Below are 57,671 nucleotides of genomic sequence, written 5' to 3'. Positions count from 1 at the left end.
ATGATGAGATATTTAAAGTCATTAGGCTTGCTGTTCGATCCGGACTAGATGTGACATCAGCAGTAGATGACGCTGAATTAATGAGTTATATCGAGCGTACAGTCTTTGGACATAAGGATCTTCAGGATCTAACGGCAGTAGAGAAGCGTACGCTGGTACTTCGAATCTTTGATTCCTTCCGTGGATTGGATGTACTTCAACCTTTGGTAGATAATCCTGCGATCACAGAGATCATGATCAACAGTCATCAGGAGATCTTTATAGAACAAGAGGGTGAAGTGAAGCGGCTGCCCGTGCAATTTGAATCACAGAATCGTCTAGAGGATATTATCCAGACGATTGTAGCGGGCGTGAATCGAGTTGTTAATGAATCCACTCCAATTGTAGATGCCAGATTGAAGGATGGATCCCGCGTTAATATTGTTCTCCCGCCTGTATCACTAAAGGGGCCAACAATGACGATTCGTAAATTCCCAGAGTCACCGATGACGATGAATGATTTAGTGAAGCGAGGGGCGCTCAGTGAAGAGACGGCTGTTTTTCTACAAAGGTTAGTCGTTGGAAAGTACAACATCTTTATTAGTGGGGGGACGGGGTCAGGGAAGACGACATTTCTAAATGCCTTGTCTCAATATATACCTGTAGATGAACGTGTGATCACGATTGAGGATTCGGCTGAACTACAGATCTTGACCGTACCTAATCTAGTGTCCTTAGAGACTCGTAATGCGAATACAGAGGGACGAGGGGAAATTACGATACGAGACTTAATTCGATCTTCTCTACGGATGCGGCCCAATCGTATTATTGTGGGCGAGGTACGTGGAAGTGAAAGTCTAGACATGCTACAAGCGATGAATACGGGGCATGATGGAAGTCTATCCACGGGTCACGCTAATAGTACAAGGGACATGATTAGCAGGTTAGAGACGATGGTACTAAGTGGTGCAGATCTTCCTATCCTAGTTGTTCGTCAGCAGATTAGCTCTGCGATAGATATTCTAGTTCATTTGTCTAGACTTCGTGATCATTCACGGAAGGTGATGGAAATTAGTGAAGTATTGGGGATGGAGAATGGGGAAGTCAGACTTAATCCACTCTATCAATTTCAAGAAACGGGAGAGCGAGAAGGGCGAATTATCGGACAATTAGAATCTTGTGGTAATTCGATGCATTATGTGGAGAAGCTCCGTATGGCTGGTATTCAAGATGGAATACAGATGAAGAATGGAGGGGAGGTGAAATGTTGAGTACGGCTAGGGTTAGAAAGAAGGCAAGTTCCACCTGTGAAGAAGAGGATGAACATTTAGAACCGGTAAGAGAATCGCAAAGAACGGTCCTCCCTGACTATAGTAAATATGAGCTTGGTAGGGTTGAGAAGGGAATGTGTATTGTGGTCGGCGGTGGTCTTTTTTACGGAGTAGGTTATTTGTTCTATCATCAATGGATCATTTCACTGCTATTTTCTTCTGCGGGCTTAGTTATTCCTCGTTTCTGGAGAAAGTACATGCTAGAACGCCGCAGAACAAGTATGAGTTTACACTTCAAGCAGGCCCTTTATTCTTTATCATCCTCTCTGTCCGCAGGACGGTCTGTAGAGAATGGATTTAGAGAAGCCGTCCAAGATTTACGAATGCTTGATCCTGAAGCAGAGAACGATTTAATTAGAGAACTCAACATTATTTGTGCTCGCATGGAGTACGGTGAGCCGATTGAGGATGCTCTTCAGGATTTTAGTCGACGCGCTAATATGGAGGACATTACAAATTTCGCTGATGTATTTACTTCTTGTAAAAGAACGGGTGGAGATTTAGTTGAGGTAGTACGTCGAACTTCTTCGATCATTAGTGAGAAGCTCGATATCCAACAGGAGATTTCCGTCATCATCGCACAGAAAAGATTCGAATCCAAGGCGATTCTTGTTGCGCCTATTATGATGATCATATTCATGAATTTAACATCTCCAGAATACATGCAACCGATGTACAGTGGGATCGGCTATATTATTTCAACATTTTCCTTAATTGGACTAGGCGCTTGCACGATCTGGATTTCGAAGATTATGGATATCAAATTGTAAGGGGGGTGGATAGATATGATTGTGATATTCGGTATGATGCTGGTTCTGCTAGTGGGCGGTTGGGTGGTGCTGAATCAGCTCGGCGGTGACAAGTACCAACGACTTAGTAAGTTACCTATGGAGGGTATCCGATTAAGTAGGTTGGTTCCACCGATGTTGTGGATATTGGACAAGCTTAAACTTTCTAATCGTTTTCCATTCTTCTTTTTTAAGGTTCAGCGTTCTATTCAGAAGATTCACGGCATGAGATACAGTGGTGAAATGACGTTACTTTTTTTGGGGGAAATGTTGTGTTATAGCTGGCTCCTGTTATGCGCAGGTTGCTTATTATCCATAATTATGGGAGAACAGACGGGGTTGATTTTCGGAGGGGGTATGTCACTTCTACTACCCGCAGCCATGATCAAGGATCTTCACAAAAAGGTTCAGCAACGGGATCAGGATATGTTAATCGAATTGACGGAGCTTTTGAATAAAATGGTGCTACTTGTTGGGGCAGGAGAAACGGTTCAGAAGGCGATTGTTCATTGTGTTGAACGGAAGAAAGAGCACATAGAACATCCCTTATATCGTGAATTGATTCGCATGATCGGGGACTGGGATAGCGGCTATTCATTTCAGCAGTCATTTGAGAATTTCAGTAAACGCTGTGCTTTACAAGAGGTATCGATCTTCACGACCACAGTGCTACTCAACTTTCGGAGGGGAGGTAATGATTTCGTGGTTGCCTTACGAGATCTGTCTCGAGTTCTGTGGGAGAAGCGTAAGGTGATCACGCGTACGCGTGGTGAGCAGGCATCTTCCAAGTTGGTGTTTCCGATGGTCGTAATATTTATGGTTGTTGTTGTTTTAGTGGGTTCGCCAGCATTTATGATGATGAATATGTAGGAGGAATGATGAAATGTTAACAAGGATACAAGGACAAGTGAAAGGATTATGGGAAGAAGAAGATGGATTAGGAATGCTAGAAATGATTCTGATTATAGCAGCAATTATTGTTATAGCTATTCTCTTTAGAGAACAACTTCTTAAGATTGTTAAAAATTTATTAGAGAAGATTGGTAAGAAGAGTGATGACTTTATTGAAGGGTAAACTCAAAAGTGAGGAGGGGAGCTTCACAGTTGAAGCTTCTCTCGTTATGCCCATTGTGCTGATGGTGACGCTTATTCTAATGTTCTTCTGCTTGTATATTTACCAGCAGTCTATATTACAACAAGTTGCCTCTGCGGCGGTTGAGAGATCGGCATATAGTTGGGATAACAGTCACAAGAATGCGTCTAATGGGTCTTTTGCGAAAGGGAACTATGACTCGCTTTATTGGAGGCTCTCTGATGATCAAATGTTAGGTGCGATATTCGGTTGGGCAGGAATAGGGAATACAGCGACTCTTGATTTACCGGGGAATGACTCGAATGGATCCCTTACAAGCATGAAATTATCTAAGATAAGCCCAATGATTACAGGGAGTATGCAGGGTGGAATATCTTATCAGAATACACTTCTGCTACGTAAAGTAAGTACTCAGCTTAATCAGATTATTCATTTGTCTCCGTTGGATAAATTATTAGCTGGTGGGTCTAGTGTTGAGGTAAGTGCTAACGCTATCGTTGTTGATCCTGTTGAATTTATACGTACGGTAGATCTAATGCGTTATTACGGAGCTAAATTTAAAGGTGTGGGTGGACAATCTACAAGTAAGAGTAATGCGGCGCAAGTTCTGACGAAGTATGGAGCAACAGGCAAATAGCCTTAGTGGATGAATTATCGTCTGTGTAGACAGGGGGTATCCGTACCGGGAGGAGAAAAGGATGAAGATGTTTGGCAAATGGCATTCTGAGCAGAGAGGATCAGTCTCAATTTTCCTGATTATGATTTTCACGATTGTCTTCGCTTTCGTAGCTATTTTTATTGATTATGCTCGTATTGCTGCGATGAAGGTTCAGAGTGAACGGTTGATCCATTCAGGAGTTCGTTCAGTGATGTCTGCCTATGAACAGGAATTACAGCAAAATTATGGACTGTATGCATTTGGTGAGAGCAATGGTGATCAGATCATGGCTAACGTATTGAATGGGAGTATGGAACATGGGGATAGAGGCGATGCGTTTTCGTTGCTACCCTTTAATTTGGATACTTCGACCTTACAAATGGACCGAATGTTAGGAGAATATGATATATTCAATCGCCAAATTAGTGAAGAAATGAAATATAAAGCTCCGATTGACTTCACATTAGAATTGGTTAATAAGTTTAAACCTTTATCGAAATCGATGAAAGAAGCATCCAATACCGTAGATGTACTTGGAAAACTTCAAAAATTATACGATAAGCGAGAAGATGCATTAGATGATATGTTCGCTAAACAGAAGAAGGCAGCTCAAAGTGTAGAAGTTCTCTCGGACTTGACTATGAATCCGAAGGGGAGCTATATATCTGATGAATCGCTGGGTAACAGTAACATTAGTGCTGGAAACGATGTTGCTGCGCAATATGAAGACTATGTTACCCAATCATCAATACGTCCAACGGATAATAATTACGACGATGAAGATGAAGATGAAGAGGAGGATAACGAGGAAGATAACGAGGAGGACAGTGAAACGGATTATGACGTTATCGAAGAGAAGATTGAAGATTATCAGCGTGGGGTCTCGAGTTTATTATCGGAAATGACAAGCAAGCAGAACTCCGCGCGTGAAAGTCATGCGAAGATACTGCCTCAGTCTCTAGAATTGTGGAAAGATGCGTATGAATACAATGAACAAATGAAACAGGTTATAGCGGAATCAGAGAGTCGCTCTGCAAATGAAGGTTATGATCAGGTATCTAGTGGGAATTCACCTGGAAATGTTGATGATGTAAGCGATGAAGATGCTGATACTATAGGGAAAATCCGCCAACAGACTGCAATGCTACTGTTACCAGAATCATTGTTTCAAGAATTGAAAAAGGAGATAGATACTCAGATTTCGGTCTATAAAGCTCTTGATAGTCAGTTTATCTCCTTTAATTCTGAGATCGGAAGTGCCACGGATATTTATGCGAATAGTAGCGCAATGAAGTCAACTGTAATCAGGACAAGTCGTCAGCTAGAGACTTACTTACATAATTATGTTCTACCCGGTTCAGGTAATGTGATTGAAGCACAGATTCAGAAGTTGGAGGAGGGTCGTTCATCAGACAAAGGACGTAAGGAGTCAGAGAAGAAATCCAAAACTAAGCTGAAGGACGCAGCTAATATTCTGAAGAAGATTAATGAATTGGATGATAAAGCGCAAGCCTACTTGAAAGAGTATGAAACGGTTCAACAATATTATGAGGAAAGTTTAGCCTTTAACAAGGGAACACAAGGTAGCACTAATCAGGGAGTAGAATTAGATGATGATCCGTATGATGCGGGCAAATCAGCTATGAATGAAATGGATGGTTTATATGGATCTATGGGGAGCCTCATGTCTATGTTATCAGATGAATTCTTTCAGAATGAATATGCAGCGAACTATTTTCATCATTTTGATGTCAGTCGCTTGGGGGAAATCGTAAGTAATTCTGGAAGCACTACAGGAGATGACTTAGTGGCTCAACTTAGTATTCATAATCAGGAATTAGAATATATTCTATACGGATTTCATAATCCAGTAGGTAATGTAGCTGCTGCGTATGCTGAAATTTTTGCAACACGCTTGGCGATACGCACGATGGAAGGGTTGGTAGAGAATAGTAAATTAGGCCATCCATTGTTAATTCTAGCAGCTGCACTATTATACGGTATTGAAAGGGCGTTATTAGATATGATTGAGTTATGCCAAACAGGATCAGTAGAGTTATCGGCATACTTAAAAGTCAAGATCACCTATCGAGATTATTTGAGACTATTTCTGTTCATTCACAGTAATAATGAAAATAAAATGTCGCGGATGTTAGCATTGATTCGGTTTAATACGGGGATTAACCCTGCGGAAAGAGCTACTTACGCCTCTAGTGAAGCTAGAGTTGGAATGAGACTTTGGTTCCTCCCTGGAGTGATGAAGATGGTCGGATATGTCTCTGGTAGCCAAGATGAAGTGGAAGGGAACCGTTATTATGTTACCAAGAAAGCGGACTTTTCATATTAGAAAAACATCGAGTGAACAAGGGAGCATCGTACTTGAAGCTGCTTTAGTATTTCCGCTGTTTATATTCTTTATCTTATTTCTTATTTATATGGTTCAGATGACTTTGATTTCTACGGCATTACAAAGTACAGTATCGGATACCGTCAAGATGGTGTCTACACATATGTATCCTGTTGCGTTGGCCATTACACCTAATGCTACAGAGGATGTGGAGGGTGGGTCGAAGTTAACTGGGAATTGGATCATACCGAAACTCTCCGTAACAGATTGGGCATCTGAGTACAGCAAATCTCTCCCTGCACCACTCAGTGATTGGATGATGGCTGCTGCAGCTACGGGAGATGAGCCATTACAGAACTTGAAGAATAGCATGGCAGAGGCTGTGCTAGATCCGATTGTAAAACCTCTATTAAAGCCTTTCATGCAGAGCCAAATGCTAAGTTATGATCGAATTCACGTATCCAATATTCATGTGCCAGATATGAAGACTAGAAATAATCCGTATTTCGGAATAGAACTCAGTTATGAGTTACCTATGAGGGTTCCCTTTATCAATAAAAAGATCGTATTACAGGCTAGATCGGAAGAACGTTTATGGATTGGAGATACATCAGAATCGACTTCAGATGGAAGTCATGAAGGGTCTGATGAGGATTCGCAATCGATACAATTAATTGATAAACCTAATCCTGCGGTAGTCGGTAAGAAGACTAAAGTTAGGGTGAAGGTAGCTCCGAACAGTACTGCACATCTTTCTGTATTTTATAAAACGGGTGAGAGTACCGCGAAATACCTTGGCTGGAGTACTGCAGATGCAGATGGCTATATAGAATGGGAGTGGTCTGTGGGTCCGAATACGACTCCAGGTACATGGTCCTTTATCGTTAAGACAGAAGACGGTCAGAGTATTGAAGTTACATTCACAGTGGTTGGCCGAGATTAAGGGAAATGGAAGATGAAGAAGGGAAGGTAACCAATGGAGCTCGCCTATGGTGGATGTGCTTTATTCTTGATACTTGCATTTATTACAGACGTTAGAACGATGAAAATACCGAATAAACTTACCATTCCTGCAATGATTTCCGGCATCTTGTATCAAATCGTAAATGCAGGATGGGAGGGTCTTTTATTCTCTGGAAAAGGGTTCTTAGCAGGATTCGGAATACTGCTATTCATGTACTGGATGGGGGCTGTGGGTGCGGGTGATGTCAAATTATTTGGTGGAATAGGCATATGGACAGGGGCTCTTTTTACAGTCCAAGTGATGTTGTATTCAATCTTATACGCAAGCCTAATAGGAGTCGTTATATTATTATGGCGAAGAGAGGCGCTCTCAAGAATTAGAAATATAGCAAGAGGGATAGCTGGATTTCTTATCCTGAAAGATATTAGCCTATTAAAGGGGAATGGTAAGGAGCAGCTCAGATTTCCTTTTATGCTGGCGGTTATACCTGGAGCAATTAGTGCTTATTTATATATAGTTTCTTAATAAATAAGGGGTGTCTAAATTGACTGATCTGCAGCGTGACTTTATTCATAATGGGGGTACCTATATGGTACTAGGTGGAGCGGAGGGATTTCCCTCTTCGGACATCATTCGAGTTCAGACCAGCATGATCTCGGCAGCACGAATCCCGCATCATTTGACACTAAGGTTGAAAGAGTTAGATTTCAAAGTGGTACTTCAATATGACATTACGGATAAAAAAATGTTATCCCACTTACTGAAAAGTGAGAAGCTGAGGATGGCTGAGTATTATGGACTGCTACTCCAAATTGTGAGTACTCTTGAAGAGAGTAAATTGTATATGTTACAGCCAGATAAGTACAATCTGAATGAGGATTATATTTTTGTTGAAGGGACACTTCAGATAGGTTCACTTTATTTAACATATATCCCTGTATTGAACACGGAAAGTGCATCTGTTGGGGCTTCCTTAAGCCTTTTAATCACTAGACTTATGACAGCAGTGTCTGAGTTACAGGGAAATGGTGTTCAACGGTTGCTTCATTATGTCGCGGATGACGGTTTTACCCTACTAGGGTTGCGGAGAATGCTTCTAAGTCTGCTTACTGAGGATGGAGAACAAGCCGTTTCACATGAGCAAAGACGTGTGATTTCACCTCCAATGGTTGCTACTATACAACAACCATCGATAGAATCTCGGAGTCAGAGATTTGCGGAGGACCATGAGATTCATACGGCTTCCAGCCAAGTTCATGATGGTAGATTAGCAATGAATCAGGGAGAACGGAGACCTGTTAAGAAGGAGATGGGACCGTCCAATTATCAGATGGAGAGATCGTTACCCACAAGGATGAATGATCGTGATGAATCTGAAATGGAGGAGGATCTCGAGCGGAACTCTGCCATCAGGACGTATCTAATGGTAGGTTATATTTTGATTAGTGCTTTATTGTGGAAATTTCTATTTATGAACAATCCTAGTAAAGTAATGCTTCTTGTCAGTATCGTGTTGACGGTTTCTCTAGGAATCCTAACGTGGTTGGGATGGAAAGGAAAGTTACGTCTACGCAGTGAAGATGATCAACAGGAGCCGTTGGATCACTCTCTATCTATGTTTGATTCAGTTGAACTGGTGGTGGATCCAAGTCTCGCTAAGAAGCGTAACACCCCATTTCAGGTGGAACGGTTAACGGGTTTCTTTGCGGGATCAACTGACACGGATAAAATGAGTGACAAGCAAAAAGAGAAAGAGGAAATGAAGCAATTACGTGAAAAATGGACGTTTCCAGATTCCCCTAACTTAGGTTCGATGGAGCCCCTGTGGGAGAGAGAGCAAGCGCAAGTTGCTTCATTCCATATGGATGAACAGGAAGGGGATTACTATGCCCAATTAGGTCATAGAACAGAGATGCTTTCCTCGTCAAGGACTCAGGCAACGGTTCTTCTTAAGCCAGAGATATCATTAGATAAATTGGATAAGTTGAGTTCTGGGGGATCTCCCCAACTTCGTTCATATTTAGAGCGTAGAGAAGAGGGGCAAGTGATGTCAGAGGGAAGACCGCTTGAAGTAATTGATCTTCATTGTCCTCATTTCATTATTGGAAGATCCGCTGATGTTGCTCAATTTATTGAAGAGATGCCCGGTGCCTCAAGAGCTCATGTGGAACTTTCCAGAGTAAGTGCGGGAGGGTATGTGATTAAAGATTTAGGTTCTAAGAACGGAACGTTACTGAATAAACAGTCTATGGTGTCGTACAAAGAATACGCTCTTCAAGACGGTGACGTATTCACGATTATCCGTGGGGAATATACTTATCGCAGTGCAACTTATAGTGGAAATAATAGTTCTAAATCATAATCAGTGCATGCAGAAAATAGAAGCCTGTGCTGATCGTATCTTCGATACTGGAATTGTCTTGGAGAGGCGTAGCGTTCGCCTAAAGCTTTCCTTTGGAAAGCAACATCAAAGCATATGCTTTGCCCCTAAATTTTCACCGCAAAGAGCGGTAGATTCACAAAAATTTAGGGGCAACAACGAGCGGAAGGACAATCCATCAGCGTAGCGTCATCATTCAACTATTTATGTGCTACTTTTAAGCTCCTCAAGCGCACTCTTCAATTGAGGATAAGTAAATATAAAACCATGGTCTAAAGCCGTTTTTGGAATAACACGTTGTCCTTGAAGCAGGATGAGTGACAACTCGCCAACGAGGGTTCTTAGTACTAAGCTGGGAATGGGGAACCAATGGGGCCTGCGATATACGGCTCCAACCGTTCGACCGAACTGGTCGTTCGTTACAGGTTCAGGCGAAGAGGCATTAACGGGTCCCTCTATATCTAGATTAAGGATACAGAACTCGATTAATCGAACGATATCATGAATATGAATCCATGACATCCACTGCTGCCCACTTCCTATTTTTCCACCTACTCCTAGTATGTAGGGAAGTTTCATCATCGGGAAGGCACCACCTCCATTACCAAGCACAACACTTACTCGTAGCTTCACGAGTCTTACGTTCTGGATGTTATCCGCTGCATTTTCCCACTGATCTACAACATCAGAAGGGAAATCTTGCACTCGTGGAGACTTAGTTTCATCGAAAGTTTCATGAAGTGAAGTGCCATAAATTGCAATAGCCGAAGCTTGAATAACCACAGGCGGTTTTCTTTCTAAGGATGCGATTAGCGTGGCCACTGTTGAGACTGTCTTCATTCTGGATTGGATAATTCGTCTCTTTGCTTGTCGAGTCCATAATTGACTTAGGGAAGCTCCTGCTAAATTAACGAATGCATCCATGCCTTCCAATAAAGAGGGATTGTTATGTATTTGATCCCAAGTCATATATTCTAACTGAGGGTGATGTATAGCATGCTTAGGCTGAGTACGAGTAACGATAATAATTCGGTGACTTTGTTCAGATTGTTGCCTTAGTAAGTAATCCGTTAAAGCCTTTCCGATAAATCCTGTTCCCCCACAAATAACGATCTTCATGTTGATTAGCGCCTCCCTCATCCATTCCTGATTATAGAATACCCCCTACTAGGAAATCATATTGTTGAAGGTTAAATTTCTTCAATACGATTTGGTCTGTAAGGGGTATAGTTATGTTTATTTATTTATTAGATGCTTATAAGGCGTGTAATCAATATTGCTCTTTTTCAAAAAGGTGACCAGGAACTTGTTATCACGTTTAGGAGTAGCTACAATGTATCCTTTAATACAGTGATCTCTAGTGACTTCAGATGCATCACTCTCAACGGCAATTTTACCAATCTCTGCGGATATTGAATGTTTAGCGATATCACGAAAAGGGGTAGGTACAGGGGCTACTAGTTGATCTAAGAATGCTAGTGATTCAGTAGTCCACAACGAGCGACTTCGCTCAACCCAGTAGTTCTGCCAATCCAGCTTAGACTTTCCATCTGCCTTAGGAAGCACTTTCAAGAACTTACGAAACATGAAGAAACCACCTATACACATAGCTCCCATCATGACAAACGTCCAGAAGGCAATGGAGTTCATAAACCAGCGATTGGGGGTGGTGCTGGACAAAATATTAACTACAAATGTGGAATGCATATATTGTTCACCTCAATGATATTAGTCACATTCAGAAAGCTTCATCAGAATTATAACGCATTTCTAGATTTATTTCAGTATACGCGTTAAAATAAAGGTTATTCGATTAGAAGAGGAGGATGGATCATGTTGAAAATTGGTTCCCATGTGTCCTTTTCGGACAAGGGCCTACTAAGTGCAACGAAAGAAGCAAATACCTACGGCTCTAGTTCGTTTATGATATATACAGGTGCACCACAGAATACGCGTCGCAAGCCGATCGATTCTATGTTCATTGAAGAAGGTAAGGAGTTAATGAATCAGAATGGTATAGATGAAATTATTGTGCATGCGCCTTACATTGTCAACTTAGGTTCATATAAGGAAAATATTTTTGAACTTGCAGTGAGTTTCCTACAGGAGGAAATTCGCCGTACGCATGCGATTGGTGTAAAGAACATCGTCCTGCATCCGGGGGCTTTTACAGACAAGGATGCTGAATTTGGTATTCAGCGTATCGCGGATGGGCTGAATGAAGTTTTAGAGGGTACGAATGAAACAGATGTTCATATTGCATTGGAGACGATGGCTGGCAAAGGAACAGAGATAGGTCGTAGTTTCGAAGAGATTGCTCAAATTATTGAAAAAGTGAAACATAACGAGCGTCTAACGGTTTGCCTAGATACTTGTCACATTCATGATGCCGGTTATGACATTGTAGATGATCTAGATGGCGTACTTGCTGAGTTTGATAAGACGATAGGAATCGATAGAATCGGTGTAATCCATTTAAATGATAGTAAGAATCCGCGTGGAGCAGGTAAAGACCGACATACCCCGATTGGTAGTGGTTTTATTGGATTTAATACCATTAGCCGTATTGTGCATCATGAGTTACTACAAGGAAAACCTTTTATTCTAGAGACGCCTTGGATTGGCAAAGATGCTAAAACACAGCGACCGATGTATGAAGTGGAGATTGCGTTATTACGTGGAAATATGTTAGAGAGATTCGGTCCAGAATTTAAGACTCAGGTGGATAAACTTGATGAGTTCTTTACCGCACAGAATATTGATTCTCGCCAGTATGTTCTAGATGTATGGAACTTGCTTAAGAATGACGCTAAGGCGAAGAAGGCCGATCCGCGTGAGCCCTTAGAGCGTTTATATGACTTGATTATTGAAGCTGATCTTTTCCCGGAATTGAGCGAAGAAGCAATCAATCATCGGATTGTTGCTTGGTTAGCGGGCAAGGAGAACAATTAATATACAGTTAGAATGGTAGACAGAAGTTTGTTGAGAGAGGTTGGGGATCCCCATGGAAGTACATATTAACAAGAATCTATCGTTGTCCAAGAATCCACACAAGGAACGTGCACGCATGCTTATATCTTGTCCCGATGGACCTGGTATCGTAGCTGCTGTATCGGATTTTCTGTATCAGCATGGGGCGAATATCATCCAATCTGATCAGTATACGATGGACCCTTCGGGTGGTATGTTCTTTATGCGTGTAGAGTTTGATCTTCATGAGTTAGACCGTAAGTTACCTGAAATTGAAGCTGAATTCAAAGTTATTGCCTCCAAATTCACTATGGATTGGAAGATCCATAATGTAAGTCGTAAGAAAAGACTCGCGATCTTCGTATCTAAAGAGGATCATTGCTTAGTAGAGCTCTTATGGCAATGGCAAGCGGGTGATCTGGATGCCGAAATAGCGATGGTTGTAAGTAACCATCCTGATATGAAGGAGTATGTGGAATCCTTTGGAATCCCGTATCATCTAATCACGGTAACGGCGGATACGAAGAAGGAAGCGGAACAGAAACAACTTGAAGTTATCGGTGATGATATCGATGTGATTATTCTTGCTAGATATATGCAGATCATTTCGCCTACCTTTATTCATCATTATCGTAACCGCATTATTAACATTCATCACTCGTTCTTACCAGCCTTTGTTGGAGGCAAACCTTATTCACAAGCCTACCAACGGGGTGTGAAGATTATTGGGGCGACGGCGCACTATGTGACCGAGGAACTTGATGGCGGTCCTATCATAGAGCAGGACGTGCAACGGGTCAGCCATCGCGATGATGTGAGTGAGCTGAAGCGGATTGGACGGACAATCGAACGTGTTGTATTAGCAAGAGCTGTGAAATGGCATATCGAAGATCGAATTCTAGTACATGAGAATAAGACTGTAGTTTTCAACTAAACTATTATGAATAACCAATAGAATTAAACAAACAAAGGGACCGTTAACACCATTGACTATAAGGGGTGTTAACGGTCCCTTTGTTTTTGAATAGAGTGACCAAATTTTTAAAGTATCGTGTACCCTTTTTTTTATTTGAAAATATTGCAAACTTTATCGAAGTTTATACGTCAATACTAGTGAGAGAATTTTACTTTTTAGGAGGGGAATGGATTTTGTCTTCGTATATTAGAAATATTAAGTTTATCATACTGCCCTTAATCGTGTTAGCTATAATGGTTCAATCGTGGGTGTTTCCTAGTACCGTCTATGCTGATGATCCATCGATCACAATAGATATTGATCTAGGGTACGGGAACAAGTTAAAAGATGGGCGCTGGAATCCAGTCAAGATCACGTTAACAAGTGATACCGACATTTCTGGAGATATTGTGATTCAGAATTCTGAGGATTACATGATGGGGAACGCTTCTTATATTCAGCATGTAGAATTACCGAAGGACACAAAGAAAGAAATAACGTTAGGGATACCAGGAGTTAACTATAATAAGAACAACAATGAGATAAGGTTCTACAAAGATTCTGTAGAGAAAGGAAAATACATACCTTTTAAATCGGGTAAAAGTTATCTTGATGGTACAGCCCTTATGAACGAAGAGATCATAGGAGTGTTATCGGATGATCCTGATACGATGAATTTCATGAACATCCTGCTTGGAAGTGGTTATCATCTAGATATTGTTTCTTTGGATAGCGATGATATTCCGGATGATCCAATGCTTCTTGATAGCGTTGATATATTAGTCATTAATCGGTTCGCTTCAGATAGTCTTAGTAAGAAACAAGCGGGCAGTATATCTGAATGGGTAAAGTCAGGTGGGACACTAGTCCTTGCGGGTGGGGCAAGTTATCCGAAGACGGCAGCGGTTTTTGCGGATTTATCACCTGTTCAATATAACGGTACATTCGCTGTTACGTCACTTCCAGAGCTTGCGAAGCTCGGAGGCAAACCATTAAATCTTGAAGGAGAGTTCACGTTATCTGAAGCACAGCCTTTAGAAGGCAGTCAAGTGCTGTATCGTGCAGAGACCAAGCCTTTATTCGTGACTAAGCAAGTGGAGAAAGGTACTGTATTGTATGCGGCATATGATATTGCGATGGCTCCGTTAGCTTCTTGGAGTGGTCATCCTTCTGTGTGGGCTTCTCTATTGCGGGCTGATTTATCCCTTCTGCAAATAGGTGGAGGCCAGAATTCAGGATATTCAATGAATAATCTTAGTTACATACTTGAGTACTTTCCATCACTTAAAATGCCGCAGTTTAGCATCTTGTTATGGATGCTAATCATCTATGTGATTATTGTTGCTCCGCTCCTCTATTTTATATTGAAAAAAGTGGACAAACGAGAATGGGCATGGTGGATTATACCTTTGATTGCGGTTATCGCTAGTGGAGCGGTATACACCATAGGTTCAGCAGATAAGACGAATGAACTTGCTCATACCCTTAATATATTGGAACTAGATGGGCAGGGCAGTGGAACAACGACGAGCGCCTCGGCGTTCTTCACACCAAGTAGTGGGGACTATACTCTGGAGTTCCCGAAGGGAACATATTTGAAGATTGATCGTCAAAGCAGCTCATTTGGAAATAGCAGGGAAAGTAATAGTTTCATTGAAGTAACGGATCAGAGCACGCAATTAAAGCTATTAAATATGCCACAATGGTCGCTAGCCAAAATATGGGCACAACAACGAAGCACGAGCCAAGTGGGTCAATTCGACGTTCAGTTATCTTTGAATGACCAAGGGAAGATTGAAGGAGAAATAATCAATCATACGACAAGTGAGTTATCCAAGGTGGTTTTAGTTCTTGGGGGTCAAGTCTATGATCTCGGGGATCTTGGGCAGAACGATAAGGCGAAGATTCTAAACACATCTACACGCAGAAATATGAACTCAAATGGAGGGGACCTCGGGCAACTTCTCTTTCCTTATATCAACTCGAATGGAGGAGATACTTTCAATCGCGAGCGGGAGATGTTGATGAACTATGCGCCCAGTACGTCTTGGTCTGCAACAGGTTCGTATATTATTGGATGGAGTAAAGATCCGATGTTGACTTATACGAATAAGGGGAAGGAAATGAAGAGTGATCAATTAAATTTATGGGCACAGCCTGTGACTGTAGCGTTAATAGAGAACGGTAATATCAATATTCCTTTTGGCTTCGTTCCTGCTGTTGTTACGCAAGTAACTGCGGGTTTATGGAATCAAGGGATGAATGGTTTCATCGATACCTCTCAAGGTACGGCAAATTTCGAATTTACCTTACCTGAATTAGACGAAGCAACCGACTTTCAAGAGATGGCATTTAGTACAGGAAATCCAGGACAGGATACTCAGTATAGAATCTGGAATGCGCTACAACAGGATTGGGAGGATCTTACGTGGACTAATAACACATGGACACTCGCTAAGAACATCGACCCGTATATAGAGGGTAACAGCGTGATTCGACTGATGGTATCAACCAAGAGTCAGACCACGTTAATGCTGCCGCAATTGAGACTGAAGGGAACGGTGAAACCATGATTGAAATTACAAACCTAAGTAAACGTTATGGCAACTTCGATGCCTTGAAGGATATCAATCTTACCATTGCGAAAGGTACAGTATTCGGATTCGTGGGTCCTAATGGTGCCGGTAAGTCAACGACGATGTCTATACTAGCGACACTTGTGTTACCGAGTTCGGGTACAGCAAAGGTGGACGGTTATGAGGTAACAGAATACCCTAAGGAAGTTCGGAAAAGGATTGGTTATATGCCGGATTTCTTCGGTGTGTATGATCAATTGAAAACAACGGAGTATCTCCATTTTTATGGGGCGAGCTATAACATTCCGCGTAATGAACGAGAGAAGTTAATTCCACAATTATTAGATTTGGTGAACCTGAGTGATAAGAAGGATTTTTACGTAGATAGCCTGTCTAGAGGAATGAAGCAGCGATTATGTCTAGCTCGTTGTCTCGTACATGATCCTGAGGTATTGATTCTGGATGAACCTGCCTCTGGATTAGATCCCAGAGCGCGTATCGAAATGAGAGAAATACTCAAAGAATTAAAACTGATGGGAAAGACCATTATTATTTCTTCTCATATTCTACCAGAGCTTGCAGAGATGGTGGACGAGATTGGTGTAATTGAACATGGTGTCATGGTGGCACAAGGGAAAGTATCGGATATTCAGAGTAGTCTTCGTGTCAAAAAAGTGCTTCATATTCGTACGCTCGGAAGAGAAGAGGAACTTGCAGTACGTCTACGTGATGAGGCATTTGTCAGTGGTGTACTAGCAGATAATACAGGCGTGCATGCACACTTTAGTGGGAATGATGAGCAGCAAAGTGAGTTGCTAAAGCATATCATATCTTGGGATTTTCAGGTTCTTTCTTTCCATGAGGCGCAGACCAACCTGGAGGATGTATTCTTAGAAATTACCAAAGGGGGAATGGGTAGTGAATTGGTCTAGAAGATGGATTAATCCTGTGCTGGATAAAGAATTCCGCCTCAGAATGCGTTCACCAAAGTCTATGTTGTCCGTGATGTTGTATATTTTTGCTTTAGGATTCGTTGCTATGGGTTTTATATATATAACGATGTATGTGGACAATGGAGGGAATCAACGATTCAATTCAGGAATGAGTCAGACGATGTTCTATGTGTTGGGTTTTGCACAGTTGTTAATGATTGCTTTCATGGCGCCTGCACTCACGGCAGGTGTTATTAGTAGTGAACGGGAGAAACAGACACTTAGTATGTTGCTGACAACACAGCAAAGCTCGGCCACAATTATTCTGAGTAAACTACTATCATCCCTTAGTTTTATGGCTTTGATCGTAGTTGCAACAATGCCTGTGTACAGTATTGTGTTTCTATATGGGGGAATTTCACCTCAGCAAGTAGTGTATATGTTCTTATTCTATTTATTCATTATGATTCTGCTGGGGTCGCTTGGGGTGATGTTCTCCACATTATTTAAACGGACGATGATTTCAGTCATTGTTACGTATGGAGCAGGTATATTTATTTTTCTGATTACAGGACTCTTATATTTATTCTTCTTAAGTATGTGGCAACAACAATACGGTGGACCAACTCCATCTTCATCAGGTTATTCTTGGGTTGGATATATATTGGGGCTAAACCCTGCGGGGGCCATGTTAAGTATATTTGATTCTAGCTTTTCACGGGAGATGTTCTATGTGTATGGTTCCACTATGCAAGCAGATGCTCCAATCCAATTATGGTTAGAATTTGTAATCGTATATTCTGTTGTGATTATCCTTTCTTTAATTATTAGCATTCGTAAGATCCGACCTGTGCGCCGGAGAAAAAGAAATACATCATTGGAGGTTATCACAGAGGAAATGACAATGGAACGAGTCGATACCGATCTTCATGACAAATAAATGGCGAACGTTGATTATTTCGATGAAGGAAGGAGGGTGAGAAGAATGAAGCAGATACAACAAAGTATGCTACAAGTTCATAAATCGGTTATGTCGGTACGAAGAAGACTGCAATTATTTCGTGTATTACAATACGGGGGTTATGGATGTGTCGGCGGATTATTTGCGGGGACTACGCTATTAGTTGCTGCTAGGATATGGCCGATGGATAGAGTGAGATGGATAGCTTTAGGGTTATTATTGCTAGGTATTATTGTTGGGATGATATGGGGCTTACTTCACCGTATTACGCCTAGAGAGGCTGCATTGGCTATGGATGCCTCTGAGGAAGGGCCAGAGCGCAGGGATATGATGGTGACGGCTCTTTCATTCGCGGGACAGGACCAGTCAGCTGTGCATTGGCAGAGAGAGCAGGCAGCCAAGTATGGGCAGCGCTTTATGGCAGATATCAAAAGTAGGCTTCCTTTACCTGTAACACGACGGATATGGATCAGTTGTGCATCTTTAGCCATTGTGGTTCTGGCACTTACCCTTCTTCCTAATCCGCAAGATACAATATTAGCTAAAGCGAAGCAACAGCGGGAATGGGTTAAGACACAGGAGAAGCAAACGGAACAATTATCTAAGCAGCTTCAGGCTGAGAAGCTTGTACCTATCGTTAAGAAGCCATTGCTAGAGCAAGTGAATAGGTTGCAGACAGAATTGGCTGGGCAGAAAGATCCTCTAAAAGCACTAGATGAGTTAGAGAAAAGTATGAACGCAATGGAGAAATTGGCCAAGCAGCAAGAGGAAAAGGCCAAATCATTATCTCAGCTAGCAGAGAAAATGCGTCAATTGAAATCATTGTCATCACTTTCACAAAATTTACAACAGAATAACCCGAAGAAGCTTGATCAAGTCATGAATGATTTGAAGCAGGAAATGAAAAAGTTATCTTCCGCAGAGAAAGATAAGTTGAGGAAAGATATGAAGAAATTATCAGAGGAGATCCCTGCAAATTCGGAGAATAAGCAGCTTAAGGAAGCATTAGAGAAACTTGAGCAAGCTTTAGAAAAGGGTGTTTCAGCTAAACAAGACGAAGCATTGCAGCAATTACTTGAGGAATTAACGAAAGCTATTGCCTCGAAGTCGGTAGCTTCTCAGCAATCTGCCGCTGCTTCCGCTTTAAGCGCATCATTAGCCAAGCAAGGAATGAGTCTTGCTGATCAGATGGCAGCTGCAGGGTTATCCTACTCAGACACATGGAGCAGTGGTGGGAGTGGGGAAATGCTTGCCCAAGCGGGCGCGAGTGGCGAACCCAGTGATGCTGCGAATGAGGTCTCAGATGGACAGGCAGGTCAGGGTGGAGAAGGATCTAATGGAGGTCAAGGTAAAGGACAAGGTCAAGGAGCGGGTTCGGGTGGACAAGGTAGCGGTTCTGGACAGGGCACCGGTGGTAATGGAGGTACAGGAAGCGGTCAAGGTGCTGGGGCAGGCTTAGGTACGGGTGGACGTGAACAGGTGACTACGCCACGTGATCTTGCTGGCAAAGGCGGAGTACAGAGTGACGGAGGGCCTACCCAAGGGGGTGGAGACATTCAGAAGGGTGGAATATCCCCAACGATGGACGGAGCTAGCCGTCCGTATGCAGAAGTATATGAGAGTTATGCTGATGAGGCTAAGAAATCGCTGGGGCGTAGTGATCTTCCGCAGCAAATGCAAGGATTAGTAGAGAGTTACTTCACATCGATTAATCCAAATCCATAGAGTAGCAGATGTAATCATGAGAGGTTGAATTAGGAGGATGGGATATGCCCGATAGTAGGATACAGCCAGAAGTATGGAAGGAAACGATTGCCCGTGTAAGAGCTCAAATAGGTGAAGTGATTGTAGGTCAGCATGAGGTAGTAGAACAGCTACTTTGGTGTATTTTTGCTGGCGGTCATGCTTTACTCGAAGGTATACCTGGCCTTGGGAAAACAATGTTAGTACGTACGGTTGCCGATAGTCTGGATTTATCTTTCTCACGAATTCAGTTCACACCTGATTTAATGCCTAGTGATATCACAGGAACGCAGGTGCTTTCATTTGGTAATCAAGGGGTTACGGGGATGACATTCCAGAGTGGTCCGATCTTTAGTAGCATCGTGTTAGCGGATGAGATCAACCGAGCAACTCCGAAGACGCAAAGTGCGTTGTTAGAAGCGATGCAGGAGCAGACGGTGACGATTGGAAATGATACACATGTGTTACCCAAACCATTTTTCGTGTTAGCTACACAGAATCCTCTGGAGAATGAGGGGACTTATCCTCTTCCAGAAGCTCAACTAGATCGGTTCTTATTAAAGATTCTTGTACCCTATCCGAACGCGGAAGAATTGAAGGAAATCGTACGAAGAACAACTTCCTCTCATGTCTCTGTTGCAAGTAAACAGGCTACCGGTGCGGAGTTGATAGAAATACAACGTGGAGCAAAAGAAGTGTTGGTAGCAGAAGAAGTGCTAGATTATGCCGTGAAGTTGCTTATGATGACTCATCCAGAAGAATCATCTGCACCAGAAGATGTACGTAAATACGTTAGATTTGGATCAGGACCCCGTGGAGTTCAATCCATCATCTCAACAGGGAAGGTACGGGCTATATGCCAAGGTAGAATGCATCTCTCTACGGGAGATATTCATGCAGTAGCTGTCCCAGCGTTACGTCATCGTCTGTTCTTGAACTTCGAAGGTCAAGCCAGGGGCATTTCAACAGATCATATCGTTCAGGGAATTCTGAATCGTCTTGAGGGGACGGTATGAATGAAAATTATCTTCTCTCGCCACAAATACTTCCTCGTCTAGAACGATTAAGTCTCGGTGCAGGTAGAAGGGTGGCAGGTACGCTACAGGGGAAGCGGCGATCACGTCGTTTAGGTTCTTCCTTGGAATTCGCAGATTATCGCCCCTACTCTCCCGGGGATGATATACGACGATTCGATAGGAGTGTATATTCTCGCACAGGTAAGCCATTTATCCGCCAGTTCATGGATGAGCAGGAATTGATGGTCAGTCTATATGTAGACTGTTCAGCATCGATGGATTTTGGAGAACGTAAAGTGAAAGCTAATACCGATGGAGTAAATGAAGTTCCGAGTAAGTTATTGTACGCTAAACAACTGGCTGCCAGCATTGGATACATTGCACTCTGTTCATATGAACGTCTGCAGGCGGTGAATTATAGTCGCTCACTAGACTCACGGCTTCCTATTCTAAGGGGGAGGGGAGCGATTCATCGATTATTTCAGTTTCTTGAAGAGGCTCCGGTGGGAGGAGAAGGAAGTTTAGCGGCATGTCTCAGTGAACCGGGAGCGATTCCAAGGCTACCGGGGATGACTTGGATTTTCTCGGACTTCTGGCTTAGTGAAGGAGAAGAGGAGATCGGGAAGGCCTTATCTCGACTAGCGGGAGCTGGGCAAGAAGTTGTCTTGGTGCATATTGTATCTCAAGAAGAAATAAATCCGGCGCTCAGTGGAGATTTACGTCTTGTAGATAGTGAGATTGGGACGGGTAAGGAAGTGTCCTTGACAGGCAAGGTGCTACAGACATACAAAAAGGAATGGGAGAACTACCAACACTTCCTATCCAGTTATGCAGCTGAACGAGGCATCTCCTATGTGCTGATTCCGAATGATACGCCGATTGAAGAGGCTATACTCGGCATCCTGGCAGAGTCTGGACTCGTGATGACTTAACGATGATGAATAGATCATTTTTGTCGTGAAGTGCTTTGTATAAGTTTAAGAAGATAGCTTTGCCATGCCATGAAGGGCTAACAAAGATAGATTTGCTACACAATGCATAGCTAGTGTTTACAGATAGATTTTCTGAAAGAGTAAGGCTTGATGTCTACGAAGAAAGCTTTGCTACGCAAAGTTCAGTTAATGCTTACGAAGAAAGCTTTGCATAGCAAAGCTAGTTAATGCTTACGAAGATAACTTTGCTACGCTAAGTTCTAAGGAGGATTAATCATGGGAATTGGGTCGTGGCTCGGTCTGGTATTTGGCTTGAGTATACCGGCCATTCTACTCATGTATTTGTTGAAACGAAAATTCATCGATACGTTGGTACCGAGCCATATGTTATGGGGGCGGGTTCTTCGTAATATTGAGGCGAACCGTCCATGGCAGAAATTACATAGCCGTCTGCTGTTATGGTTGCAGCTTGTGGCAGCTGCCCTACTTGTATTTGCATTGATGCAGCCGTATTGGTGGGTGTCTGCCGATGCTAAAGGGCATGTGGTTATCGTTGCGGATACCTCCGGCAGCATGAGTGCAAGAACGACAGCTTCTTCAGAGGACAATAAATCTGATGAATCTGCAGATGATGGATATAGAAGAATAGATGTATTACAAGCTAAGGTGAAGGAGTACATCGAGGATCATGCCCAAGGCAGTGAAATAACGTTACTTAGCCTTGGTTCCGACCCCAATATTGTCATCTCTAGGGAGAAGGATAAGACAAGGATAAATGAAGCTATAGATGGACTTGAACCCTACTATGGTAAGTCAGCCTATCGTGAGACGCTATCACTAGCCTCTGCGTTAACTCGTGAGGAACAAGATGCTGAGGTTGTGGTTTTTACAGATGGTGAATGGAAGGGTGACGGAGAAGGGATTCCCTTTCAAGTTGCTAGTCAAGTCATCGATGTTGGTGTTAGTGACACAGAGGCTTACAATGTGTCGATTAAACAGTTTGGTGTCCAGCGAGGAGCGGCGGGGAATACAGCCGTTGCTGTGCTAGAAAGTACCCATCAGAAGAATGATCCTGTTGAGTTTGAACTCTACGGTGACGATAAACTGTTGAGAACACAGACTATTGAATGGCGGACAGATGGGCATACGACACTCACTCTACAGGAACTAGAAGATGCGGAGGTATATCGTCTGGAATTGCAGGTACTCGACGATTACGAGGCAGACAATATTTCATTCGCATTCGGAGACAGGACGACTACGCCTCATGTGTTGTACTTAAGTTCTGGAAATTTATTTCTGGAGCGAGCACTACAGTTAACGGGAGCAGAAATTACGAAGTTGGCAATAGATGAGGGTGTACAAGCTGGGGATTCCAAGGATATGTCAGCGCCACCGGTGCCGAAGGAAGTTCCTGATCTAGTTATTATTGAGGGCGAGGCTCCTGAATTTGTGCAGCAGGAGGATTGGGCGAAATTGTTAGGTAAGACGGCTCTCTGGACCCTTGGTGGCGTGGGGCAAGAAGTTAAAGTCGGTGGTGAGAAGGCCCAGCCATTCAATCATCCAGTCACGAAATATTTGACACTAGCGGGGATATATTTCGGAACTGTGATTGACCAGGAGACTCCACCTGTATGGGGAGATGCCATTGCTGATATTGGTGAGAAGACAGCGATCTATGCTGGCAAAGAGGGAGGATATGCGCGTCTTTCTTTTCTATTTAAGCTAGAGGATAGTGACCTTCCGTTATCTGCGGAGTTTCCAATCCTCATTAACAATGCGGTGACATGGTTGACTAGTGGGGAAGCTTCTGGACTTGGACGCGTGGTTGCAGGTGGTCATATGGATATGCCAATCTCTGTTGAAGCAACGAAGGCACAATGGGTTGCTAAAGAGGGGTTAGCCTTATCATCAGGTGTTGAACCCATAGCGGCAGATCGAGGATCACAAGGATTTATAGCACTACAACGGGTACCTTCTACTCCAGGATTATACGCATTTGAGCAACAGGGCACGAAGGATAGTATTCCTCAATATTGGGTTGAGGTAACAGCTGATCCGAGTGAAGGAAATGTTGATCAGCAGACGGAGCTTTTGTTAACACAGGGGGTAGATGGTTCATCCAATGCTGAGTTACAGAATCAGGGTGATGGTGAGAAGGGGCAAGCTAATGGTGAACAGGTCGCTAGATCGTTGATGTGGATCTTGGCTGCTGTTGCACTTACTGTCATATTGCTGGAATGGGGGGTGTACCAACGTGGGCATTCAATTTAGTCATCCTTGGCTATTATGGTTACTTATTCCGTTGACTGTACTCATGGTATACGCCTATAAATCTGATTTTCGATTGTCTGGTTCTCGTAAGAAATGGGCCATTGGCATAAGGTCGACGATTCTATTATTACTAGTTCTGATGCTTTCAGGAATACAAACATACAACCTCGTATATCAAAAAGAAGTCGTGTATCTTGTTGATCGATCTTATAGTATGGCAGATCAGGATCAGTTAATGGAGTGGATTCAGGAATCAGCGAACCACAAAGATAAGGAAGATCAGACGTCCATAGTATCCACGGGTCTTGATTCTGCCGTTGAAAGGCAGCTATCTCCGGCTGAGATTCATGAGGTTCAATTCGATGCTTCGTTGAAACGGGAATTCAGTAATTTGGAGGCAGGGTTACAGCTCGGAGGCAGTCTGCTTAGTCAGATTGGAGATTCACGGATTGTGATGGTTTCAGATGGAGAAGAGAATGTGGGGAGCATGCTTTCTGCTGGAAGATTGCTTAAGGATCAAGGGATTGCTGTTGATATTCTCGAAGCGCCTCAGCCAGCCATCCGGGATGTATCTGTTGAAGAGCTTGTTGTGCCGGATAAGCTGTATCAAGCGGAAGCTTTTTATTTCGAGGTGTTGTTGCGTAGTACATACGAGGCAACAGGAGAGCTACGATTATATGAAGATAATAGGGAAATTAGTAGGCAAAAGGTCGAGGTATCCCCTGGAGATAATCGTTATGGCTTGAAGGGTCTGGCCAAAACAACAGGTTTACATCGTTATCGTGCTGAAATTTTCATGGAAGGTGACGACCAGTCTGCGAACAATACCGGTTATGCCTTTACCCGCGTAGATGGGCCACCGAAGGTTCTCATTGTAGAAGGTAAGCAAGAAACTTCTAACAATATTACTTCAGCGCTATCATCAGGGCTTATTCAATACGAGGTGATAGATCCAGAGCTTTTGCCTACTGAGCTAGCCAAATATGGGGCTTATGATAGCATTGTTTTTAACAATGTGTCAGGAGATCGGGTAAGTGGACGTCAGATGGATCTCATTGAGCAGGCGGTTCGGAGCTACGGGATCGGATTCATGATGGCTGGTGGGGAAGATAGCTTCGGCATGGGGGGATATTTCAAAACACCTATTGAGAAGTTATTGCCTGTATCCATGGATTTAGAAGGTAAGCGTGAGATTCCTTCACTTGGGCTTATTCTAGTTATTGATCGTTCTGGGAGTATGAGTGGAGCTAAGATTGAGTTAGCCAAAGAAGCGGCGATGCGTACTGTCGAATTATTACGGCCTAAAGATACTGTGGGTGTTGTTGCTTTTGACGATCAACCTTGGTGGGTTGTTGAACCGCAAAAAGCATCGGATAAGGAAGCGATATTGAGTCAGATCCAGTCCATTCAAAGTGATGGAGGGACAGATATTTATCCTGCATTAAGTTCTGCGGTACAGAAATTGGTAGAAGTTAAAGCACAGCGTAAACATATTATTCTAATGACAGATGGTCAGTCGGCGGGTAACGGTGCTTATCAGGGTCTTGTAGAACAAATGAAGAAGGATAAAATTACACTATCCTCAGTGGCGGTAGGTCAAGATGCGGACACGGTGTTGTTGCAAAGTTTAGCTGAGTCTTCTAAAGGTCGTTATTATTTCGTTCAGGACGAAACAACGATTCCAGCTATCTTCAGTCGTGAAGCGGTGATGATGGCTCAGTCATACATTGTAGATAAGCCATTTATCCCTGCCTTGCAGGATACCGGAGAGTGGAATGCTCTGTTTGAGAATGGCGTGCCAACGATATACGGATATATAGCCACAACCCCGAAAGCTACTGCACAGACGGCCTTAGTTAGTCCAGAACCAGATCCATTACTATCTAGATGGCAGTACGGATCAGGCCGAACCGTAGCTTGGACTAGTGATTTAACAGGGAAATGGTCGAAGGAATGGGTATCTTGGGCAGGATTCTCAGATGTGTTAACACAGATGATTAAATGGACCTTTCCACAGTTTACAGCTTCTCCTTACGAAATAAAGAGTGAGGTTGAAGGGAATCAGGTTCATTTAGAAGTTGTTGTTAACGGTGATGAAGTGGTGCCCGATTCTTTACAAGCGGTGGTGACTGGGGAAGATTTGAAGGAGCGAAAGGTGATGCTGTTTCAGGAATCTCCGGGTCACTATACGGGAGATATGACTGTAGATAAACCTGGAGCCTTTATGTTGTCTCTAGTAGATGACAGCGGAAAAAGCGAGAAGGTTGCGGCGCCAGGAAGTGGGTTAGTCGTGCCATATTCTCCGGAATATCGTATTTCAATGGGAGATTCGCAGCAGGAACTGAGTAGACTTGCTGAACTCACAGGAGGTCGTGTACTAGCTTGGGATCATCCTGAAGAGCTATTCGCCCCTAAAGCTAGAGCGACTAAATCGCTACAAGATTGGAGCTATATGCTGCTTATAGCTGTTCTGCTGCTATGGGTAGCCGACATTGCAGTGCGCCGCCTGGCGTTGCCATGGCGCGCAATGGCAGAGCGCCTCGCCGCGGCCTTGCGGCGGCGACCTGCTCGTGCGAGTGAGCCCGGCGAGGCTACGCCAGCCGCTGGGCTCACTCGGCTAGCGGCGCGCAAGGAACGCGCCGCAGCCTTTTATGGCGGCGGCTCCGCAGCGCCGCCAACTGCACCGCCGCGTGCCGCGGGCGGTGCCAGCCCTGCCGCGGCGGGCGCGAAGCCGCCGGGCGAAGCGCCGCAGGCCCGGCAGCCGCAGGCGCGGCCGGGCAGGGCGCAAGAGGCGGCGGCAACGGCAGAGCCGCCGCAGGAGCAGGAGCGGTCCACGTCGATGGACCGCCTGCTAGCTGCTAAGAAGCGCAACTCGCGTTGAGTGTAGCGGTGACTGGAAGGCTCTAAGTCTCTAAGTCTCTAAGAATGCTGATCTCATCGTTTCACTTCGTGAGATTCAGCTGTTTGGATTTAGGAGATGGGAGAATCTCCAAGAGTACTAAAAAAATAGTAATAGCCATCCTGAGAATAGTGAAGTGCACCCCTTAGAATAGACATTGGAAAAACCCTTGGGTTTAACCGATGAAATTCTAGGGGGTGCACTTATTCTTTATTCTGGTTCAATGCAATAATCAGTGCTTGAAATATTTAGGCCTCACCCGAACGGACATAGAAGCCCTTATTTGTGAGTTTTAGGGTCGATTAGCTTTTTAACGGACATAGAAGCACTTATTTACCCATAATTGCCCCAAAACACATAGAATGATGTGAAATAAGGTCTGTGGTGTCCGTAAGGATCCAGAATCAGGGTAATTACAGCAAATAAGGTCTCTGGTGTCCGTTCAATCGATGTCAAGCACTGATTTTGGTTTTGATCCTTTATTCTTTATTCTAAATTTAGATGGAACAATATGAAGAAAATAATGGTAGAATATATATTCAATTATAATTTAGAATTATAATTGTTCCATTTATTGAAGAGATGAGGAAGATACATGTCAGTTAACGTAGTAAGTGGAGACTTTTTTAACGCCAAGCAAAGTATACTAGGACACCAGGTGAATTGCCAAGGGGTAATGGGAAGTGGGGCAGCCAAAGGCATTCGAGATAAATATCCTGAAGCCTACACCGCTTATCAAAATGAGTATATCCATGCACAGGATAAACATGCTTTGCTCGGTTAATGTCAGTTAGTTTAGTGCCAGAATGGTCCGATGATTGCTAATTTGTTTGGTCAATTTAAGTATGGCAAAACATCAGAACAATATACAGATTACGTAGCACTTGAAAGCGCATTACGACAGTTGAAGGACAAAGCGAAAGAATTGAAGTTTAGCGTCGCTCTTCCGTACAATCTAGGTTGTGGCATGGCAAATGGGGATTGGAATATCGTTGAGAAAATGATCGAGGATGTTTTTAATGATTATGAAGTAACTTTGTACAAGCTTGGCTAGGACGACTGAAACAATGAATATAAATACATATGATGAAGTTATGCAAGTTGTAGACACATCATGTAGAGAGTTACCTTAACAGGTGGCTCTTTTTCTGTTGTTCAAAAGCTGTTTATAACACATTATTTATTCCGGAAGCCAGAAGCCAGAAGCCAGAAGCTAGAAGCTGAGGAGCATGATGATACTTTAAATTATTTGTTTAGATTGAATATTATCTCTTATATGTTTTAGCATAGACATTGGGTATTCTCTAAGAGGAGAATCTGCAGCCATGGTTTATCTTAATATCACGATGCTAACTAGCAGTAACGCTAATATTTCCAATAGCACTCTTTCTCTTAGGAGAGAGTTTTTTACTTTGTTCTCTTAGACTTTAGTCAAGAAAAGATGGATAAGAGATAAGCTATCCAAAATGTGGATGATAGTTAAGCAATCATGCATATACGAGCAGTTTCAAGAATAAACTTGTTCCATTACGGATATTGGCGTAAACCTCGGACAAGGAGTGGATGAACTCATGATAGATACGATATCTCATAACATGTCTCCTAACATTTCTATATTAGGAATAGGTACGGCCCTCCCAACCCACCGTATTGAACAAGATGAAGTATTAGATAAATTAGAGGAAGCTTTGCACGATTCCCCTAATTCGGTGCGATGGGCTAGAAGAATCTTTAAACAATGTGGTGTGGCAACCCGCTATACATGTGAGCCTAATCTAATTGCCCATGGTTCAAGAAGCCGCTATTTGCCCTCCGAAGGACTGGATGATGTTCCTACCACCGCGGAACGTATGGAAATTTATAAGAGAGAATCCATCCCCTTAGCGCTTCAAGCGGCGAAGGATGCTTTACTTGATGGAGGGATCGAGGCTTCGCAGATCACAGATCTGATAACGGTAAGCTGTACAGGCCAATTTCTTCCGGGTCTAGATGCCGTTCTAGTTAAGGAAATGGATCTATCTCCACGTGTGCAACGGATTCCATTAACATTCCAGGGATGTGCTGCTGGGTTGAAGGCGATTCAATTGGCTAGGACGTTGGTGGAGGGGCAATCCAATAAGCAGATATTAATTGTCTGTGTGGAATTGTGTACCCTTCATTTCCAACCCTCAAGTGATCGAGAAGCTTTGTTTGGTGCGTCATTCTTTGGGGATGGGGCTTCCGCATGTGTGGTAGGAACCGCCGATAAGAATAGAAAAGGGCTATTTCAATTAGGAGAGGGGCATTCGGTGCTGCTACCTGAGTGTGGTGAGGAAATGATATGGGAATTAGGCAATTATGGATTTGACCTTTACCTGTCAACGAATATTCCCAAATTGTTGGGGCGTTATCTGCCGTCGGAAATGGAGTCATTCTTGAATGGACAAGAATCTCCTAACTTATGGGCCATTCACCCTGGAGGGCGAGGCATTGTGGATATCGTGCAACAGATGTTCGATTTAAGTGATTCTCAGGTTCAGTTTAGTAGAAGTATTCTTCATGACTATGGAAATCTATCTTCAGCTACGATTCTATTTGTTCTAAAAGCGATGCGTGAGGATTTAATAACTTGCCAATCGGGTTCTTCAAATGGCGTAGCGTTAGCTTTCGGTCCTGGATTAACAGCGGAACTACTTAAGTTTACATATCTGCCTTCGATTATTCTGCAAGAACAGGTTGTAGATCATGTCCATTCTTAAAAAGTTACAGAAGAGAGCCGAAGAGCCTGAATTGATGGATGATTTCAGCATGGGCGGAGATGATCTTCATGAAGCACTAAAAGATTTAAGGTTGTTGAATCAGATATTTGCGGCTTCAAGTCCTACCCTCTATGGTGTTGAGCGGTTATGGATTCTGGCAGGTCGTCCGAAACATTTATCTATTCTTGATGTAGGTGCGGGATCGGGTGATGTGAATAAACACGTTCTTAAATGGGCGGATAAGAATGACGTTGATATTACGATTCAATTAGTAGATGTCACAGAGGAAGCTTGTGAAGAGGCGCGTCAATTCTTTCGTGATGAACCGCGGGTAACAGTACGATTAGTTGATGTGAAGGATCTAGCAGAAGCTTCTGTGGATATTGTGAGCGGATCGCAGTTTGTTCATCATTTTACGGGGGATGAGCTTTACACGATCGTAGCCTATATGCATAAGGCATCTAAGCTTGGTGTTGTTATTAATGATATTCATAGGCAATGGATTCCATGGACGGCTGTATGGCTTATTAGTCGGTTGGTGTCCACTAATCATTATATAAGGCATGATGCCCCTCTCTCTGTAGCCAAAGGGTTCCGTGCTAAGGATTGGATTAGGCTAAGAGAAGTCTTAGGAGTCCCGGAACTCACTTATTCGTGGCGGCCCTTATTTCGTTATGCGGTTGTCATTCCACAGTATTCTCATAGGGAGGACGAGAGTGAGGATATATGGAGCAAATAGTAGGTGTAGGTGTAGTCCTCACCACACGACATTCTTCTATGGGACAAGATAGGAGTGGGAATCGGTGAATCGGATCATGGATGCGGTGGTGGTTGGCGGAGGTATTGCTGGATGTAGCCTTGCCAAACAATTGGCAGATCTGGGATGGGAAACGATGCTGTTAGATCGGCAAGTATTTCCCCGTCATAAAGCTTGTGGTGAATTTCTCTCTCCAGAATCGCTAGAGATGCTTAGTAAGCTTGGCTTAGATAGCGTTATGGAATCATTACAGCCTCAGTTGATATCCAAAGCGAGACTTGTATTTGAACATGGGGATTTAATTGAAGTTCCCTTACCCGGTTTAGCCTGGGGAATAAGTCGATATAAGCTTGACGCGGCTCTTCATGAAGCTATTGTTCAAGGAGGAGTTGTTGTACGAACAGGCATGACGGTGATTTCGATTAAGCAACATGATGACGGATACGAGGTGCAGATGAAACAACGGGGTGAAGTAGAGGTCATCCAAGCTCGTACGGTGTATGCTGCTTGGGGATCTCACCGTCATGCTAATATTTTCGTTGAACCGTATCCCTTGGATTCAAATACGAGTAAGCAATCCTATGTCGGGATCAAATCACATTATGCAGGAATGGATTCTGAACTCGTTACGGAACTGTATTTCGTAAAGGGTGGATATGTAGGAATTTCTCCTGTTGAGAATGGTTATTCGAACGTGGCTGCGCTACTGGACATGGAAGTAGTCAAGGGTGCGGGGACAACGGTACCGGCTATCCTTGAAGCGGCTTCAAGAGCGAACCCTCAATTAGTAGAGAGAATGAAACATGCGGTACCAATCGAGGCCACACAAGTTTCTATAGCTCCAGTACATCTGTCCCTACATCCCCTAGCGTGGCATGTCATCCCACATCTTGGAGATGCAGCCGTGGTGATTCCACCGTTATGCGGCGATGGGATGTCTATAGCACTGCGTTCGTCCTTCCTGTGTTGTGCTCTCGCCAACAAGTATCTTCGGGGAGAGATATCCCGTACGTTCTGGCAAGAAGAATATACACAGGCTATGAACCGTGAATTTGCAGGTCTTATTAGACGTGGAAGGCTTGCACACACCTTGTGTTCTATGCCTAGCGTTACGCGCTGGTTTCCAAGTGCTGTACGGTTCTGTCCGCCACTTGGAAAGGTCCTGGTTAAGGCTACGCGATTGAAATCGTACAACGGTTAGCTATTATCTTTTTTAGGAGAGCTGGTTATGGGATACCGTCTGCTTGCTAAGCTTTCTTATCGGTTTCCGACATGGATCATTGTGTTGTGGACAGCCTTTTTTGTCGTGTTTGGTACGTACGCTACGAAGCTACCAACGGTACTTAAAGATCACGGGTTAGTATCTGATGGTAGTTTTGCACTTGTTCAGGAGGTATTATCTTCAGAATTCGGAATTCCGGATGAGCCTATAATGCTTGTTTTTGAAAAAAAAACATCGGTAACAACACAACAATTTCATCGATATATCGAGCATGTTCTGATGAAAATGCAGGTTATAGACGGCCTGTTTTCATTAAGTTCCCCTACAGATAAGGAAGGGATGCTCCAAGGAAATGTAGCCTTTGCCCTTCTAGGATTCCGTCAACACGTCTACCAGATTGGACCTGTATTGGAGCAGATTAGACAACAACTTCCGACTTCAACCCATATTTCGGTGGGTGTGACAGGGAAATCTGTTATTCAATATGATGTGAATCAAGCGAGTCGCAACGGATTGAAGACAGCGGAGCTGATCGGCTTACCTATAGCTTTTGTGATATTGTTATTTGCGTTGAGAGGGATCACCTATGCGTTGCTTTCGATAATCATTGGAGTTATTGGGGTAACGGGGACGCTCGGAATCATGGCTTTGGTGGGTACGATGACAGAACTTTCAAACTTCGTATTAAGTGTGATCCCGATGGTGGGATTAGCACTGAGCATTGATTTTGCACTGATGATTATCAGTCGATTTCAAGAGGAACTCCCCGGTCGTAGTGTAGAACAGACGTTAATAACGTCGATGAGTACAGCGGGACGAGCCGTGGTATTCTCGGCAGCATGTGTCATTCTGGGTCTGTTGGCGATTCAATTTATTCATTTACCGATATTCACAACTGTTGCATTAGGAGCCATAGTTGTTCTAATCATCTCCCTCCTACTTAACTTAACATTACTTCCAGCTCTACTTGGTATCGTAGCCCCATTTATAATAACTAATAGCATAGATACGAGAAGGCAGAAATCTAAGAATCTTTTAACTCCAGGCTTTTGGGATCGTTGGTCACTCGTGATCATGAAAAGACCTATCATATCGCTTCTGGGTGCATCTGCGGTGTTACTAAGTTGCCTGTTGCCACTGCGTCATATGATCATTAGTATACCTGATGCCAGCTCACTCCCGAGGGGATATGAATCTCGTACAGCTACGGAGCTTTATCATTCCCATTTCACTTCGAGTTCCAGCTCAGAGGTTATTGTGATCGCCGAAGGAAGGAATCCCACATTTACGACGGAGGATTGGCTCCATGCTTATCAATGGGTAAGACATCTGAAACAAGATCCGGGAGTGATCAGGATTGAATCTGTATTTGATTACTTTCCACTGTTAACAGAGCAACAATTACTTCGATTACTTCAGAATCCTACTTTTATGACAAAGATCGAATCAGAAATACATTCCGTGCTAACGGGTAATCACATGCTCTTTAGGATGACGATACAGGGTGCGGTAGGTTCTAAGATCAGTACGGATTGGTTGCGGAATTTAGAAGCGGAAGCGGCTGAGGCGGAACTTCCGCTGGTGATTGGGGGAGAGGCGAAGTATCAGCAGGAGATTTTCGATGAAATTTCGAGTCATATCTGGGTCATTCTAATATTTATTGGAGTAACGAACTTTATTGTTCTGTGTATTGCATTTCGGTCCGTTCTTATTCCTCTTAAAGCTATTGTGATGAATCTATTGAGTCTTGGTGCTTCGTTCGGCATTCTAGTCTTTATATTTGAGAAGGGCAGATTGGGATTGGAGCCTAGTGCTATAGCTGTTATGATTCCCATCTTTGTATTTGGCCTCGTCTTTGGAATTAGTATGGACTACGGAGTATTCCTGTTATCTCGAATGTCTGAGGTATACGAACGGACAGGTGATCACATGGTTGCTGTCACGTCAGGATTAACTTCTACCGGTCGCATCATTACTTCAGCAGCAGCTATTATGATTGCGGTGACTTTACCCTTTGCCTTCGCAGATGTCGTAGGAGTGAAGCAACTCGGAATCGGAATTGCAGCAGCCATTTTCATCGATGCCACGATCATTCGACTGATCCTTGTTCCATCATTAATGGCACTTCTCGGGCGAATGAATTGGTGGATGCCATTTCAGAGCAAATCCAATCGTAAGGATATAAAATGATGATTGAAGCTAAAATGATGATTGAAGCTAGAATGAGATTACTTTTCATATGAAGTAGGATCTCATACCTGCTCCGAGGCAACATGGTAGTCGTTGAGTTGCTGGCTGACACTCAAACAATTTGAAGAACGGGGATTGGTTATCCAACAAATCGAATTGCAGGAACGGAGACCTAATCGTATTGTTTATTCGATCACGACGTTAGGACAAGATGAGTTCTATAGAGTCTTGACTTAATTTAGGGGGAATATCCTTAATAGGATGTGGATTGCGGTTTATACATGCCGCTATTGAAATTTCCGGAAGATCATTGGTATAGTATGGTTAGTATTTGCTAATGTGGAAAACCCCCTTCAGAGCAAAGTCTGATGGGGGTCTTGTACGTATTAGGGAGGTGAAATATGAAACAAGAGAAAGTTGGAGTTTTGTTGGCCCAAATTGGAACCCCAAGTGAGCCGACAGCAAAAGCAGTTCGTCCTTATTTAAAACGCTTTCTATCAGATCGTCGAGTTGTGGATTACCACCCGTTACTGTGGCAACCACTACTGCAAGGGATTATTCTTAGAGTACGCCCTAAACGTTCAGCTAAGTTATACCAAGAAATATGGACGGAGCAAGGATCACCACTACGGGTTCATGCATACAATCAGCAGGTTGGTTTACAGAATCGGCTAGGAGATCAATTTCGGGTAGAAGTAGGAATGGGATATAGTGAACCAAGTATTGAGGAAGCGCTGAAGGCACTTGAAGATGAGGGAATAACCAGAATTATTGTTATGCCTTTGTATGCTCAATACTCTTCAACGACAACAGCTTCGATTTATGATGAAGTTTATTTTGCAGCCATGGGTCGCCGTCGTGCTTCGGGTTCAACAGCTAAACGGTTTATTCCCACCTTACGGTTTACAGATGCCTTTTATGATCATCCCGATTATATTGCAGCGATGAAGCGGCATCTAGATCAACAATTGCGGCTTCTGAAGATTCCACCTGATAAATTTATCCTTACATTTCATGGTATTCCTGAACGTTATGCCGATACAGGAGATCCTTACCGTGAACAATGTTTGAAGACTGCAAAATTGCTTGCAGAGGCGATGAATTGGTCTTCCGACCAGTGGGTGATTGTATTTCAGTCACGATTTGGTAGGGAACCTTGGATTGGACCAGCAACGTTTGATGTACTTACTGATTTAGCTCATCAGGGTGTACAACGTCCGTTCTTATTTGCACCTGGTTTTGCCGTCGATTGTCTAGAAACACTTCATGAGCTAGGAATCGAAGGGCGTGAAGTGTTTAAAAGTGCAGGCGGACTTGTGGATAATTACACGATGGCTCCTTGTCTGAACAATCATGACGCTTGGCTAGATTTCCTAGCGGAATATGTTCTAAGTAACGCCCAAGGTTGGATTGAATGACGATAAAACGACATAAGGAAAACTGAGACTCTTGCAATACATAAGCAAGCTAAAGTTACCTGATAGAGGCGTTTTCTCATTTGAAGATTTGCTTGATTCACTAGGTGCGAGAATTAAGTGAAAATTGAATAAAGATCGGAGATAATGATGAGTAAATATATTATTGGAATTGATCTTGGTGGGACCAATATTAAGTCTGCAATTTTCAATACAGAGTTTCAAAAGATACATGAAAGAAGTGACCCTACAGAAGCCGCAAATGGACCTGATCATGTGTTGAATAGAATGAAAGACATTGTTCGGGAAATGATGTCGGTTGAAGGAATTAATCAATCTTCGATTAAGTGCATGGGTATGGGAATCCCGGGTTTACTTAATCCAGATGAAGGTCTATCTATTTTTTCACCAAACTTTCCAGAATGGGATAACATTCATGTTGTAAATCATATGAAAAGTGATTTTGACTTTCCTGTATTTATCGACAATGATGTGCGGGTAAATCTGCATGGTGAATGGCTTTTTGGAGCAGGTTTAGGTTACAAAAACATAGTATTGATCACCCTCGGCACCGGTTTAGGATCGGGTATTGTAAATGATGGTAAGGTAATCTACGGTACTACATCTAGCGCGGGTGAAATTGGGCATATGAATATGTACCGGGATGGTAGGCCTTGTCGTTGTGGAAGCTCAGGGTGTCTGGGTAGATACGTATCTGCGGTAGGAATGGTCAGAACCTTTACAGATAAACTTGAGGAAGGTCGAATAAGTATAATATCGCAGTGGGTGGAAGACGATCGGACAGCAATTACCGCCCATATGATTTCAGAGGCATACGACCAGGGAGATTCACTTGCCATTGAGGTGATGCATGAAACAGGAAAAATTCTTGGATTTGGACTGTCAAATGTAATTAACATATTAAATCCAGAAGTGGTTATTGTTGGCGGTGGAATGTCGGCAGCGGGTGATCGCTTGTTAAATTCAGTACGTGAAACCGTTGGAAATCATGCTTTAAAACTATCTTCCCAAGTCTGTAAAATAGAACAAGCGAGATTAGGTGGTCATGCAGGTATGATTGGCGCAGCTGCATATGCGAATAGTAAGTTGCATTTATAAGCACACCTTTCTTTGACAGATTTGCTTATTTGCTCAACAGCTAATTACCAAGTATTATAGATATGACAACTCGATATACATTTCTAACCATTTTCCAAGGATAGAAGATGGATTTATAAATAAAGAAAGGAGTAGAAACGTGAATACGAAAAGGAATGTTACGATCTATGATATAGCTAAGCTATCAGGCTTTTCTCCGAAAACAGTATCTCGTGTAGTTAATGGAGAACAAAATGTTAAGAAGTCAACATTTGAAAAAGTAACTAAGGTTATAAATGAACTTAATTACATTCCTAATACTTACGCCAGAAGCCTAATTAACAAGACTAAGAATAATGTGCTGATCTCTATTCAGAGTACAGAACAGTTTCCGATTAAGTGGATCCATATCTTGTTGGAAAAAATAACGATTGAATGCCGAAAACATGGTCTTAATATCATGGTAGAATATCATGAGCCAACTGAAAGTCTGGAAAATTCGATACTCTCTTCATCGAGTAGTTTTATTGGTGCAGCTGTTATTTTCTATGAAGCGATTAATGATAAGAGAATAAGATTTTTGAAAGAAAAAGAGATTCCATTTATCGTTTTTGGGAAAAGCAGTATGGCTGATGTTCTATATGTAAGTAATAATGATTATGAAGCCTTATTTAATCTTGGAAAATATCTAGTTGAACGTAAACTCAAAAAATTAGTTATGCTGATTGCGCTAGAAACGTTAGTTAATAAAGACAGAGTACGAGGAGTACAAGATGCTTTTCGAGCAGAAGGGCTGGATGTAGACAATATCGAAGTTGTATACAACATAGTGACGATTGAAGACACTTATCGTTACTGCAAAAATATGTTTACCAAATTCAATTTACCGGATGCTATATTTGTATCAGGTGATGAGAAGGTCATTGGGCTAAATAGAGCTTTCTTTGAGCTAGATATTAAAATTCCTGAAGATGTTTCAGTGATTGGGTTTGATAATATTCCCTTTGCAGAGTATTACTCTCCATCTTTAACGACGATTGGTCAAGATTATGTGGGGCTGTCTAAAGAGATTGTGGATCGATTGATACATTTAATCGCGGGCAATACGGAATTGAGTTCAATTGAATTAAGCACGGAATTAATTATTCGTGAAAGTGTCAAATAAAAGAATGAAAAAAAGATGTTGAAACATAGATTAAAGTATTATACACTGTGGTTAATCAAGTTTTGACATCGATGTCAAAAAGTAAGATCTAGAATGTTAAACGATAGTTAATCTAGATATTAAAAAATGACATCGATGTCATAATTCGCAAATAAAGCAATTTCAGAGAAAATGGCTAGAAGGAGATGGAAAGATGTTTACAAACAATGTGGGTCCGGAAAAAAAATTTAATGAAAGAGGGGGAATGAATCATTTTCCTGGTAATACGATTGTAAGCAATTTATATAATAATCCAATGGTAATGGAAGCAATTCGTCAAATCCAAGCAGCGTATAGGAACTTGCCTTGGGCAGATAAATATCATTTCATGCCTGAAGGATCGATTCACATGACCGTGTTCGAATTATTATGTCATTATAACCGGAATCTAGATTCTTGGAGCAAAGACTTATCTTTGACTGATCCGATTGAGAAGACAGATATATTCTTCTATCAGCAACTTAAGCATGTAGACATCATGGATTGCTTTGAAATGAAGCCACTCTCTATAAAGGGCACAAATTTAGCGGTATCACCTAATGATGAGAATACGGGTGTCATGCTACAAGATTTTCGTAATAAGTTGACTGAAGTTACCGGTGTAAGTTTCCCTAATCACGATTCTTATGAATTTCATATTTCTTTCGGATACAAACTTCAAGAGTTGCTTCCAGAAGAACAGGTAATAGTTGACCAATTAAATGAAAAGTTATACAACGACGTTGTATCAAAAATGGATTGTGTTGACATTAAGAAAGTAGACTATACCGTATTCGAAGATATGTCAGAGTTCGTTCCATACAGTGAGCAAGCTAGAAATGAATTGAAATTGAGAAAATATCCAACATCATATTAAGGAGTGAATATAATGAAGAAACCATTAGTAATGCTTTCTAGTATCATGTTAGCGTTTACAGTTATGTTAGCAGGATGTGGGTCATCTACAAATAATGCTGGTGATGCAGGGAATTCAGCCAATACAACAACTTCTGAAAAGAAAAATATTACCTTGGATTTCATGACCAACTCAGCTGATCAAGTGCTGGAGGCATACAAAGAAGTAGCAAAGAAATATGAAGACGCGAACCCAGGAGTTAAAATCACGATTACGAGCCAGGGGAAGGATTATGAATCTTTGATGAAGGCAAAGATGGCAGCGAATGACTTGCCGGATCTTTGGATGACACATGGATGGTCAGTTGCAAGATATAGCCCTTACTTGGAAAAGCTGAACGAGCAGGCTTGGGCAGGAAAAATTGCTCCAACTTTACTACCAACAATTACTAACAGTGATGGTGAACTTTATGTATTGCCACTTGATATTGATAAAGGTGCGGTGGTTGTCAACGAGACTGTTCTCAAAGAAGCAGGTGTCGATTCTGCAAGTCTAGTAACATGGAATGATTTCTTGGAGGCCTTTGAGAAGGTTAAGAATATTGGGAAGACTCCGGTTGGAATGGGTGGTAAGGACCCACGTGTATTTGCTCAATTCCTTGACATCATGTCAACTCAAATGTATATTGCGAGCCCTTCTAATGACGACTCAGCTAAATTGCTTGATGGTACCTTCGATTGGTCTAAATGGTCTGAAGTTAGTCAGCTATTAGTCGACCTTAAGGATATGGGATATCTAAACAAAGATGTGACAACAGCTAGTGGTGACTCGATTAATGAGTTGTTTGCACAAGATCAGGTTGGATTCATGTTCCAAACGAACTCTGTTATAAGATCTGCAGTATCTTATAATCCAGATCTTCAAGCAGGATTTGTTCCTCTTCCAGTCGTTCGTGATGATGGTAGACAGGTATTGGTGGGTGGAGAACGTAATGCAGTCGGCGTCTGGAAGGATTCTAAAAATAAAGAAGAAGCGTTGGCGTACTTGAGTTTTATGTCACAAGAAGAAAATATGACTCTTATTGCGCAAGCGCAAGGTAACACGCCAGCATTTAGTGATTATTCTATTGATTTCGGGATGTTAACACCATACTTTGAAAGAACAAAAGATATTGAGATTCAACCATACTTTGACCGTGTGTATTTACCGAACGGGATGTGGAGTACTTTACAGACTGTAGGGTCCGGACTCGTCTCAGGCGGATCGATTGAAGGAGCAGCGGTGAAATTAATGAATGATGATTTTGATCGTCTCTTTAATGTAGCGAAATAGTAAATAAGAAATCAGAAGGTGAATATATTGCGATTAAAAAGAAAAAATCAAATATATCTGCTGTTATTGCCAGCCTTTTGTTTATTTCTAATGTTTGTTTTCATTCCCCTCATTGAGGGGATCAGAATCTCATTTACAAATTGGAATGGCTATTCTCAGATATTTGATTATATTGGTTTTGATAACTACAAGAATTTGTTTGCTAGTAAATTGTTCAAAGTTGCAATGATTAACACATTACTCTATGGAGTTGCGTGTACAATCTTACAGAATGTTCTGGGACTTGCGTATGCTTTGTTTGTTGATCAGAAGTTTGTTCTTCGGAATGTTGTACGTGTAATTATCTATATGCCTAGTATTATAGCCGGAATCATTATGGGTTACATGATGTACGGGATATTTCAATATAATGGTGGGGCACTTAACGATCTTGCCATGTTATTTGGTGCTGATAAGGTTGATTGGCTAGGTAATGGATCACGAGCTGTATGGATTATCATCATTGTGAACTCCGTACAATTTGTCGGAGTTGCGATGATGCTATTCTTAGCGGGGTTGCAGAGTATCTCCAATTCTGTTATTGAAGCCGCAATGATTGATGGTGTAAATAGACGTCAGATGCTATTGAAAATTCGATTACCTCTATTGATGCCTGCGATATCTTCAAGTGTAATGATCAATATGATTGGTGGTTTTAAAATGTTCTCCCTAGTATTTGCATTAACAAATGGGGGACCGGGAATTTCCACTCATTCCATGGGAACAGCCATTAACTATTTACATTTTGGCAACGAGAATGCAGGACAAGCCGCTGCTGCGGGTATGGTATTGTTTGCACTGATATTCGTAATCTCATATTTCGTGAACACGTATTTCCGTACGAAGGAGGTTGAAGTATGATGAAGAAAAAATCGTGGTTATTAAACATCGTAGGTATACTGATTATTCTTCTTCATATTAGCCCTCTGTACATTACTTTCATGACATCGCTAAAAAAGAAGACAGATTTAAGTTCGAAATGGTTTTTACCCGATAAGTTTTCACTAGATAACTATAAGAATGCCTTAGCAGGCAACGAATTTTTTCAAGCTCTTTTTAATACCATCATCGTAACTGTTGGTGGTATAGCCATTGTTGTCATCGTAGGTGCCATTACCGGGTATGTTCTGGCTCGTAGAAAAAATATGCTGACTAGTCTGATGTTGTTGGCAACTATGGGCGTTATGATGGTTCCTGGAATAAGCTTGATTGTACCATTATATAATACGATGTTAACGATCGGTGGGATCAATACTTTTTGGGGAATAACCTTGCTCGTCGGAACATCTCATTTGCCAGTAAGTATATTTATTTATATGAATTTTATTAAGAGCATTCCAAGAGAGTTGGATGAAGCAGCTGAGATGGATGGCTGTGGCACACTTAGAACATTTTTCAGTATCATCATGCCTCAATTAGGAGCTGTTACTGCTAGTGTTTTAATTCTAAATGGTGTGAAAATATTTAATGAGTTCTTGTATGCACTTTACTTTTTACAATCGCCAGACAAGAAGATGATTACAACCTTTATCTCGGGTTACTTCAATGAGAATAGTAATCTGAATGAAGCTTCTGCGGCGGCGTTGCTAGCAACACTGCCTGTCATTATCGTATATATTATGCTTCAAAAGTATTTTGTGAAAGGAAACATAGATGGAATAGGAAAGTAGAATGCATAGCTAGGAAGGCCCCTTCAGAGCAGAGTTCTGATGGGGGTCTTGAACGTTTTTGGTGGGAACTTTGTATGAAACAATAGAAAGTTGAAGTTTTGTTGGCTCCTTGTCCGAACGATCGCGAAGCAGACCCACGCGAAATTCCTGGTCTGTCTGCTTCATCTATTTTTGTAGGTATCCGTAATTTTGGTTACAAAATGATTGTTATCAAAGCAAAATATGGCAGATCCAGAGACAAGTTAGATGTGCTGGTAGAGACTTTGGGATTAAAGTTGATTACCACCGCTGAGGAAGATATGAACGCGATGTTGGCACTGTCGTAGGATACAGAGTCTTAGCGTGACTTAAGTATTGCAACTGTGAAGAAGGTAACATAGAAACCGAAATATACTCGTGGTAAATACCACTGAAGACACTAACCCCTCGTTAGTGTTTTTCTACATTTACATTTGGTGAAGATATACATAGAAGTGTTATTAGATGATTAGAATGATACTCTAAAGCGACTCCCAAGCCATCCTAATACAATGCCGTAGAGGAGATGCCCTATAACCCACCAGATTATCGCACTAGCATCATCTATTTGTGGAACAACATCTGATAAAAGAGTCAGAGGAATAAACAGTAGCGAGGAAGCTAACGCTAGCAATATTGCATTACGCCAAGGGTAGGGTGAAGTGTTAAGCCATACTATGTAAACAATGCCTATGCATAGAGATACTGCCATGTGCATTGCGAATTCGAGCCATTCAGGTAGATTGGCATGAAATCCGGGCATGAAATCGACGTTTAGTAACAGGGTGTATACACCGATATCGGTTACCCGTTGAACTGCCTTAAAGAATAAGCCAAGAACGATTCCGCTGATCAAGCCGACTACAATACCAGGATAGAATAGAGAGAATTTATTTGAAAATGGACGTCGCAGTGTCATGCGCAGACCTCCTTACTTTCTAATATAAATTTGGGAATAATGAATGACGACAATGTGAAAACTGAACATGGATATGGAAAAAAGGACCTTCAAGTGTTACAATAAGTCATATTGAAACATTCAAAGCGTATTTATTTCATAATAACGCAGTGTATCAAGTTATGGAAGGCTTTGTATCACTGATTTTTCAGATGTAAGAGGAGGATAACAATGACTGATAAGACCGAAGCTATTAACAAAGATGTGAATACGACGATCGATAATTTAGCGATCACAACGATCCGTACCTTGGCAATTGATGCCATCGAGAAAGCAAATTCCGGACATCCGGGTATGCCAATGGGATCCGCTCCAATGGGTTATCAATTATTTGCTAAGACGATGAACCATAATCCTGATCATCCAACATGGATCAACCGTGACCGTTTTGTACTATCTGCTGGACACGGCTCAATGTTGCTATACAGCTTGTTACACTTAAGTGGATATGATCTTCCAATGGAAGAATTGAAACAGTTCCGTCAATGGGGTAGCTTGACTCCAGGTCATCCAGAATACGGTCACACAGCGGGTGTAGATGCAACAACCGGTCCACTTGGACAAGGTATTGGTATGGCTGTAGGTATGGCTATGGCTGAAGCTCAACTTGGCGCTACTTACAACAAAGATAACTATAATGTAGTGGATCACTTTACTTATGCTATCTGTGGTGATGGAGATTTGATGGAGGGTATTTCTAGCGAATCCGCTTCTCTAGCTGCACATCTTAAACTAGGTAAACTAATCACGCTTTATGATTCCAATGATATTTCTTTGGATGGTAAGTTGAACTTGTCATTCTCTGAGAATGTTCAAAAACGTTTTGAAGCTTACGGCTGGCAAGTATTGCGTGTAGAAGACGGTAACGATCTTCCAGCGATTGAAAAGGCTATTGCTGAAGCACAAGCCGATACAGACCGCCCTACATTGATCGAAGTGAAGACTGTCATTGGTTACGGTAGTCCGAACAAACAAGGTAAAGGTGGACATGGCGGTACTCATGGTTCTCCATTAGGTGCTGACGAGGCTAAATTGACGAAGGACTTCTACAAATGGGTATATGAAGAAGATTTCTATGTACCTCAAGAAGTACGTGAGCATTTCGCTAAAGTGAAAGAACATGGCATTGCTGTTAATAAAGAGTGGGATGCACAATATGCGAAGTATAAGCAAGCATATCCTGAACTTGCAACTCAATTTGAACAGGCTATTGCAGGAGAATTGCCAGAAGGTTGGGATACAGATCTTCCTAAATACGGAGTGGAAGATAAAGCGGTCTCTACTCGCGTAGCTTCTGGTAATGCTTTGAATGGTCTAGTTGGACGTGTACCACAGCTTCTAGGTGGATCTGCCGACTTGGAAAGCTCAACGATGACTCATTTGAACGGTCTTTCTTCATTCACTTCTGAAAGCTATGAAGGACGCAATGTATACTATGGTGTGCGTGAGTTCGGTATGGCAGCAGCGATGAACGGGATTCAACTACATCAAGGTCTCAAAATTTTCGGAGGAACATTCTTCGTATTTACAGACTATTTACGTCCAGCAGTTCGTCTAGCGGCTATTATGGGTCTTCCAGTTACTTATGTGTTGACGCACGATAGTATTGCTGTTGGTGAAGATGGTCCGACGCATGAACCGATTGAACAATTGGCTTCATTACGTATCATTCCAGGTCTTACAGTGATTCGCCCTGCGGATGCGAACGAGACTTCAGCAGCATGGGCATATACAGTTGAGAATAAATCCAATCCAGTAGCACTAGTATTAACTCGTCAGAATCTACCGATTCTTGCTGCTTCTGTTGAAGGTGCACGTGAAGGAATCAAGCATGGCGCTTATGTAGTGGCAGATGCTAAGAATGGCAAGCCTGTTGCTCAAATTATTGCTACGGGTTCTGAAGTACAATTGGCAGTTAAAGCTCAAGAAGCTTTGGCTAACGAAGGTATCGAAGTACGTGTCATTAGTATGCCAAGTTGGGACTTGTTCGAGAAACAAGATAAAGCTTATAAGAATTCCGTGATCCTACCAGAAGTTAAAGCCCGTCTTGCAATTGAAATGGCTTATCCTCTAGGTTGGGAGAAATATGTGGGTGATCAAGGTGATATTCTAGGCATCTCCACTTTCGGGGCTTCCGCACCTGGTGATCGTGTCATTAAAGAATACGGCTTTACAGTTGAAAATGTAGTTAGCCGCGTTAAGGCATTGCTATAATTATCAATATCCTTGAGCTAATTTTATTAAAGGAGCAGTGAGAGCGATGTCCCAATTCAACAATGCTACGATTGTTAAAGCAGCGAACGTTTATTATGACGGTAAAGTTACAAGTCGTACGGTTATCCAGCAGGATGGAAGTAAAGTTACGCTCGGAATTATGTTGCCAGGTACTTATGAATTTGGCACAGATGGAGCGGAAATTATGGAAATCCTATCGGGTGATCTAGATGTATTGCTTCCTGGTGCGACAGAGTGGCTAAAGATTGAGGGGCAGGCAACTTTTCATGTACCTGCACATTCTAAGTTCTCTCTGGAAATCCGGAGTGTAACAGATTACTGCTGCTCTTACACATAATGAAATGAAGAAACAATAGACTTCATTTCAATATGTGTACACAGTAATGAAATGAAGAAGCGACAAACTACATTTCAATATGTGTACACAGTAATGAAATGAAGAAACAATAAACTACATTTCAATATGTGTACACAGTAATGAAATGAAGAAACAATAAACTACATTTCAATATGTGTACACAGTAATGAAATGTAGTACGTCTGATTGTTGATATAACAAAAGAGGGTAGGCTGGAGTTGAATCCAAGCAGACCCTTTTTTGAACAATTAAATAGTTAGCGCTAACAGAGAATGAATTAAAGGGCATGGTGGTGATGTGAACGCTCCAAGGTTCATACTTGCACAACTTCGCTGCTATAAACCTCATTTATTTTAATGCGAGGTTCTGGTACAATCCATGGTGGACCCAAATAACGGATCCTTAATGTTAGGTTACGAGCTTGCCAGTAATAGGAATTTAAAGTATCCTATTTCTAATGTGGTTTTTACGGAAATAGGCATAAAGATCAAATAGGAGGCTTTCGATAAACATGTCCAAGAATATTAACTTTGATTACAGCAAAGCACTTTCCTTTTTTAGTCAACACGAAATCGACTATTTGGCAGAGCCAATTAAGTTGGCACATGAACAATTACACAAAGGTACAGGAACTGGATCTGACTACTTAGGTTGGATTGATCTGCCTACACAATATGATAAAGAAGAATTTGCTCGCATTCAGAAAGCAGCTACTAAGATTCAGAGCGACTCTGAGGTGCTTATCGTTATCGGAATCGGGGGTTCTTACCTAGGTGCCCGTGCTGCTATTGAAGCATTGTCTCATTCTTTCTATAACATGCTACCTAAAGACAAGCGCAAGACACCTGAAATTTATTTCGCAGGTAACAATATCAGCTCTACATACCTTACTCATCTATTGGACTTGGTTGAAGGTAAGGATTATTCCGTTAATGTTATCTCCAAATCAGGTACAACTACTGAGCCGGCAGTGGCATTCCGTATTCTTCGCGCCGATCTAGAAAAGAAGTATGGTAAAGAAGAAGCTCGCAAGCGGATCTATGCTACAACGGATAAAGAACAGGGTGCCTTGAAGAAGTTGTCTAATGAAGAAGGATACGAATCCTTTATCATTCCTGATGATGTGGGTGGACGTTATTCCGTGCTAACTCCAGTAGGACTTCTACCTATTGCAACAGCAGGCATTAACATTGAGGAAATGATGCAAGGCGCAGCAGATGCTTCGAAAGAATTCAGTAACCCTAATGTTGCTGAGAACTTAAGTTATCAATATGCTGCAGTACGTAATGCATTGTACCGTAAAGGCAAAGCTATCGAAATTCTTGTGAATTATGAGCCTTCTCTGCACTATGTATCAGAATGGTGGAAACAACTATTCGGTGAAAGTGAAGGTAAGGATTATAAGGGAATCTACCCTGCATCGGTTGACTTCTCGACTGACTTGCACTCAATGGGACAATTCATCCAAGAAGGTAGTCGGAACATTTTTGAAACGATTATCCAAGTAGAGAACGTAGCAGAGCAAATCACAATCGAGAGCGATCCGAATGATCTAGATGGCTTGAACTTCTTAGCTGGAAAGACAATGGATTTCGTTAATAAAAAGGCGTTCCAAGGAACCATGCTTGCACATACGGATGGACAAGTGCCTAACCTGATTGTAACGGTTCCGAATATGACACCTTACTCTTTTGGTTACCTAGTGTATTTCTTTGAAAAAGCATGTGCAATTAGCGGTTATTTGCTAGGCGTTAATCCATTCGACCAACCAGGTGTAGAAGCATACAAGAAGAATATGTTCGCGTTGCTAGGTAAGCCCGGTTATGAGAAAGAGAAAGCCGAGCTTGAGGCTAGACTTTCCGAGTAAATCCCAGGGTCCGATTGTTATCTAACTAGAATCAACTTCAAGAAGCAGTTCACCGGTTGCACCATAGCGGGGGGACTGCTTTCTTAACAATATAGAGGATGGATTATCAAATGATTGAAAGCTATAACACTGTTCGTCAAGCCGGAGCCAAGGAAATAGTCATTAAGAAGTCGAGATTCATCGGCCATGTGATGCCAGTGGAGAATGAAATGGAAGCTATAGCCTTCATTGAAGATATTAAGAAGAAACACTGGAATGCTACACACAATTGTTCAGCCTACATGATTGGTGAGAGAGATGAGATTCAGAAACAATCAGATGATGGGGAACCAAGCGGAACCGCAGGTAAACCAATTCTTGAAGTGATTCGTAATCAAGGACTCAAGAATGTGGCTATAGTTGTAACTAGGTATTTTGGTGGTATTATGTTAGGTGCAGGTGGTTTAATTAGGGCTTATACCGATGGAGCCGTAGCTGCTAGTGAAGCAGGAGAGCGGATCAAACGTGTATTACATCAACAAGTATTGGTAGAAGTAGATTATACTTGGTTAGGTAAGGTAGAGAATGAACTGCGTAATCATGAAATCCGCGTTGGAGAAACATTTTTCACAGATAAGGTCACGATAGTATGTCTACCACGAAACTCCGAAGCAGAGGCATTTAAAGCATGGATTGTTGACATGACGCAGGGTCAGTCCCTGATCTCAGAAGGAGAACAGCTTTATTATATTGAAGGGGAATAACGTCTATGGCAAGAAGAGCAGTGGAACAGGAGTTATCGAGGGAACGAATTTTGGAAGCGGCCAGGCATTTGTTTATTACCAAGGGCTATCACGCAATTTCGATGCGCAGCATTGGTCAACATCTCGGTTATAGTCACGGTTCCTTGTATTATCACTTCAAGGAAAAAGCAGAATTGTTCTATGCTATTGTTATAGAGGATTTCAAACGTCTAGCACTCCTATTGATTCAGGCTATGGGTAACCCATCTACGGAAGGTCTCTCTAAGGTAGAGCATCTTATGCTAGAGTTTATTTCTTTTGGAATGGATCATCCCTACCAATATGAGATTATGTTTATGATTAGAGATGAAGAGGTAAGGGCCTATTGTCGCTCGGAACAAGGGCGGTGTTTCGAATTATTCTCGTCGATTGTTCATCAACACTTGACTGAGGAAGGATGCAATCTAGAAGGTCAACAGGATTTGCCACATACGTTATTTTTATCGATGCATGGGTTTATTTCATATTATATCCAGGATCGACTAACCTTCGAAGAAATTAAACCTGCGGCTCTGTCTCATGTAAAGCTAATGTGTCGTAACTTGGTATAGTCCTCTTTTTTTTATAAAAACACTTTATAACGTTGAATCGTTACATCTGTAACGTGTGAAAGAAATAGTTCGCGAGAAAAAGGCGAGGCTGAGAAGGTACAATCCTTCACGACCGATCGCCTTGTTTGTATACCCCTCCCTTTTATCATTTGAAAATTCATGAAATCCAGGTGTGATTTATGTTATTGTTCCAAATAAAAACAGTTTAAAACGAAATCAGGTATTGACGACCTCCGTAAATATTTGGTAAAGTACTCGTATGTAAAACCAAGTAGTCTAATGGGAATTATTGATTAGACTTTACGGATGGGCCGACCACTCACATTATGGAGGCAGGGGGAACTAGTATGAACACAATATTACGCCATAAAGGATGGACTTGGGGATTTCGAAGTACAATATTACTCTATTTTATATTATTAGTTATGCTCCCACTACTTGGTGTTTATTACAATTCATTTTCACTTGGTTGGCACACGTTTGTAGAGAGCATTATCGACCCAATCGCCTGGAAAGCTGTTCTTTTGACGTTGAAGCTGGCTATAATCTCTACGCTTATTAATGTAGCTATAGGGACCATGGTTGGTTGGGTGCTGATTCGATATGAATTTTGGGGAAAATCATTTCTAAATAGTTTAGTAGATCTACCCTTTGCCTTACCTACGGCTGTCGGAGGACTTATGATTCTACTATTACTAGGACCGAATAGTATGATCGGCGCTGTAGCGGAATCTATGGGATTTGAAATTGTATTTCATCAACCCGCTATTGTGATTGCGATGGTATTCGTAACTTTTCCATTCGTCATTCGTGCCGTTCAGCCTCTGTTAGAAGAGATGGATCGCTCGGAGGAGGAAGCTGCTTATACGATGGGGGCTTCCAATACACGTGTGTTTCGTTCAATTCTGTTGCCAGCGATGGCGCCCGGTATGATTAGTGGAGGGATGCTTGCTTTCTCGAGAGCCTTGGCTGAATTTGGAGCGGTTGTGCTGGTTGCGGGTAATATTCCAGGAAAAACCCTGATTGCCTCTGTATTTATTTATGGGGAGGTTGAAAGTGATAACACGGTAGGAGCAGCTGCAGTTTCAATTATTCTGCTTACCTTATCTTTTGCAATCCTGTGGTGTATCAATATGGTGCAGATGAGGGGGAGACGAAGATGAGGAAATGGTGGATAGTACTTACATACCTAGTATTCGCGTTACTCTTAATTGCTCCACTTATCAAAATTATCACTGGAGCATTTAACGATGGTTTTAGTGGCTTAAGGGATGCTTTACTCAGACCGGAAGCCTTACATGCATTAATGATGACAGGACTCATTGTCGTTGTAGTAACTTTAATTAATACTTTGTTCGGTATTATGATGGCTATATATTTGGTTAGAGGTACTTGGCTTAGTGAGAGATTGAAGGGTTTACTAAATAGTATTGTAGATTTGCCTTTTGCGGTTTCTCCTATTATTGGTGGATTAATGATTGTGTTAATGTTGGGGCCTAGCAGTGTAATGGGTGCTTTTTTTGAGGATATCGGCTTCAAAATTGTTTACGCGTTTCCAGGTATGGTGATTGCGACCTTGTTCGTGACTTTTCCACTAATGGTACGAGAGGTTATGCCCGTGTTACAAGAGATTGGCTCTCAACAAGAAGAGGCTGCATCTACGCTTGGAGCTTATCCATGGACGACATTCTGGAAGGTGACTTGGCCCTCGATTCAATGGGCAGTTGTCTATGGTGTGGTATTAACCGTAGCTCGCTCGGTTGGAGAGTTCGGTGCGGTACTTGTTGTCTCAGGCAACATTATGAACAAGACTCAGACGGCAACAACGCTTGTGTATCAAGATGTTGAGAATTTCAATGTGACGGCTGCGAACAGTGTGGCGCTAGTGCTTATTGCATTCTCTGTTGGACTGCTTTTATTAATGGAATGGGCGAAAAAAAGAAAGGGCGTGTCCTGATATGCATATTGAAGTCCGTAATCTTAACAAACATTTTGGAGATTTCCATGCTGTAAAGGATGTTAGTTTTGAGATAGAGAAAGGCCACCTCATTGGTCTATTGGGACCGAGCGGTGGGGGTAAAACATCGATATTGCGCATGTTAGCAGGACTGGAGGATTTAGATTCTGGAGAGATACGTTTTCATGGTAAATTAGTGAACGCTCTTCCACCCCAAGAGCGAGGAATTGGGTTCGTATTTCAGAACTATGCGTTATTCAAGCATATGTCCGTCTTTGACAACATTGCCTTCGGATTGAACGTAAAGAAAATGCCGAAGGCTCAAGTGAAGGAAAGAGTGATGGAGCTTGTTGAATTAACGGGTCTGAAAGGGTTCGAGAAGCGTTATCCACACCAATTATCAGGTGGACAACGTCAGAGGGTTGCCTTTGCACGAGCGTTAGCCCCAGAACCACAGCTATTGCTACTGGATGAACCCTTTGCAGCTATTGATGCTAAGATTAGGCAGGAGTTACGCACGTGGCTTAGAGACCTTATTGAGCGTGTAGGCATTACATCCATTTTTGTAACGCATGACCAAGATGAAGCGATTGAAGTGGCCGATGAGATTATGGTCATCAATCAAGGACGCGTAGAACAGAAAGGGACACCATGGGATATCTATAAGGAACCGAAGACTCCGTTTGTAGCATCCTTTATAGGAGAATCAACTGTTATTGAGAATGCAGCCGAGTTGAAGGGGTTTGAAGAAGTAGCCAAATTTGTAGGTACGCGTGCGCTTATACGACCGGAGTATATTGAGATCGGACATAAGCATGAATTTATATTAGCTTCGGCTACGGAACAAGGGATTGTGAAACATCTTCATTTTCGCGGCAGTGAATGGCTTGTTGAAGTAGAAGTTGGTGCCCATAAGCTGATTACCTATCGTTCGCTTGAGAAAGAAACGTTGAAGATTGGCGAGGAAGTTAGTGTATTGGTGCATCGTGCATATTTATTCAATGATGATCGAAGCTGGATTATGGAGAACAGGCTGAAGGTTGACCCGATGCCAATGATGATTTAAGCTATCTGATATCTCTGATATCTCTGCTATCTTGTACAAGGGAAGTGATGTACACATGACGATTATAAGGGAATTATCACTACGATATATAAAGTTGATTAGCTTAATATTGGTTTTAACGCTTCTTTTGGTTGGATGCAACAATAAGGATCTGACCCTTTCGGCTACAGCCTCAGCTCAGGAGGGAGATGTGACTCTCGTTATCGGAGCTTATAGTGTGGCTAAGGATGCTTTGACAGAGATAATACCGAAATTCCAGCAAGAGTGGAAAGCGAAGACAGGCCAAGATGTGAGGTTTCAGGAATCCTATGAAGCCTCAGGAACTCAAGCTCGATCCATTGTGGGTGGATTCGAAGCGGACGTTACCCTCCTAGCGATGGAGGGAGATATAGATAAGCTTATCAAGGCAAATTTGTTGACTTCTGATTGGAAGAGCAAACCTGAGAATGGCATGATCACTCGTTCGATTGTCGTGCTTGGAACACGGGAGGGAAATCCGTTAGGAATCCAGGATTTCACAGATTTGACGAAACCGAATGTGAAGGTTCTCTATCCTAATCCGAAGACCTCGGGTGGAGCGCAGTGGGACATTAATGCTATTTATGGTGCGGGCTTGAAGATGTCAGAGGAACAAGGGGATAAGGATCCAGCTGCTGCCAAGGCATTCCTGGAACAAGTACACAATAACATCGAATCACTCGACAAAAGCGGGAGATCTTCGATGGCTGCATTCGAGTATGGCGTAGGTGATGTCATTGTTACTTATGAGAATGAATTGCTTGCACGTATCCAGAAAGGCGTGAAGTATGAGGTAGTCATTCCACGCAATACGATATTGATTGAGAATCCGGCTGCAGTCGTAGATAAGTATGCTGATAAGCATGGCACGCGTGAAGTCGCAGAGGCATTTGTAGATTATTTGTGGACGGAAGAAGCGCAACGTATATTTACGAAGCATGGATTCAGACCGGTGAATGAGAAGGTCTATAGCGAGAACGAGAGCAACTACCCTATTCCTGAGGGGCTGTTTGATATTGAATATCTCGGAGGTTGGAATGAGGTACGGGATACGCTTTATTCCAAGCGTGGGATATGGTATCAGGTGTTGGCAGGAATTTAATGAAGTACAAGCAGAAGAGGGTTCGCCTTATACAAGGTGAGCCCTCTGTTGTATTTGAGGTTTATGGATTATAATAATTTCATTGGTTTATCATAGAAATGTCCAAGACATAAGGTTAAGTCAGTATAAGTGTGTGTGCAAAAGGAGCAAATCAGCATGAATTCATTAGTGTTTCTCGGCACAGGCGATGCCATGGGGGTTCCTCGTGTGTACTGTGACTGTGACGTATGTACAGAGGCGAGAGAGTATGGCGTTAATCGTAGGTTGCGCTCATCGGTACTTGTTAACGGGAGTGACGATTCATTCCTTATTGATTGTGGGCCAGATTGGCGTAGACAGATGGAAGCGTTGGGTCATCGTATGACCGCGAAGATTCTAATCACACATGCGCATTTTGATCATATTGCAGGGTTGCCTGAATGGGCTGACGCCTGTAGATGGACAGGCCAGAAAGGGCAGTTATATGGGCCACAGGAAGTGCTATCAATGATTCTCACCCAATTTCCATGGCTGAATAGGCAATTGGATTTCATTCCCGTCGATGGAGGAATCCAGCTCAGTGGCTGGTTCGTTACAGGATGGAAAGTGAATCATGGTAAGAATGGATATTCATATGCCTATCGTCTTAAGAAAGGGGAGTATGCATGGGCTTATTGCTCAGACAGCATTAACCTGAACGAGGGGGAGAAGCAACCCTTATATGGACTAGATTTGCTAGTGTTAGGGACTAGCTTCTATCATGAAAAGGCTGAGTTCGCAACGAGATCAGTCTACGATATGCAGGAAGCGGCCCTTCTACTGAACGACATTAAGCCGAGCAAGGCAATATATACGCACATGTCCCATGATGTGGATCTACATGAGAATTACCATCTTCCAGCGCAAGTGACACTCGCGCAGACGGGCTTAGTTGTACCGCTTAGCTAAGGAGGAGTTGTCGTATGTACAGATTCGAACTTTTTCCGGAATTATTGTTGGAGAAAGATTGTCATCCCGAAGTGAGCGCCTATTACTTTAAGGAGTGGGAAGGGTTCGAGATGGTATCTTTCCATACGCATGATGCCTTGGAAATTATGTATGTCATGGATGGCATATGTAGGGTTGAACTTCGGACTACAGCAGAAGAGGAAATCACAGAGGTGACCCTGAAAAAGGGTGAATTTATCCTTATAGGCGCTCATATGCCTCACAGATTAGTGGTGCCAGGAACATGCCGGATGCTTAATATTGAATTCCGCTTTATAGATACGGGAAGAAGGTTACCTTCCATGAAACAACTAGCGGAGCAAGAGGAGTCCCTTGCTGCGTTATTTAGTAATTCTAGTCCGTTTATTGTACTTAGGGAACTCCATAATATCCATTTGGTATTTAAGAATCTTGTGTATGAGCTAGATACGAGTAAGACAGGTTTTGAGCCTATGCCCCAATTGCTACTTAGCCAACTTCTAATTATTATTGCTAGACTATATCAGGAGAATTTGATCGAATCTCGCAGTCCACAAGGGATGTATGTCCAACAGTGTATTGATTACCTCCACCAGAACTATGATCGTAACATTCTAATCAAGGATATTGCCGAATCCGTCAGCCTTCATCCAGGGTATCTACAACGGGTATTTAAACTTAAAATGGGGATATCCATTATGGAATATCTGAATGTTTTTCGAATAGAGAAGATCAAAATGCTGTTGCGTCAAACGGAAATTCCTATCGCAGATATAGCGGATTATGTGGGCATTGGTAGTCGGCAATATCTCCATATGATATTCAAGAAACATACGGGACTTACGCCAGTCGAATACCGTAACATATCTAAACCTGCGGGTGAATTTCGATTTGAAAAGTGAGGATTGTTGACACAATTGGCTAGAAGAAGTATTGATCTTGATAACGCTTCCTTCCTAGACTTGCTACAATGTAGATATCAGGTAAACCTGTTATTCAACCTTGAAGGGAGTCATTATTTATGTCTTTTAAAATAGCTTTTATTGGTGCAGGAAGCATCGGGTTCACTCGTGGTCTATTGCGAGATCTATTATCAGTACCTGAATTTAATAATGTGGAAGTTGCATTTACGGATATCAATGAGCACAATCTACAGATGGTAACAGACTTATGTCAAAGAGATATTCGTGAGAATGGTCTTAAGATCTCTATTCAATCCTCGACGGATCGCAGAGAAGCACTGAAAGATGCTAAATATGTGATCTGTACGATTCGTGTAGGGGGTCTTGAAGCCTTCGCAACGGATGTAGATATTCCGTTGAAGTATGGAGTCGATCAGTGTGTTGGAGATACGCTGAGTGCAGGTGGCATCATGTACGGGCAACGTGGAATCTCTGAAATGCTGAATATATGTAAGGATATTCGTGAAGTTGCCGCACAAGATGTATTGTTGCTGAATTATGCTAATCCGATGGCCATGTTAACTTGGGCGTGTAATAAATACGGTGGTGTGAATACAATTGGGCTATGTCATGGTGTGCAGGGCGGACATTCCCAGATTGCTGAAGTGTTCGGTCTTGATAAGAAAGAGGTTGATATCATTTGTGCAGGGATTAACCATCAGACTTGGTATGTACAAATTCGTCATCAGAACAAAGACTTAACCGGAGATCTACTTGAAGCCTTCGAGAATCATGCCGATTTCAGTAGAACCGAAAAAGTTAGGATCGATATGTTGCGCAGATTCGGATATTACAGTACGGAATCCAATGGTCATCTTAGTGAATATGTGCCATGGTACAGAAAACGTGCAGATGAGATTGAAGATTGGATTGATCTAGGAAACTGGATTAATGGAGAGACAGGCGGTTACTTACGTGTATGTACGGAAGGTCGTAGATGGTTCGAGACAGATTTCCCTAACTGGATGAAAGAGGAGCCACATGCGTACGAGCAGGAGAAACGCAGTGAAGAGCATGGTTCCTATATCATTGAAGGCTTAGAGACAGGTAGAGTATATAGAGGACACTTTAATATGATTAATAAAGGTGTAATATCTAATCTGCCGAACGATGCTATCATTGAAGCGCCAGGTTATGTGGATGGTAATGGTATATCCATGCCGTTGGTTGGGGAGCTTCCGTTAGGACCTGCTGCTGTATGTAATGTGAGTATATCTGTACAACGGCTAGCGGTGGAGGCAGCTGTTAGTGGTGATGATAAGCTGTTGCGTCAAGCCTTTATGATGGACCCACTCGTAGGTGCCGTATGTAACCCTAAAGAAATTTGGCAACTGGTTGATGAAATGCTAGTGGCCCAAGAGCAATGGCTACCACAGTATGGTTCAGCTATTGCAGAAGCTAAGGAGCGTCTATCTGCGGGCAACCTTATTCCGACACGAGAGGGCTATAAAGGTGCAGCTCGTCTGAAAGTGAAAACAGTAGAAGAGATGCAACTGGACCGTGATGCAGCGAACAAGAATGCTGGCGAAGCGGATAAAGGAAAAGATAGAGCTAAAGTGTAACATGCTTAAGTAATATTTGATGACCGTTGTATGAAAGTACAACAGGAATAGAGTTGAATAAGAGTGCCGTCGCTATGAATAGGACGGTACTCTTTCATTATTCATAAAGGTGAGATTAAGCGAATCTAGCGCCAAGTTTGTGAATCTTATCCAACCATGTCTTACGCTGCTCCTCAGAAAGAGACTTAACAGGAGTAATTTCGGTCACTCGAACGGGATTAACCCCGCAGAACTTCAAGGTCGCATGCTTCATGATCCGATGACCGGCTTGCCTATAGACGAGGAGATTGTACCAAGAGGGTGTATCCATCGTAACAATGAGATGAGCGGATTTACCTTTCAGTAATTTGTCCCACAGCAAGGAATTCTGACGATATTTAAAAGCAAAACCAGGCAGGAATATACGATCAATAAAACCTTTCAAGATGGCTGGCATCGTGCCCCACCAAGTAGGATAGACGAATACGAGATGATCAGCCCAACGAATCGCCTCTTGTGCAACAAGTAGATCTTCTTCGAGATCAGTTCTATGATGATATCCATACCGTAGGTTAGGGTCGAACTGAATAGTACTTAAATCAATGACACGAACCGTTGCTCCACTCTCCGTTGCACCTTGAATATAAGCTGTTGCTAGGGCCGAGCAATAACTTTCGCTGTGCGGATGTCCAACGATGATAGCAATGTTAGACTTCATTGTAATTCCTCCTTAGATGTTGTTCTGTTCGATATATCAATGATAAGCTGAAGGAAGCGGCATGAATATGATGATATGCGCCGAAATTGTATTCATTTGTGCGAAGGAGGTATTTAGTGTTAAGTAATTATGGTGTATCCGTTTCGCTACTTTATCCCTTAATCAAAACGCTAATGCGTAATGAATACGATATAGACCTTTTTTTAAAACAAGCATCTCTGGATGCTAATCTCTTGAAAGATGCAGATGCTCGCATTTCTCAGAAAGATTTCGAATATTTGAATGAGTTAGTCGCTACATTGATGAAGGATGACTTCTTTGGTTTACATCAAGGAATGAACTTGGATATTGCTGATTTGGGGATTCTGGGTTACGTTATGCTGCATTCGGGTACCCTTTCTCAAGCGTTGACAGCTTATCAAAAATATAACGTTATCGTATCTAACGACTACAACCTGAATTGGACAGTGGCGGGGGACGACGTTATTATTCAGTTGGTTTCTAAACATCCGCTAACAGAATCCCCACGACATTGCGCAGAAGATATGATGAGTTCGATCTATCATTTGATGACGAAGATGAGTTGTACCAACATTCCGATCCGCGAGATTCACTTCCGACATTCCGCCCCGGCGGAACTGAGCGAGTATAGTGCCATTCTAGGTAAAGAGCCGCTGTTTGAACAAGAATATAATCTTTTTCGCATAAGTAGAGAGGTCATGGATTATCCCATACTTTACGCGGATACACATCTATTGAGTGTATTTGAGAGGATTGCGGAGGAAGCCATAACTAAATTGACTCAGGGTCAACAGTTGTCCGATCAATTATATAAATGGATTATTGAATGCATGCCATCGTTCTCGCCGACGTTACAAGACACAGCTAAGAAATTTAACATGAGTCCGAGGACATTACAAAGCAAGTTGAAGCAGGAGCATATGTCGTATAACCGCTTAGTAAATATGGTTCGTAAAGAGCTTGCCGTTAGTTATTTAGCCAAACCAGAATATAGAGTGGGGGAGATTTCTTATCTTCTTCATTATTCGGAGCCGAGCGCATTCCAAAGCGCTTTTAAAAAGTGGACGGGATTAACCCCGGGGGAATATCGAACAAATGCATTGAGTAGTGAGAGGTAATAAGTAATAAACAAGGCAGTGTTACTTTAACTTTTTTTATAAAAAAAAGAGGCCCCCAAGCCACAATGTCATTAAGTTAAGGCGCAGGCCAAAAATCAAGAACAAGAGCAGGTTATCGAAAAGATAGCCTGCTCTTGTTTTTGCACGAAAAAGAAA

Annotated in this window: 50 protein-coding genes (1 of these 50 running past the window's edge); 46 read left to right on the top strand and 4 right to left on the bottom strand. The window is 42.3% G+C overall.

Translation table 11 applies throughout. From position 1 onward, the window contains the following. From J2T13_RS21440 to J2T13_RS21400, 9 genes are all read left to right on the top strand, one after another. Nucleotides 1–1,250, top strand: partial view of a CpaF family protein gene (locus tag J2T13_RS21440; protein ID WP_429374399.1) — the 3' portion only. It extends 4 nt beyond the left edge of the window; 1,250 of the gene's 1,254 nt are visible here — the last part of the coding sequence; its start codon lies off the left edge, out of view; the stop codon is at nucleotides 1,248–1,250. Next, nucleotides 1,244–2,080, top strand: coding sequence for a type II secretion system F family protein (locus J2T13_RS21435; RefSeq protein WP_429374398.1), 837 nt, complete (start codon nucleotides 1,244–1,246; stop codon nucleotides 2,078–2,080). The genes J2T13_RS21440 and J2T13_RS21435 overlap by 7 nt, the downstream gene beginning before the upstream one ends. Nucleotides 2,081–2,095: 15 nt before the next feature. Next, nucleotides 2,096–2,968 (top strand): type II secretion system F family protein, encoded by an 873-nt coding sequence (locus J2T13_RS21430; RefSeq protein ID WP_429374397.1) that lies wholly within the window; start codon nucleotides 2,096–2,098, stop codon nucleotides 2,966–2,968. Nucleotides 2,969–2,981: 13 nt separating this feature from the next. Then, complete coding sequence (locus J2T13_RS21425; protein WP_429374396.1) at nucleotides 2,982–3,173, top strand: Flp1 family type IVb pilin; 192 nt, start codon at nucleotides 2,982–2,984, stop codon at nucleotides 3,171–3,173. Next, on the top strand, nucleotides 3,154–3,828 hold the full coding sequence (locus tag J2T13_RS21420; protein WP_429374406.1) for a TadE family protein: 675 nt from the start codon (nucleotides 3,154–3,156) through the stop codon (nucleotides 3,826–3,828). Before J2T13_RS21425 ends, J2T13_RS21420 begins: the two co-directional genes overlap by 20 nt. Nucleotides 3,829–3,889: 61 nt before the next feature. Beyond that, complete coding sequence (locus J2T13_RS21415; protein WP_429374395.1) at nucleotides 3,890–6,196, top strand: hypothetical protein; 2,307 nt, start codon at nucleotides 3,890–3,892, stop codon at nucleotides 6,194–6,196. Next, entirely contained in the window at nucleotides 6,165–7,139 is a 975-nt protein-coding gene (locus J2T13_RS21410; RefSeq protein ID WP_429374405.1) for a pilus assembly protein, read from the top strand. Before J2T13_RS21415 ends, J2T13_RS21410 begins: the two co-directional genes overlap by 32 nt. A 33-nt stretch (nucleotides 7,140–7,172) precedes the next feature. After that, nucleotides 7,173–7,685 carry an A24 family peptidase gene (locus tag J2T13_RS21405; RefSeq protein WP_429374394.1) on the top strand — a complete coding sequence of 171 codons (513 nt, stop codon included), beginning with the start codon at nucleotides 7,173–7,175 and terminating at the stop codon, nucleotides 7,683–7,685. Between the two features lie 19 nt (nucleotides 7,686–7,704). Further along, complete coding sequence (locus J2T13_RS21400) at nucleotides 7,705–9,522, top strand: DUF6382 domain-containing protein (protein ID WP_429374393.1); 1,818 nt, start codon at nucleotides 7,705–7,707, stop codon at nucleotides 9,520–9,522. A 222-nt stretch (nucleotides 9,523–9,744) separates the two neighbouring features. On the opposite strand, the gene J2T13_RS21395 is transcribed toward J2T13_RS21400, so the two are convergent. Both J2T13_RS21395 and J2T13_RS21390 read right to left on the bottom strand, forming a co-directional pair. Next, nucleotides 9,745–10,659: a TIGR01777 family oxidoreductase gene (locus J2T13_RS21395; protein WP_429374392.1), complete on the bottom strand. Its 915-nt coding sequence runs from the start codon at nucleotides 10,657–10,659 to the stop codon at nucleotides 9,745–9,747. A 117-nt stretch (nucleotides 10,660–10,776) separates the two neighbouring features. Further along, on the bottom strand, nucleotides 10,777–11,247 hold the full coding sequence (locus J2T13_RS21390) for a DUF2621 domain-containing protein (protein WP_429374391.1): 471 nt from the start codon (nucleotides 11,245–11,247) through the stop codon (nucleotides 10,777–10,779). 126 nt (nucleotides 11,248–11,373) lie between these two features. Between J2T13_RS21390 and J2T13_RS21385 the strand changes: the two genes are divergently transcribed. The 24 genes from J2T13_RS21385 to J2T13_RS21270 all read left to right on the top strand — a co-directional run bounded on the left by J2T13_RS21385 (nucleotide 11,374) and on the right by J2T13_RS21270 (nucleotide 41,624). Then, entirely contained in the window at nucleotides 11,374–12,492 is a 1,119-nt protein-coding gene (locus J2T13_RS21385) for a deoxyribonuclease IV (RefSeq protein WP_429374390.1), read from the top strand. A gap of 52 nt (nucleotides 12,493–12,544) precedes the next feature. Next, nucleotides 12,545–13,444, top strand: a complete 900-nt coding sequence (gene purU, locus J2T13_RS21380) for a formyltetrahydrofolate deformylase (protein ID WP_429374389.1) — start codon at nucleotides 12,545–12,547, stop codon at nucleotides 13,442–13,444. Between the two features lie 215 nt (nucleotides 13,445–13,659). Then, on the top strand, nucleotides 13,660–16,038 hold the full coding sequence (locus J2T13_RS21375; RefSeq protein WP_429374388.1) for a DUF7408 domain-containing protein: 2,379 nt from the start codon (nucleotides 13,660–13,662) through the stop codon (nucleotides 16,036–16,038). After that, the gene (locus tag J2T13_RS21370) at nucleotides 16,035–16,973 is read left to right on the top strand and encodes an ATP-binding cassette domain-containing protein (protein ID WP_429374387.1); all 939 of its coding nucleotides are present in this window, start codon (nucleotides 16,035–16,037) and stop codon (nucleotides 16,971–16,973) included. The genes J2T13_RS21375 and J2T13_RS21370 overlap by 4 nt, the downstream gene beginning before the upstream one ends. Continuing rightward, nucleotides 16,960–17,913 carry an ABC transporter permease gene (locus J2T13_RS21365; RefSeq protein WP_429374386.1) on the top strand — a complete coding sequence of 318 codons (954 nt, stop codon included), beginning with the start codon at nucleotides 16,960–16,962 and terminating at the stop codon, nucleotides 17,911–17,913. The genes J2T13_RS21370 and J2T13_RS21365 overlap by 14 nt, the downstream gene beginning before the upstream one ends. A gap of 45 nt (nucleotides 17,914–17,958) precedes the next feature. Further along, the gene (locus J2T13_RS21360) at nucleotides 17,959–19,659 is read left to right on the top strand and encodes a phage tail tape measure protein (RefSeq protein WP_429374385.1); all 1,701 of its coding nucleotides are present in this window, start codon (nucleotides 17,959–17,961) and stop codon (nucleotides 19,657–19,659) included. Between the two features lie 44 nt (nucleotides 19,660–19,703). Then, on the top strand, nucleotides 19,704–20,693 hold the full coding sequence (locus J2T13_RS21355) for an AAA family ATPase (RefSeq protein WP_429374384.1): 990 nt from the start codon (nucleotides 19,704–19,706) through the stop codon (nucleotides 20,691–20,693). Further along, nucleotides 20,690–21,625: a DUF58 domain-containing protein gene (locus J2T13_RS21350; protein ID WP_429374383.1), complete on the top strand. Its 936-nt coding sequence runs from the start codon at nucleotides 20,690–20,692 to the stop codon at nucleotides 21,623–21,625. The genes J2T13_RS21355 and J2T13_RS21350 overlap by 4 nt, the downstream gene beginning before the upstream one ends. A gap of 276 nt (nucleotides 21,626–21,901) precedes the next feature. After that, a complete protein-coding gene (locus J2T13_RS21345) occupies nucleotides 21,902–23,899 on the top strand; it encodes a vWA domain-containing protein (protein ID WP_429374382.1) in 1,998 nt (665 codons plus the stop codon). Further along, entirely contained in the window at nucleotides 23,883–26,780 is a 2,898-nt protein-coding gene (locus J2T13_RS21340) for a VWA domain-containing protein (protein ID WP_429374381.1), read from the top strand. The genes J2T13_RS21345 and J2T13_RS21340 overlap by 17 nt, the downstream gene beginning before the upstream one ends. A gap of 613 nt (nucleotides 26,781–27,393) precedes the next feature. Then, a complete protein-coding gene (locus J2T13_RS21335; RefSeq protein WP_429374380.1) occupies nucleotides 27,394–27,582 on the top strand; it encodes a hypothetical protein in 189 nt (62 codons plus the stop codon). 30 nt (nucleotides 27,583–27,612) lie between these two features. Then, nucleotides 27,613–27,852 (top strand): hypothetical protein, encoded by a 240-nt coding sequence (locus tag J2T13_RS21330; RefSeq protein WP_429374379.1) that lies wholly within the window; start codon nucleotides 27,613–27,615, stop codon nucleotides 27,850–27,852. A 517-nt stretch (nucleotides 27,853–28,369) separates the two neighbouring features. Beyond that, nucleotides 28,370–29,536, top strand: coding sequence for a type III polyketide synthase (locus J2T13_RS21325; protein ID WP_429374378.1), 1,167 nt, complete (start codon nucleotides 28,370–28,372; stop codon nucleotides 29,534–29,536). Next, the gene (locus J2T13_RS21320) at nucleotides 29,523–30,275 is read left to right on the top strand and encodes a methyltransferase domain-containing protein (protein WP_429374377.1); all 753 of its coding nucleotides are present in this window, start codon (nucleotides 29,523–29,525) and stop codon (nucleotides 30,273–30,275) included. The genes J2T13_RS21325 and J2T13_RS21320 overlap by 14 nt, the downstream gene beginning before the upstream one ends. Before the next feature lie 64 nt (nucleotides 30,276–30,339). Continuing rightward, nucleotides 30,340–31,494 (top strand): NAD(P)/FAD-dependent oxidoreductase, encoded by a 1,155-nt coding sequence (locus tag J2T13_RS21315; RefSeq protein WP_429374376.1) that lies wholly within the window; start codon nucleotides 30,340–30,342, stop codon nucleotides 31,492–31,494. Nucleotides 31,495–31,521: 27 nt separating this feature from the next. Next, nucleotides 31,522–33,705: an MMPL family transporter gene (locus tag J2T13_RS21310; RefSeq protein ID WP_429374375.1), complete on the top strand. Its 2,184-nt coding sequence runs from the start codon at nucleotides 31,522–31,524 to the stop codon at nucleotides 33,703–33,705. A gap of 401 nt (nucleotides 33,706–34,106) precedes the next feature. Beyond that, the gene (gene hemH, locus J2T13_RS21305) at nucleotides 34,107–35,123 is read left to right on the top strand and encodes a ferrochelatase (protein WP_429374374.1); all 1,017 of its coding nucleotides are present in this window, start codon (nucleotides 34,107–34,109) and stop codon (nucleotides 35,121–35,123) included. A gap of 144 nt (nucleotides 35,124–35,267) precedes the next feature. Continuing rightward, a complete protein-coding gene (locus tag J2T13_RS21300) occupies nucleotides 35,268–36,239 on the top strand; it encodes an ROK family protein (protein ID WP_429374373.1) in 972 nt (323 codons plus the stop codon). Between the two features lie 139 nt (nucleotides 36,240–36,378). Then, entirely contained in the window at nucleotides 36,379–37,383 is a 1,005-nt protein-coding gene (locus J2T13_RS21295; RefSeq protein WP_429374372.1) for a LacI family DNA-binding transcriptional regulator, read from the top strand. A gap of 193 nt (nucleotides 37,384–37,576) precedes the next feature. Further along, nucleotides 37,577–38,278: a DUF1868 domain-containing protein gene (locus tag J2T13_RS21290; protein ID WP_429374371.1), complete on the top strand. Its 702-nt coding sequence runs from the start codon at nucleotides 37,577–37,579 to the stop codon at nucleotides 38,276–38,278. A gap of 12 nt (nucleotides 38,279–38,290) precedes the next feature. Continuing rightward, the gene (locus J2T13_RS21285; protein ID WP_429374370.1) at nucleotides 38,291–39,589 is read left to right on the top strand and encodes an ABC transporter substrate-binding protein; all 1,299 of its coding nucleotides are present in this window, start codon (nucleotides 38,291–38,293) and stop codon (nucleotides 39,587–39,589) included. Nucleotides 39,590–39,679: 90 nt separating this feature from the next. Continuing rightward, nucleotides 39,680–40,489 (top strand): carbohydrate ABC transporter permease, encoded by an 810-nt coding sequence (locus tag J2T13_RS21280; RefSeq protein ID WP_429374369.1) that lies wholly within the window; start codon nucleotides 39,680–39,682, stop codon nucleotides 40,487–40,489. After that, complete coding sequence (locus J2T13_RS21275; protein ID WP_429374368.1) at nucleotides 40,486–41,298, top strand: carbohydrate ABC transporter permease; 813 nt, start codon at nucleotides 40,486–40,488, stop codon at nucleotides 41,296–41,298. The genes J2T13_RS21280 and J2T13_RS21275 overlap by 4 nt, the downstream gene beginning before the upstream one ends. A 98-nt stretch (nucleotides 41,299–41,396) precedes the next feature. Next, nucleotides 41,397–41,624 carry a hypothetical protein gene (locus J2T13_RS21270; RefSeq protein WP_429374367.1) on the top strand — a complete coding sequence of 76 codons (228 nt, stop codon included), beginning with the start codon at nucleotides 41,397–41,399 and terminating at the stop codon, nucleotides 41,622–41,624. 161 nt (nucleotides 41,625–41,785) lie between these two features. On the opposite strand, the gene J2T13_RS21265 is transcribed toward J2T13_RS21270, so the two are convergent. Continuing rightward, nucleotides 41,786–42,235 (bottom strand): hypothetical protein, encoded by a 450-nt coding sequence (locus tag J2T13_RS21265; protein WP_429374366.1) that lies wholly within the window; start codon nucleotides 42,233–42,235, stop codon nucleotides 41,786–41,788. 210 nt (nucleotides 42,236–42,445) lie between these two features. On the opposite strand from J2T13_RS21265, the gene tkt reads away from it, so the two are divergent. The 12 genes from tkt to J2T13_RS21205 all read left to right on the top strand — a co-directional run bounded on the left by tkt (nucleotide 42,446) and on the right by J2T13_RS21205 (nucleotide 55,679). Further along, nucleotides 42,446–44,488, top strand: a complete 2,043-nt coding sequence (gene tkt, locus J2T13_RS21260) for a transketolase (protein WP_429374365.1) — start codon at nucleotides 42,446–42,448, stop codon at nucleotides 44,486–44,488. A 46-nt stretch (nucleotides 44,489–44,534) separates the two neighbouring features. After that, nucleotides 44,535–44,846: a pyrimidine/purine nucleoside phosphorylase gene (locus tag J2T13_RS21255; RefSeq protein WP_429374364.1), complete on the top strand. Its 312-nt coding sequence runs from the start codon at nucleotides 44,535–44,537 to the stop codon at nucleotides 44,844–44,846. Nucleotides 44,847–45,378: 532 nt separating this feature from the next. Further along, nucleotides 45,379–46,734: a glucose-6-phosphate isomerase gene (locus J2T13_RS21250; protein WP_429374363.1), complete on the top strand. Its 1,356-nt coding sequence runs from the start codon at nucleotides 45,379–45,381 to the stop codon at nucleotides 46,732–46,734. 110 nt (nucleotides 46,735–46,844) lie between these two features. Then, nucleotides 46,845–47,477, top strand: coding sequence for a YigZ family protein (locus J2T13_RS21245; RefSeq protein WP_429374362.1), 633 nt, complete (start codon nucleotides 46,845–46,847; stop codon nucleotides 47,475–47,477). 5 nt (nucleotides 47,478–47,482) lie between these two features. Next, entirely contained in the window at nucleotides 47,483–48,067 is a 585-nt protein-coding gene (locus J2T13_RS21240) for a TetR/AcrR family transcriptional regulator (protein WP_429374361.1), read from the top strand. Between the two features lie 347 nt (nucleotides 48,068–48,414). Then, on the top strand, nucleotides 48,415–49,230 hold the full coding sequence (cysT, locus tag J2T13_RS21235; RefSeq protein WP_429374360.1) for a sulfate ABC transporter permease subunit CysT: 816 nt from the start codon (nucleotides 48,415–48,417) through the stop codon (nucleotides 49,228–49,230). After that, on the top strand, nucleotides 49,227–50,024 hold the full coding sequence (locus tag J2T13_RS21230; RefSeq protein ID WP_429374359.1) for a sulfate ABC transporter permease subunit: 798 nt from the start codon (nucleotides 49,227–49,229) through the stop codon (nucleotides 50,022–50,024). The genes cysT and J2T13_RS21230 overlap by 4 nt, the downstream gene beginning before the upstream one ends. A 1-nt stretch (nucleotide 50,025) precedes the next feature. After that, entirely contained in the window at nucleotides 50,026–51,090 is a 1,065-nt protein-coding gene (locus J2T13_RS21225; RefSeq protein WP_429374358.1) for a sulfate/molybdate ABC transporter ATP-binding protein, read from the top strand. A 55-nt stretch (nucleotides 51,091–51,145) separates the two neighbouring features. Beyond that, entirely contained in the window at nucleotides 51,146–52,210 is a 1,065-nt protein-coding gene (locus tag J2T13_RS21220; protein ID WP_429374357.1) for a sulfate ABC transporter substrate-binding protein, read from the top strand. A gap of 156 nt (nucleotides 52,211–52,366) precedes the next feature. Continuing rightward, on the top strand, nucleotides 52,367–53,137 hold the full coding sequence (locus tag J2T13_RS21215; protein ID WP_429374356.1) for an MBL fold metallo-hydrolase: 771 nt from the start codon (nucleotides 52,367–52,369) through the stop codon (nucleotides 53,135–53,137). Nucleotides 53,138–53,151: 14 nt separating this feature from the next. Then, nucleotides 53,152–54,057, top strand: a complete 906-nt coding sequence (locus tag J2T13_RS21210) for an AraC family transcriptional regulator (protein WP_429374355.1) — start codon at nucleotides 53,152–53,154, stop codon at nucleotides 54,055–54,057. Nucleotides 54,058–54,176: 119 nt separating this feature from the next. Further along, entirely contained in the window at nucleotides 54,177–55,679 is a 1,503-nt protein-coding gene (locus J2T13_RS21205) for an alpha-glucosidase/alpha-galactosidase (protein WP_429374354.1), read from the top strand. 115 nt (nucleotides 55,680–55,794) lie between these two features. Here the strand turns inward: J2T13_RS21205 and J2T13_RS21200 are convergent, their stop codons facing one another. Beyond that, the gene (locus tag J2T13_RS21200) at nucleotides 55,795–56,376 is read right to left on the bottom strand and encodes an NAD(P)H-dependent oxidoreductase (RefSeq protein ID WP_429374353.1); all 582 of its coding nucleotides are present in this window, start codon (nucleotides 56,374–56,376) and stop codon (nucleotides 55,795–55,797) included. Nucleotides 56,377–56,492: 116 nt separating this feature from the next. Here J2T13_RS21200 and J2T13_RS21195 point away from each other — a divergent pair, with 116 nt between their 5' ends. Next, complete coding sequence (locus tag J2T13_RS21195) at nucleotides 56,493–57,515, top strand: AraC family transcriptional regulator (protein WP_429374352.1); 1,023 nt, start codon at nucleotides 56,493–56,495, stop codon at nucleotides 57,513–57,515. Nucleotides 57,516–57,671: the final 156 nt, after the last annotated feature.

It is taken from the genome of Paenibacillus sp. DS2015 (genome assembly GCF_050433705.1).
GTDB lineage: Bacteria > Bacillota > Bacilli > Paenibacillales > Paenibacillaceae > Paenibacillus_AQ.
The sequence above is the reverse complement of the archived record's forward strand: the minus strand, read 5'-3'. Positions and strand labels throughout refer to the sequence as shown.

Excerpts from the sequence above, each read along its gene's own strand:
- J2T13_RS21435 (WP_429374398.1), top strand. The coding sequence starts at position 1,244 with ATGTTGAGTACGGCTAGGGTTAGAAAGAAGGCAAGTTCCACCTGTGAA.
- J2T13_RS21430 (WP_429374397.1), top strand. The coding sequence starts at position 2,096 with ATGATTGTGATATTCGGTATGATGCTGGTTCTGCTAGTGGGCGGTTGG.
- J2T13_RS21425 (WP_429374396.1), top strand. The coding sequence starts at position 2,982 with ATGTTAACAAGGATACAAGGACAAGTGAAAGGATTATGGGAAGAAGAA.
- J2T13_RS21420 (WP_429374406.1), top strand. The coding sequence starts at position 3,154 with ATGACTTTATTGAAGGGTAAACTCAAAAGTGAGGAGGGGAGCTTCACA.
- J2T13_RS21415 (WP_429374395.1), top strand. The coding sequence starts at position 3,890 with ATGAAGATGTTTGGCAAATGGCATTCTGAGCAGAGAGGATCAGTCTCA.
- J2T13_RS21410 (WP_429374405.1), top strand. The coding sequence starts at position 6,165 with ATGTTACCAAGAAAGCGGACTTTTCATATTAGAAAAACATCGAGTGAA.
- J2T13_RS21405 (WP_429374394.1), top strand. The coding sequence starts at position 7,173 with ATGGAGCTCGCCTATGGTGGATGTGCTTTATTCTTGATACTTGCATTT.
- J2T13_RS21395 (WP_429374392.1), bottom strand. The coding sequence starts at position 10,659 with ATGAAGATCGTTATTTGTGGGGGAACAGGATTTATCGGAAAGGCTTTA.
- J2T13_RS21390 (WP_429374391.1), bottom strand. The coding sequence starts at position 11,247 with ATGCATTCCACATTTGTAGTTAATATTTTGTCCAGCACCACCCCCAAT.
- J2T13_RS21385 (WP_429374390.1), top strand. The coding sequence starts at position 11,374 with ATGTTGAAAATTGGTTCCCATGTGTCCTTTTCGGACAAGGGCCTACTA.
- purU (WP_429374389.1), top strand. The coding sequence starts at position 12,545 with ATGGAAGTACATATTAACAAGAATCTATCGTTGTCCAAGAATCCACAC.
- J2T13_RS21370 (WP_429374387.1), top strand. The coding sequence starts at position 16,035 with ATGATTGAAATTACAAACCTAAGTAAACGTTATGGCAACTTCGATGCC.
- J2T13_RS21360 (WP_429374385.1), top strand. The coding sequence starts at position 17,959 with ATGAAGCAGATACAACAAAGTATGCTACAAGTTCATAAATCGGTTATG.
- J2T13_RS21355 (WP_429374384.1), top strand. The coding sequence starts at position 19,704 with ATGCCCGATAGTAGGATACAGCCAGAAGTATGGAAGGAAACGATTGCC.
- J2T13_RS21350 (WP_429374383.1), top strand. The coding sequence starts at position 20,690 with ATGAATGAAAATTATCTTCTCTCGCCACAAATACTTCCTCGTCTAGAA.
- J2T13_RS21345 (WP_429374382.1), top strand. The coding sequence starts at position 21,902 with ATGGGAATTGGGTCGTGGCTCGGTCTGGTATTTGGCTTGAGTATACCG.
- J2T13_RS21335 (WP_429374380.1), top strand. The coding sequence starts at position 27,394 with ATGTCAGTTAACGTAGTAAGTGGAGACTTTTTTAACGCCAAGCAAAGT.
- J2T13_RS21330 (WP_429374379.1), top strand. The coding sequence starts at position 27,613 with ATGATTGCTAATTTGTTTGGTCAATTTAAGTATGGCAAAACATCAGAA.
- J2T13_RS21325 (WP_429374378.1), top strand. The coding sequence starts at position 28,370 with ATGATAGATACGATATCTCATAACATGTCTCCTAACATTTCTATATTA.
- J2T13_RS21320 (WP_429374377.1), top strand. The coding sequence starts at position 29,523 with ATGTCCATTCTTAAAAAGTTACAGAAGAGAGCCGAAGAGCCTGAATTG.
- J2T13_RS21310 (WP_429374375.1), top strand. The coding sequence starts at position 31,522 with ATGGGATACCGTCTGCTTGCTAAGCTTTCTTATCGGTTTCCGACATGG.
- hemH (WP_429374374.1), top strand. The coding sequence starts at position 34,107 with ATGAAACAAGAGAAAGTTGGAGTTTTGTTGGCCCAAATTGGAACCCCA.
- J2T13_RS21300 (WP_429374373.1), top strand. The coding sequence starts at position 35,268 with ATGATGAGTAAATATATTATTGGAATTGATCTTGGTGGGACCAATATT.
- J2T13_RS21290 (WP_429374371.1), top strand. The coding sequence starts at position 37,577 with ATGTTTACAAACAATGTGGGTCCGGAAAAAAAATTTAATGAAAGAGGG.
- J2T13_RS21285 (WP_429374370.1), top strand. The coding sequence starts at position 38,291 with ATGAAGAAACCATTAGTAATGCTTTCTAGTATCATGTTAGCGTTTACA.
- J2T13_RS21280 (WP_429374369.1), top strand. The coding sequence starts at position 39,680 with ATGTTTGTTTTCATTCCCCTCATTGAGGGGATCAGAATCTCATTTACA.
- J2T13_RS21275 (WP_429374368.1), top strand. The coding sequence starts at position 40,486 with ATGATGAAGAAAAAATCGTGGTTATTAAACATCGTAGGTATACTGATT.
- J2T13_RS21265 (WP_429374366.1), bottom strand. The coding sequence starts at position 42,235 with ATGACACTGCGACGTCCATTTTCAAATAAATTCTCTCTATTCTATCCT.
- tkt (WP_429374365.1), top strand. The coding sequence starts at position 42,446 with ATGACTGATAAGACCGAAGCTATTAACAAAGATGTGAATACGACGATC.
- J2T13_RS21255 (WP_429374364.1), top strand. The coding sequence starts at position 44,535 with ATGTCCCAATTCAACAATGCTACGATTGTTAAAGCAGCGAACGTTTAT.
- J2T13_RS21250 (WP_429374363.1), top strand. The coding sequence starts at position 45,379 with ATGTCCAAGAATATTAACTTTGATTACAGCAAAGCACTTTCCTTTTTT.
- J2T13_RS21245 (WP_429374362.1), top strand. The coding sequence starts at position 46,845 with ATGATTGAAAGCTATAACACTGTTCGTCAAGCCGGAGCCAAGGAAATA.
- J2T13_RS21240 (WP_429374361.1), top strand. The coding sequence starts at position 47,483 with ATGGCAAGAAGAGCAGTGGAACAGGAGTTATCGAGGGAACGAATTTTG.
- cysT (WP_429374360.1), top strand. The coding sequence starts at position 48,415 with ATGAACACAATATTACGCCATAAAGGATGGACTTGGGGATTTCGAAGT.
- J2T13_RS21230 (WP_429374359.1), top strand. The coding sequence starts at position 49,227 with ATGAGGAAATGGTGGATAGTACTTACATACCTAGTATTCGCGTTACTC.
- J2T13_RS21225 (WP_429374358.1), top strand. The coding sequence starts at position 50,026 with ATGCATATTGAAGTCCGTAATCTTAACAAACATTTTGGAGATTTCCAT.
- J2T13_RS21220 (WP_429374357.1), top strand. The coding sequence starts at position 51,146 with ATGACGATTATAAGGGAATTATCACTACGATATATAAAGTTGATTAGC.
- J2T13_RS21215 (WP_429374356.1), top strand. The coding sequence starts at position 52,367 with ATGAATTCATTAGTGTTTCTCGGCACAGGCGATGCCATGGGGGTTCCT.
- J2T13_RS21210 (WP_429374355.1), top strand. The coding sequence starts at position 53,152 with ATGTACAGATTCGAACTTTTTCCGGAATTATTGTTGGAGAAAGATTGT.
- J2T13_RS21205 (WP_429374354.1), top strand. The coding sequence starts at position 54,177 with ATGTCTTTTAAAATAGCTTTTATTGGTGCAGGAAGCATCGGGTTCACT.
- J2T13_RS21200 (WP_429374353.1), bottom strand. The coding sequence starts at position 56,376 with ATGAAGTCTAACATTGCTATCATCGTTGGACATCCGCACAGCGAAAGT.